The 57,671-nt window shown below is 39.0% G+C and carries 56 protein-coding genes and 1 pseudogene (2 of these 57 only partly in view); 26 read left to right on the top strand and 31 right to left on the bottom strand.

Annotation, left to right across the window (positions count from 1 at the left end):
• The 7 genes and pseudogenes from KIP84_RS02185 to KIP84_RS02155 all read left to right on the top strand — a co-directional run.
• On the top strand, positions 1–174 hold the end of the coding sequence (locus tag KIP84_RS02185) for a PLP-dependent transferase (protein ID WP_213689248.1). The gene continues 1,017 nt to the left of window position 1, outside the view; 174 of the gene's 1,191 nt are visible here — the last part of the coding sequence; its start codon lies beyond the left edge, outside the window; its stop codon occupies positions 172–174.
• Positions 175–216: 42 nt separating this feature from the next.
• Positions 217–1,764 carry a helicase HerA-like domain-containing protein gene (locus KIP84_RS02180; RefSeq protein ID WP_213689247.1) on the top strand — a complete coding sequence of 516 codons (1,548 nt, stop codon included), beginning with the start codon at positions 217–219 and terminating at the stop codon, positions 1,762–1,764.
• Positions 1,754–1,907, top strand: a pseudogene (locus tag KIP84_RS02175) (hypothetical protein). The gene KIP84_RS02180 and the pseudogene KIP84_RS02175 overlap by 11 nt, the downstream one beginning before the upstream one ends.
• 2 nt (positions 1,908–1,909) lie before the next feature.
• Positions 1,910–2,674: a globin domain-containing protein gene (locus KIP84_RS02170; protein WP_014207751.1), complete on the top strand. Its 765-nt coding sequence runs from the start codon at positions 1,910–1,912 to the stop codon at positions 2,672–2,674.
• An 87-nt stretch (positions 2,675–2,761) separates the two neighbouring features.
• Positions 2,762–3,199, top strand: coding sequence for an Rrf2 family transcriptional regulator (locus tag KIP84_RS02165; RefSeq protein ID WP_032063095.1), 438 nt, complete (start codon positions 2,762–2,764; stop codon positions 3,197–3,199).
• Between the two features lie 100 nt (positions 3,200–3,299).
• Positions 3,300–4,076: a ribosome biogenesis GTP-binding protein YihA/YsxC gene (gene yihA / locus KIP84_RS02160; protein ID WP_002116788.1), complete on the top strand. Its 777-nt coding sequence runs from the start codon at positions 3,300–3,302 to the stop codon at positions 4,074–4,076.
• Between the two features lie 124 nt (positions 4,077–4,200).
• Positions 4,201–5,151 carry a metal-dependent hydrolase gene (locus tag KIP84_RS02155; protein WP_213689246.1) on the top strand — a complete coding sequence of 317 codons (951 nt, stop codon included), beginning with the start codon at positions 4,201–4,203 and terminating at the stop codon, positions 5,149–5,151.
• A gap of 45 nt (positions 5,152–5,196) precedes the next feature.
• On the opposite strand, the gene KIP84_RS02150 is transcribed toward KIP84_RS02155, so the two are convergent.
• Entirely contained in the window at positions 5,197–6,462 is a 1,266-nt protein-coding gene (locus KIP84_RS02150; RefSeq protein WP_068614014.1) for a dicarboxylate/amino acid:cation symporter, read from the bottom strand.
• Positions 6,463–6,571: 109 nt separating this feature from the next.
• Positions 6,572–7,444: an acyl-CoA thioesterase II gene (locus KIP84_RS02145; RefSeq protein ID WP_002116924.1), complete on the bottom strand. Its 873-nt coding sequence runs from the start codon at positions 7,442–7,444 to the stop codon at positions 6,572–6,574.
• Between the two features lie 276 nt (positions 7,445–7,720).
• Here KIP84_RS02145 and plsB point away from each other — a divergent pair, with 276 nt between their 5' ends.
• Positions 7,721–10,294: a glycerol-3-phosphate 1-O-acyltransferase PlsB gene (gene plsB, locus KIP84_RS02140; RefSeq protein ID WP_005067259.1), complete on the top strand. Its 2,574-nt coding sequence runs from the start codon at positions 7,721–7,723 to the stop codon at positions 10,292–10,294.
• A 46-nt stretch (positions 10,295–10,340) separates the two neighbouring features.
• Here the strand turns inward: plsB and KIP84_RS02135 are convergent, their stop codons facing one another.
• Both KIP84_RS02135 and KIP84_RS02130 read right to left on the bottom strand, forming a co-directional pair.
• Positions 10,341–11,324 (bottom strand): putative solute-binding protein, encoded by a 984-nt coding sequence (locus KIP84_RS02135; RefSeq protein ID WP_213689245.1) that lies wholly within the window; start codon positions 11,322–11,324, stop codon positions 10,341–10,343.
• A 79-nt stretch (positions 11,325–11,403) separates the two neighbouring features.
• On the bottom strand, positions 11,404–12,219 hold the full coding sequence (locus tag KIP84_RS02130) for an NAD-dependent epimerase/dehydratase family protein (RefSeq protein WP_133482068.1): 816 nt from the start codon (positions 12,217–12,219) through the stop codon (positions 11,404–11,406).
• A gap of 20 nt (positions 12,220–12,239) precedes the next feature.
• On the opposite strand from KIP84_RS02130, the gene recG reads away from it, so the two are divergent.
• Both recG and KIP84_RS02120 read left to right on the top strand, forming a co-directional pair.
• Positions 12,240–14,285, top strand: coding sequence for an ATP-dependent DNA helicase RecG (gene recG / locus KIP84_RS02125; protein ID WP_213689244.1), 2,046 nt, complete (start codon positions 12,240–12,242; stop codon positions 14,283–14,285).
• On the top strand, positions 14,278–14,907 hold the full coding sequence (locus KIP84_RS02120; RefSeq protein ID WP_199113554.1) for a phosphoribosyltransferase family protein: 630 nt from the start codon (positions 14,278–14,280) through the stop codon (positions 14,905–14,907). The genes recG and KIP84_RS02120 overlap by 8 nt, the downstream gene beginning before the upstream one ends.
• Position 14,908: 1 nt before the next feature.
• On the opposite strand, the gene KIP84_RS02115 is transcribed toward KIP84_RS02120, so the two are convergent.
• Both KIP84_RS02115 and KIP84_RS02110 read right to left on the bottom strand, forming a co-directional pair.
• Positions 14,909–15,310 (bottom strand): NUDIX domain-containing protein, encoded by a 402-nt coding sequence (locus tag KIP84_RS02115; RefSeq protein WP_017386994.1) that lies wholly within the window; start codon positions 15,308–15,310, stop codon positions 14,909–14,911.
• 14 nt (positions 15,311–15,324) lie between these two features.
• Complete coding sequence (locus KIP84_RS02110) at positions 15,325–15,906, bottom strand: TIGR00730 family Rossman fold protein (RefSeq protein WP_032004815.1); 582 nt, start codon at positions 15,904–15,906, stop codon at positions 15,325–15,327.
• A gap of 158 nt (positions 15,907–16,064) precedes the next feature.
• Between KIP84_RS02110 and KIP84_RS02105 the strand changes: the two genes are divergently transcribed.
• Positions 16,065–17,078, top strand: coding sequence for a magnesium and cobalt transport protein CorA (locus tag KIP84_RS02105; RefSeq protein ID WP_002116978.1), 1,014 nt, complete (start codon positions 16,065–16,067; stop codon positions 17,076–17,078).
• A gap of 72 nt (positions 17,079–17,150) precedes the next feature.
• Here the strand turns inward: KIP84_RS02105 and KIP84_RS02100 are convergent, their stop codons facing one another.
• From KIP84_RS02100 to dxs, 9 genes are all read right to left on the bottom strand, one after another.
• On the bottom strand, positions 17,151–17,438 hold the full coding sequence (locus KIP84_RS02100; protein WP_019767454.1) for an STAS domain-containing protein: 288 nt from the start codon (positions 17,436–17,438) through the stop codon (positions 17,151–17,153).
• An 11-nt stretch (positions 17,439–17,449) separates the two neighbouring features.
• Positions 17,450–18,091, bottom strand: a complete 642-nt coding sequence (locus tag KIP84_RS02095) for an ABC transporter substrate-binding protein (protein ID WP_002116826.1) — start codon at positions 18,089–18,091, stop codon at positions 17,450–17,452.
• 26 nt (positions 18,092–18,117) lie between these two features.
• A complete protein-coding gene (locus KIP84_RS02090) occupies positions 18,118–18,798 on the bottom strand; it encodes an outer membrane lipid asymmetry maintenance protein MlaD (protein ID WP_005067241.1) in 681 nt (226 codons plus the stop codon).
• A complete protein-coding gene (gene mlaE / locus KIP84_RS02085) occupies positions 18,798–19,574 on the bottom strand; it encodes a lipid asymmetry maintenance ABC transporter permease subunit MlaE (RefSeq protein WP_002117010.1) in 777 nt (258 codons plus the stop codon). Before mlaE ends, KIP84_RS02090 begins: the two co-directional genes overlap by 1 nt.
• Positions 19,571–20,389, bottom strand: a complete 819-nt coding sequence (locus tag KIP84_RS02080) for an ABC transporter ATP-binding protein (protein WP_002116999.1) — start codon at positions 20,387–20,389, stop codon at positions 19,571–19,573. The genes mlaE and KIP84_RS02080 overlap by 4 nt, the downstream gene beginning before the upstream one ends.
• 90 nt (positions 20,390–20,479) lie before the next feature.
• Entirely contained in the window at positions 20,480–20,689 is a 210-nt protein-coding gene (locus KIP84_RS02075; protein ID WP_005067237.1) for a hypothetical protein, read from the bottom strand.
• A 106-nt stretch (positions 20,690–20,795) separates the two neighbouring features.
• Positions 20,796–22,658, bottom strand: a complete 1,863-nt coding sequence (locus KIP84_RS02070; RefSeq protein WP_108010020.1) for a DEAD/DEAH box helicase — start codon at positions 22,656–22,658, stop codon at positions 20,796–20,798.
• Positions 22,659–23,063: 405 nt separating this feature from the next.
• Positions 23,064–23,894 (bottom strand): inositol monophosphatase family protein, encoded by an 831-nt coding sequence (locus tag KIP84_RS02065; protein ID WP_005078362.1) that lies wholly within the window; start codon positions 23,892–23,894, stop codon positions 23,064–23,066.
• Positions 23,895–24,015: 121 nt separating this feature from the next.
• Entirely contained in the window at positions 24,016–25,920 is a 1,905-nt protein-coding gene (gene dxs, locus KIP84_RS02060) for a 1-deoxy-D-xylulose-5-phosphate synthase (RefSeq protein WP_130119856.1), read from the bottom strand.
• A gap of 303 nt (positions 25,921–26,223) precedes the next feature.
• Here dxs and ribA point away from each other — a divergent pair, with 303 nt between their 5' ends.
• The 3 genes from ribA to aroE all read left to right on the top strand — a co-directional run bounded on the left by ribA (position 26,224) and on the right by aroE (position 28,873).
• The gene (gene ribA, locus KIP84_RS02055; RefSeq protein WP_002116908.1) at positions 26,224–26,826 is read left to right on the top strand and encodes a GTP cyclohydrolase II; all 603 of its coding nucleotides are present in this window, start codon (positions 26,224–26,226) and stop codon (positions 26,824–26,826) included.
• 128 nt (positions 26,827–26,954) lie between these two features.
• On the top strand, positions 26,955–27,905 hold the full coding sequence (gene hemF, locus KIP84_RS02050) for an oxygen-dependent coproporphyrinogen oxidase (RefSeq protein WP_213689243.1): 951 nt from the start codon (positions 26,955–26,957) through the stop codon (positions 27,903–27,905).
• A gap of 179 nt (positions 27,906–28,084) precedes the next feature.
• Complete coding sequence (gene aroE / locus KIP84_RS02045) at positions 28,085–28,873, top strand: shikimate dehydrogenase (RefSeq protein ID WP_202724345.1); 789 nt, start codon at positions 28,085–28,087, stop codon at positions 28,871–28,873.
• Between the two features lie 44 nt (positions 28,874–28,917).
• On the opposite strand, the gene KIP84_RS02040 is transcribed toward aroE, so the two are convergent.
• Positions 28,918–31,221, bottom strand: coding sequence for a hypothetical protein (locus KIP84_RS02040; protein WP_213689242.1), 2,304 nt, complete (start codon positions 31,219–31,221; stop codon positions 28,918–28,920).
• A gap of 257 nt (positions 31,222–31,478) precedes the next feature.
• Here KIP84_RS02040 and KIP84_RS02035 point away from each other — a divergent pair, with 257 nt between their 5' ends.
• A complete protein-coding gene (locus tag KIP84_RS02035; RefSeq protein WP_064786488.1) occupies positions 31,479–33,302 on the top strand; it encodes an acyl-CoA dehydrogenase C-terminal domain-containing protein in 1,824 nt (607 codons plus the stop codon).
• A gap of 67 nt (positions 33,303–33,369) precedes the next feature.
• Here the strand turns inward: KIP84_RS02035 and KIP84_RS02030 are convergent, their stop codons facing one another.
• Positions 33,370–34,017, bottom strand: a complete 648-nt coding sequence (locus tag KIP84_RS02030; RefSeq protein ID WP_213689241.1) for a hypothetical protein — start codon at positions 34,015–34,017, stop codon at positions 33,370–33,372.
• A gap of 248 nt (positions 34,018–34,265) precedes the next feature.
• On the opposite strand from KIP84_RS02030, the gene KIP84_RS02025 reads away from it, so the two are divergent.
• Entirely contained in the window at positions 34,266–34,520 is a 255-nt protein-coding gene (locus tag KIP84_RS02025) for a PspC domain-containing protein (RefSeq protein ID WP_002116779.1), read from the top strand.
• Between the two features lie 63 nt (positions 34,521–34,583).
• Here the strand turns inward: KIP84_RS02025 and KIP84_RS02020 are convergent, their stop codons facing one another.
• The 4 genes from KIP84_RS02020 to KIP84_RS02005 form a co-directional block, all read right to left on the bottom strand.
• Positions 34,584–35,684, bottom strand: coding sequence for an HPP family protein (locus tag KIP84_RS02020; protein ID WP_213689240.1), 1,101 nt, complete (start codon positions 35,682–35,684; stop codon positions 34,584–34,586).
• 132 nt (positions 35,685–35,816) lie between these two features.
• Positions 35,817–36,614: a TIGR03915 family putative DNA repair protein gene (locus KIP84_RS02015; RefSeq protein ID WP_213689239.1), complete on the bottom strand. Its 798-nt coding sequence runs from the start codon at positions 36,612–36,614 to the stop codon at positions 35,817–35,819.
• Between the two features lie 2 nt (positions 36,615–36,616).
• Entirely contained in the window at positions 36,617–37,879 is a 1,263-nt protein-coding gene (locus KIP84_RS02010; RefSeq protein WP_213689238.1) for a putative DNA modification/repair radical SAM protein, read from the bottom strand.
• A 109-nt stretch (positions 37,880–37,988) separates the two neighbouring features.
• The gene (locus tag KIP84_RS02005) at positions 37,989–38,348 is read right to left on the bottom strand and encodes a lysozyme inhibitor LprI family protein (RefSeq protein ID WP_228308302.1); all 360 of its coding nucleotides are present in this window, start codon (positions 38,346–38,348) and stop codon (positions 37,989–37,991) included.
• 86 nt (positions 38,349–38,434) lie between these two features.
• On the opposite strand from KIP84_RS02005, the gene KIP84_RS02000 reads away from it, so the two are divergent.
• From KIP84_RS02000 to KIP84_RS01980, 5 genes are all read left to right on the top strand, one after another.
• Positions 38,435–38,860, top strand: a complete 426-nt coding sequence (locus tag KIP84_RS02000) for a hypothetical protein (protein ID WP_032036682.1) — start codon at positions 38,435–38,437, stop codon at positions 38,858–38,860.
• Positions 38,861–38,949: 89 nt separating this feature from the next.
• Positions 38,950–39,927 carry a glycine--tRNA ligase subunit alpha gene (gene glyQ / locus KIP84_RS01995; protein WP_002044989.1) on the top strand — a complete coding sequence of 326 codons (978 nt, stop codon included), beginning with the start codon at positions 38,950–38,952 and terminating at the stop codon, positions 39,925–39,927.
• Entirely contained in the window at positions 39,927–41,996 is a 2,070-nt protein-coding gene (glyS, locus tag KIP84_RS01990; RefSeq protein WP_213689237.1) for a glycine--tRNA ligase subunit beta, read from the top strand. Before glyQ ends, glyS begins: the two co-directional genes overlap by 1 nt.
• A 72-nt stretch (positions 41,997–42,068) precedes the next feature.
• Positions 42,069–43,106, top strand: a complete 1,038-nt coding sequence (locus KIP84_RS01985; protein ID WP_002044980.1) for a hypothetical protein — start codon at positions 42,069–42,071, stop codon at positions 43,104–43,106.
• Positions 43,103–43,582, top strand: coding sequence for a hypothetical protein (locus tag KIP84_RS01980; RefSeq protein ID WP_002045004.1), 480 nt, complete (start codon positions 43,103–43,105; stop codon positions 43,580–43,582). Before KIP84_RS01985 ends, KIP84_RS01980 begins: the two co-directional genes overlap by 4 nt.
• Positions 43,583–43,734: 152 nt before the next feature.
• On the opposite strand, the gene KIP84_RS01975 is transcribed toward KIP84_RS01980, so the two are convergent.
• Both KIP84_RS01975 and KIP84_RS01970 read right to left on the bottom strand, forming a co-directional pair.
• Complete coding sequence (locus KIP84_RS01975; protein ID WP_213689236.1) at positions 43,735–44,019, bottom strand: YciI family protein; 285 nt, start codon at positions 44,017–44,019, stop codon at positions 43,735–43,737.
• 67 nt (positions 44,020–44,086) lie between these two features.
• Positions 44,087–44,989: a DMT family transporter gene (locus KIP84_RS01970; RefSeq protein ID WP_213689235.1), complete on the bottom strand. Its 903-nt coding sequence runs from the start codon at positions 44,987–44,989 to the stop codon at positions 44,087–44,089.
• A gap of 108 nt (positions 44,990–45,097) precedes the next feature.
• On the opposite strand from KIP84_RS01970, the gene KIP84_RS01965 reads away from it, so the two are divergent.
• Positions 45,098–45,964 carry a LysR family transcriptional regulator gene (locus tag KIP84_RS01965; RefSeq protein WP_213689234.1) on the top strand — a complete coding sequence of 289 codons (867 nt, stop codon included), beginning with the start codon at positions 45,098–45,100 and terminating at the stop codon, positions 45,962–45,964.
• Between the two features lie 235 nt (positions 45,965–46,199).
• Positions 46,200–46,910 (top strand): amino acid racemase, encoded by a 711-nt coding sequence (locus tag KIP84_RS01960; RefSeq protein WP_213689233.1) that lies wholly within the window; start codon positions 46,200–46,202, stop codon positions 46,908–46,910.
• A 36-nt stretch (positions 46,911–46,946) separates the two neighbouring features.
• Here the strand turns inward: KIP84_RS01960 and KIP84_RS01955 are convergent, their stop codons facing one another.
• Positions 46,947–47,843, bottom strand: a complete 897-nt coding sequence (locus KIP84_RS01955) for a LysR substrate-binding domain-containing protein (protein WP_213689232.1) — start codon at positions 47,841–47,843, stop codon at positions 46,947–46,949.
• A gap of 170 nt (positions 47,844–48,013) precedes the next feature.
• On the opposite strand from KIP84_RS01955, the gene KIP84_RS01950 reads away from it, so the two are divergent.
• Both KIP84_RS01950 and KIP84_RS01945 read left to right on the top strand, forming a co-directional pair.
• Entirely contained in the window at positions 48,014–48,433 is a 420-nt protein-coding gene (locus tag KIP84_RS01950) for a hypothetical protein (RefSeq protein WP_017481690.1), read from the top strand.
• 95 nt (positions 48,434–48,528) lie between these two features.
• Positions 48,529–48,963 (top strand): hypothetical protein, encoded by a 435-nt coding sequence (locus KIP84_RS01945; RefSeq protein ID WP_213689231.1) that lies wholly within the window; start codon positions 48,529–48,531, stop codon positions 48,961–48,963.
• Positions 48,964–49,065: 102 nt separating this feature from the next.
• Here the strand turns inward: KIP84_RS01945 and KIP84_RS01940 are convergent, their stop codons facing one another.
• Together KIP84_RS01940 and KIP84_RS01935 are read right to left on the bottom strand one after the other, a co-directional pair.
• Entirely contained in the window at positions 49,066–50,421 is a 1,356-nt protein-coding gene (locus KIP84_RS01940) for a S8 family serine peptidase (protein WP_213689230.1), read from the bottom strand.
• A gap of 35 nt (positions 50,422–50,456) precedes the next feature.
• On the bottom strand, positions 50,457–50,765 hold the full coding sequence (locus KIP84_RS01935; protein ID WP_046811856.1) for a hypothetical protein: 309 nt from the start codon (positions 50,763–50,765) through the stop codon (positions 50,457–50,459).
• A gap of 585 nt (positions 50,766–51,350) precedes the next feature.
• Between KIP84_RS01935 and KIP84_RS01930 the strand changes: the two genes are divergently transcribed.
• Positions 51,351–52,151 carry a hypothetical protein gene (locus KIP84_RS01930; RefSeq protein WP_199992174.1) on the top strand — a complete coding sequence of 267 codons (801 nt, stop codon included), beginning with the start codon at positions 51,351–51,353 and terminating at the stop codon, positions 52,149–52,151.
• A gap of 60 nt (positions 52,152–52,211) precedes the next feature.
• Here the strand turns inward: KIP84_RS01930 and astE are convergent, their stop codons facing one another.
• The 5 genes in view from astE to KIP84_RS01905 are tightly spaced (at most 19 nt apart) and all read right to left on the bottom strand, a layout consistent with a single transcriptional unit that may run on beyond the window.
• Positions 52,212–53,186 (bottom strand): succinylglutamate desuccinylase, encoded by a 975-nt coding sequence (gene astE, locus KIP84_RS01925; protein ID WP_213689229.1) that lies wholly within the window; start codon positions 53,184–53,186, stop codon positions 52,212–52,214.
• Positions 53,187–53,198: 12 nt separating this feature from the next.
• Positions 53,199–54,542, bottom strand: a complete 1,344-nt coding sequence (gene astB / locus KIP84_RS01920) for an N-succinylarginine dihydrolase (protein ID WP_068563901.1) — start codon at positions 54,540–54,542, stop codon at positions 53,199–53,201.
• A 19-nt stretch (positions 54,543–54,561) separates the two neighbouring features.
• Positions 54,562–56,031: a succinylglutamate-semialdehyde dehydrogenase gene (astD, locus tag KIP84_RS01915; RefSeq protein WP_151282610.1), complete on the bottom strand. Its 1,470-nt coding sequence runs from the start codon at positions 56,029–56,031 to the stop codon at positions 54,562–54,564.
• Positions 56,031–57,062, bottom strand: coding sequence for an arginine N-succinyltransferase (astA, locus tag KIP84_RS01910; RefSeq protein ID WP_213689228.1), 1,032 nt, complete (start codon positions 57,060–57,062; stop codon positions 56,031–56,033). Before astA ends, astD begins: the two co-directional genes overlap by 1 nt.
• 18 nt (positions 57,063–57,080) lie before the next feature.
• Positions 57,081–57,671, bottom strand: partial view of an aspartate aminotransferase family protein gene (locus KIP84_RS01905; RefSeq protein ID WP_213689227.1) — the 3' end only. Its footprint extends 624 nt past the window's final position; the window shows 591 of its 1,215 coding nt (coding positions 625–1,215); the start codon falls outside the window, past its right edge; its stop codon occupies positions 57,081–57,083.

Here is a 57,671-nt window from a genome sequence, read left to right as displayed (position 1 = left end):
CTCGGCTTTAGCTGGGGTGGACCCGTTAGCCTGATTATGCTTTATGATTTAAAAATGATGAGAAAACTTGAGAATACACATTTACAACAAGGATTATTGGTTCGATTCTGTATAGGACTAGAAGATCCGCAAGATTTGATACAAGATATCGAAAATGCACTGAAACAACTGTAAAACGACAAGATTATAGTGACTCAAACCATAGGATAAAAATATATGGGTACACCGATTGTTATTGCTAAAAATATTAAGGACACATCAAAAGAAATTGTTTTACTTCCCCAGTTTGCTAACCGTCATGGACTTATTGCAGGCGCGACAGGTACAGGTAAAACAGTTACGTTAAAAGTTCTAGCAGAGAGTTTCTCTCGAATCGGTGTGCCGGTATTTCTTGCCGATGCTAAAGGCGATGTTTCGAGTCTTGCAAAAGCTGGTGAAGCTTCGGATAAATTTAATGAACGCTTAAAACTTTTACAAATTGATAGTGTTCCATTCTCAGCGAATCCAGTTGTTTTTTGGGATTTATTTGGTCAGCAAGGTCATCCTATCCGAACCACCATTTCTGAAATTGGGCCAATTTTATTAGCACGCATACTAAACTTAAATGATACCCAAGAAGGTGTTTTATCTGCTGTATTCCGTATTGCAGATGACCAAGGTTTACTTTTAGTCGACTTTAAAGATTTAAAAGCCATGATCACTTTTGTGAGTGAACATGCAGCTGAGTTTAAAGCCGAGTATGGTAATTTATCTCCAGCCAGCCTAGGTGCCATTCAGCGCAACTTACTCGCTCTTGCCGACCAAGGTGGAGAACAGTTCTTTGGGGAACCAGCTTTAAATATTCTGGATTTTATCCAAACTGATGCAAACGGACACGGCTATATCAATATTCTTGCTGCCGACAAGCTCATGAATACGCCTAAGTTATATGCCACTTTCCTCTTATGGATGCTTTCAGAGTTATTTGAACAGCTACCAGAAGTGGGTGATATGGATAAGCCTAAACTCGTGTTTTTCTTTGATGAAGCTCACTTGTTATTTGATAATGCCAGCCAAGCTCTACAAGACAAAATTGAACAAGTGGTACGTTTAATCCGCTCCAAAGGGGTGGGTACCTACTTTATTACTCAAAACCCACTCGATTTACCCGAAAGCGTTCTTGGTCAACTTGGTAATCGCGTTCAACATGCATTACGTGCATTCACCCCTAAAGATCAAAAAGCTGTAAAAACCGCAGCAGACACTTTCCGTGCTAATCCCGAGTTTAAAGTTGATGAAGCTATTACCCAACTTGGTGTTGGTGAGGCACTCATTAGCTGTCTAGATGAGCAAGGTACACCACAGATTGTAGAACGTGGTTGGGTTATGCCTCCGTACTCTGCATTTACACCGATCACTCCAGAAGAGCGTCAGACTTTAATCTCGCAAAGTATTATTGCTGGGGTTTATGAACAAGCTGTAGATCGTGATAGTGCCTATGAAATGCTGCAGAATAAAGTTGCTGAACGCGAACAACAGCAGCAAGACGCCGAACTTGCAAAACAACAAGCTAAAGAACAAGAAACTTTAGCAAAACAGCAAGCTAAAGAGCAGGAACGTTTGGCACGTGAGCAATTAAAAGAGGAAGAAAGAGCAGCCCGTGAACGAGCTAAACTCACACAAGACATTGTGGGAACTTTTGCCAAAAGTGCTGCACGCAGTTTAGGAGGAAGTACCGGCCAAAAACTCGTAAGGGGCTTGCTCGGCTCTTTATTTGGTAAATAAAAATATTAAAAAAAATTGCGTTAATTTTAGGGGATTTTATATCCCCTAATTTTTTTATGGTTTTTTATAAAAAAGTTATTGCCATTAATTTTTTAAAGATGTATTTTAAATACATCTTATATAGCCAGATAAATAAGGTCTAGCCATGACTCCACAACAAATTGAACTTGTTAAATCTACTGTACCGGTTTTACGTGAACACGGCGTTACGCTGACTACATACTTTTATAAGCGCATGCTTAATAACAATCCCGAGTTAAAAAATGTTTTTAATTTAGATGACCAAACCAGCTTACGTCAGCCACGTGCTCTTGCAGCTGCTGTGCTTGCTTATGCAGAAAATATTGAGAACCCTACTGTTCTAGCTAAAGCGGTAGAACGCATCACCACTAAACACGTGAGCTTAGATATTCAACCAGACCAATATGCAATTGTTGGGGACAACTTGCTTCATTCAATTAGTGAAGTACTCAACGTGCCATTCGAATCAGAGCTTATTGAAGCGTGGAAACAAGCATACTTACAGTTGGCTGATATCTTGATTGGTGTTGAAAAACAAAAATACGAACAACTTGAAAGCTTAAAAGGTGGATGGGCTGGCTGGCGTTCATTTGAAATTACTCAAATTGATCCTCTGGAATCTGGCAAACGCTTCACTTTAAAAGCAACTGACCATGAAGACGTACTGACTAGCCCAGCAAATGCCTTTATTTCAGTTAAAGTACAAGTTCCCGAGCAACAACTTGAACAACCGAAAGCTTTTAAATTTACTGAAGCTCAAGAAGATAACTCGTATCACTTTGAAGTGCAGCCTGAAGAAAATCATACTGAGTTTTCAGTTGCTAATATTCTACTTGAGCATTATAGAGTTGGTGATCAAGTACAGGTTTCAGCCCCTTTAACGCTGTAATGTAAAAACCTCTTGCCTGAAAGTTTTCTTATTTAGACTTTCAGGCTAAGATGATCATCCTTTTAATCTCTTCCATTTTTGGTGATCATGCAACTTAATAAATTTACCGATTATGCATTACGACTCTTAATGTATGTTGCACGCCCAAGTGATGCACCCTACACGATTGCAGAAATCGCGAAAGATTTGCATGTTTCACAAAACCATCTAGTTAAAGTTGTTCACTTCATGGGCAAGCAGGAATGGATTATTACCATTCGTGGAAAAGGCGGCGGAATTCGCTTAAATCCAGAGGCACTTAACTCAAATTTAGGTTCAATTGTTCGAATATTACAGGGCGACAATCAAATTGTTGAATGTAATACACCACCTTGTGTATTACGCAGTCACTGTGGTTTAAAAGGTATTTTAGATCAGGCTTTAGAGAGCTTTTATCAAAGTCTAGATCAATACACACTCGGAGAAGTTTTGCAGCAATCAAAATCTGCTCCTGCCAACTCCCCTATTGCATTTTTACAAATCTAAGCTCTACTGATTTTGATAAGTCGACTTATTGAAAATTAGCAAGAATACCCAAGCTCCTTTATACTAGGCGCGAGCCCTCTCATTTAAAAAGTTATTTTTTATGCGTCGTAGTGAAAAATCGAAAGACACCAAAGCCAGACTCGCACCCAAGCAAAAGATCAGCTATGAAAAGAAACCAGATCCAGCGATCACGGCATATGCTGTGCAATCACTCAACTGGTTACGCCAAGCTGAGTTTCTAATGAGTGCACCTAAATTGGCACTTTGTGTTGAAGATAGTGGCTACGAGATCGCTTTTGCAGGACGCTCAAATGCCGGTAAGTCTAGTGCTATCAATGCATTAACCAATAAAAAACAGTTAGCGCGCGCCTCTAAAAAACCCGGCCGTACTCAGATGATTAACTTCTTTAGTTTAGGCAATCCTGATCAACGGTTAGTCGATCTTCCTGGCTATGGCTATGCAGCCGTACCTGAAGATATGAAACGAGTATGGCAAAAAGAATTAGAGAACTATTTAATCCATCGTAAAAGCTTACAAGGCTTAGTATTACTTATGGATATTCGCCATCCTCTACAGCATTTCGACATGATGATGCTAGAGTGGGCTTATTCACGTCATCTCTTTGTTCATATTCTCTTAACGAAAGCAGACAAACTTAATCGTGGCCCTGCAAACAAAGTGCTATTAGAAGTTAAGCAACAACTGAAAAAAATGAAGCTTGATTTCTCGATTCAACTTTTCTCCTCACTTAATAAGTTAGGTTTAGAAGAGCTAGCAAGTGTTATGGCTGGACGCCTGCATTTTACGCTTGATCAAGAGCCGGAATTTGACGTTGACGCGATCCCTGAAGCATCAGATGAGGATACTGAAGAGTAAATCGTCAAAACAGATACAATTTCTTTATTAAATTTATTTTCAAATTGGCCCCTATTGCTAAACACAAATGTAGGGGCTTTTTTTATACTCGTTATAACTTCATCGAGTTAAAAATCAGGACTAAATGATGAAATTGTTATCTTTTTTGAAGAACAAGGCTTTAGGTTCTTCTATTGACTATAAAATTCTTCCACGTAAAGTAAAATTTGACTGGAAAGATACCCCTGTTGACTGGATTCCAAATCAGCCTTTCGCAAGTTATTTTATTAATGAAATTAATAACATCTTGCCTGCCGGAGAATTCTGGTTTTGCCGTTTATACAATAAAGTTTTACCACAAATTAAAGATGAAAAACTTAAACAGGATGTGCAAGCATTTATCCGCCAAGAAGCTATGCATGCCAATGCGCATATTTCTGCCAATAAAGAATATTTAAGCGCACGTAATATTGATATCCAGCGAAATCTGGACATTATGAATTATCTATTTACCACTGCCTTAGCAGATAAACCATTCGACAAAGAAGTCCCTCAATTTCTACAAGGGCAATGGGACCTTTTCCGTTTAGGCGTTATTGCAACTGTTGAGCATATGACCTGTGTATTAGGGAAATATGCACTCTATAACGAGCGTTGGGAAGAATTAGGCGCTGACTCTGAAATGGTTGATCTGGTTAAATGGCATGGTTCAGAAGAAATTGAACACCGTACCGTTGCTTTTGATTTATATCGCCATTTGGGTGGTGGATATATTCCACGCTACTATTTAAGCCTTGCAGTGATTGTACTGGTGCTTGGATTATGGGTAGATGGCGCTGCACATATTATGAAACAAGATCCACGTTTTGCTGATGCTGCTAAATCTAGATTTTTCCCAGTATGGGTTGCTGTAGAGTGGTATAAAATTAGCAGAAAAGATAATCAGGTTTTACCAAACCCAATCTGGCTGATTGCCCAACAAATTGATTACCTCATGCCTTGGTATGATCCAGTTAAAGAAGGCAGCACTGAAGATGCGGTTAGCTATTTATCGCAATCTCCAGCAGCAAAAAGAGCCGAGTTACAAGCGGCTTAAAAATAAAAAAGCAGGATTTAAAATCCTGCTTTTTTATTTAGGAGATTAGACACTGATATCTTTATCTTTTGTATAACGGTCAACAACCACGCTAATCATCATATCACCCTGCACATTTACCACTGTTCTTACCGTATCCAATAGGCGATCAATCGGAAGTAAAATTGCAATTGCTTCAGCCGGTAAACCTACAGACTGTAAAACCATAATCATGGTAACCATACCTGCACTTGGAATGCCAGGGGCCCCTAGTGATGCAATCATTGCTGTTAAACACACAATAATTTGTTGTGTCAGGTTTAAGTCTAGCCCCACCAAATTTGCGACAAACAATGCAGCGGCTGCTTCATATAGTGCTGTGCCATCCATATTAAGCTGTGTACCTAAAGGAATTACAAAACCAGCTGTTTGCGGACGAACCCCTAAGTTTTCCTGTGCGCATTTCATACTAAGGGGCATTGTGGCAGAACTAGAGCTGGTTGCAAATGCTGTAATTAGCGCTGTACGTGTTCCTTTGAAAAAAGCCCAAGGACTCATGCGGCCAAAAATCCAAAGTAGTAACGGTAAAACAACAGCACCATGAAAAATGGTAGTCCCTGTCACTACAACAGCAAACTCAGCCAAACGACTGAGTACCGAAATATCTTCGGTTGCCATTAACTTTGCTAATAAGGCAAAAATACCCAGAGGTGCTAGCTTCATTACCCAGCTGACTAGCATCATCATCATTTCAAAAAATTGATGACTTAATACGCGAATACTTTTAAAACGCTCACCGCCATGGACTAAAGCAACACCAACAAATAGCGCAAACACCACAACCGCTAAAACGTTACCGTCGCTAAACGCCTTAAATGGGTTGATTAATGTATTTTGAATAAAATTAGTGAAAAAACTTGCAGGATTTAAACTATCTGGTGCCTGATAGTTTTGCATAGACGTTTGGAAAATAGAGATATCTATACCGCGCCCTACTTCAAATAGATGAGCACAACTTATACCTAAAATTAAAGCTAGTGTGGTTGTAGTCAAACAACATAAAAAGGTAATTTTCCAGACTGGACCTAACTGCCCTCCCGCCTGCAAATTAGATACACCCACAACAATCGAGCTAAAAATCAAAGGCACCAACAACATTTTAAGCAGCCCAATAAAGACACTACTTAATATGCCTAACCCATATAAACTATGTTTTACAAACGCAGTATCGGGATACAACGTTAATATAAAACCAAAGGCTAAGCCTAAAATGGCCGCAATAAGAATTTGTGTATTTAAGTTCATATCAGCATTATTTTTTTCAGTTGGCAATCCTTTTGCAAATATGACATGAGCTTGCTTTTCATACGAGCAATTTTTTGTCACATCGTTTCAATTAAAAATAAAAAAGCCATCTCATGAGATGGCTTTATAAATAAGCTTATTGTGTTTCAATTTCCCGCAAACGGATTAAACCCTCTTGCACGGTACTGCATACAAGTTGGCCATTTTGCCACATACGGCCAAAGTTCAAGCCGCGAGAAGCTGCGCTAACGGTTGCTTCCATATCGTAAAGCATCCATTCATCGGCACGCAGCGGGCGATGGAAATAAATGGCATGATCAATACTTGCACACTGCAAACTTGGAGAAATATAGCTGAGCCCATGCGGTCTCAAAGCAGTTGTCATTAAGGTAAAGTCTGAATAAAACGCAACAATCGCTTGATGGAGGGCAATATCATCTAATTGTTTTGGAATACGGTCATGTGTGCGGATATAGTGCGCATTATAAGGAGCTTCAGGTTGCGGTTGAAACGGATTTACCGGATCAATTGGGCGAATTTCTACATGGCGCTCACGCATAAAGCTAGCGCGAACATTTTCCGGTACGAAATTTAAAATACCTTCTTTGAGCTCATTTTCAGATTTAAGAGTCTCTGGTGCGGGATACTCTGGCTCTTGATGTTGATAGTTCAAGCCTTCTTCGGGGTTAGCAAAAGAAACCATCGCCGAAAAGATAACTCGTCCGTGTTGAATGGCACGAACCTGACGGCTTACGAAACTCTTCCCATCACGTAAACGGTCTACTTCATAGATAATTGGGGCATTAATATCGCCACCATATAAAAAATATGCATGCAAAGAATGCGCTGGGCGATCGGTTGTATAAGATGCCGCACGTAAAGCCTGACCCAAAACCTGCCCACCAAAGACACGTTTACCGACAAGATTACGGCTTATGCCACGGTAAATATTTTCTTCTAGCTTTTCTAAAGTAAGAAGATCGACAAGTTCTTGGGTTAACGCATTCATGAGAGATACCTTCATATTTCAGGTAAAAAATCGTATTAAAGTACAGATGTGTAGAATCTATTGTGCCATAAAAAACTATTTGAACATGGAACAATCAGTCAACTTCTGACGAACATTGCTCATATAACAGCTAAAAATACGATTTTTAACGATAAAATATGCCAAAAGCATTATAATTTATAAGAAAGTAGCATATTGTTTTTTTTAATAAATGCCGCAAAATAATTACCCTCTGCATTTGGTGCTGGGATTTGTCTTTAAGAAGTAGGAGTTCTTATGTCCAAGAGTGGGTTTGGTCAAATGTATCGTCGGCTTTCGAGTAAACTACTTGACCTCGTGGTAACACCACATGTTCTTGGGGAAGTTCCTACTGAACCAGTATCAGAAACAACAGAAACAGAAGCAAAAACTGACCGCCAAAAAGTGGTTTGTTACGTCTTACAAAACCACTCTCGAAGCAATGCTTTAGTGGTTGATGGAGAAACGCGTCGTTTAAATTTAAAACCTGCGTTAGACCCACTCATTGTGGGTACTCATCAGGAAAAAGCATCAGTTTTATTTTTACAGCACAATGATGAAAATAATTTACTGAATCCGCCTCCTCATGCTTTTCCACCGCGTTTAATAAAACTGATTGAAGTTTTACAAGAAAACCCTGAACTTGATATAGAGCTTGTTCCGGTTACAGTTTTATGGGGCCGTTCGCCAGATAAAGAAGATTCTTGGTTTAAATTATTATTTTCCGACACATGGGCAACACCAAGCACAGTTAAGCAGCTGGTTAATATTGGTTTGCATGGCCGTCAGTCTTATTTAGAATTTCATGAACCACAATCGCTACGTGAATTGGTTGAATATGCACAGCAGCATTATCCAAATCTTTCACCAGCAACTTATATTGTAAGTACGTTAAATGATTATTTAGACCGTCAGCGTGAAGTCGTGTTAGGCCCCGATTTGTCGGATCGCCGCAATGTCATGCAATCGGTTGTTAAATCTCGTGATGTGCAAGAAGCAATCCGCCGTGAAAGTATTCGCGGAAAAGTGAGCATGCTTGAAGCTGAACGCCGTGCGATTGGCTATGTGAATGAAATCGTATCGGATTATTCACACTCAGCAGTGCGCTTTGCCGATCTTGCCTTAACACGCTTATGGACCCAGCTTTATGACGGCGTAGAAGTACATAACTTTAGTACCGTTCGTGAACTAGCGAAAGACTATGAAGTTGTCTATACACCGTGCCATCGCAGTCACATTGACTATTTACTATTGTCATATGTGATCTATAAACGTGGTTTGATGGTTCCGTATATTGCTGCGGGCGATAACTTAAACTTACCTTTTGTTGGACAGCTTCTACGTGGTGGCGGTGCATTCTTCATTCGCCGCTCTTTCCGTGGAAATGGACTCTACACTACTGTATTTAAAGAATATCTATATAGTATTTTGTCACGTAACACGCCACTTGAATACTTTATTGAAGGTGGACGTTCACGTACTGGACGTTTATTACCGCCTAAAACCGGTATGCTTGCCATGACAGTTCACAGCCATTTACGTGGCCGTGCTAAACCGATCGTTTTCTTACCAACTTATATTGGTTATGAACGACTTATGGAAGGCTCAACTTACGTAGGCGAAATGCAAGGTAAGCCAAAAGAAGCCGAATCTATTTTTGGTATTGTGAAAACCTTACGAAAAATTGAACGTATCTTTGGTAAAGTCCACGTGAACTTTGGTGAACCCGTTTTCCTTGATGATCTGCTTAAGCAACATAATGCAGAAAACGTTTATATCGAGAAAAATGACGACCCAATTCCTCAAGCTGTTTCAGATGCAGTAAATAGCTCTGCACATGCAATTTTAGAAAATATTAACCGAGCTGTGGTGATAAACCCTGTTTCTTTACTTTCTATTATTTTGCTTGCAACTCCAAAGCATACGCTTGATGAAGAAATTTGTATTAAGCAGCTAGAAGCTTATCGTAACTTGGCATCGAACTTCCCATATGACCAACGTATGGAAGTAACGCCACTTTCTGGTAAAGAAATTATTGCGTATGGTTTAAAGCTTAAACTCATTAAACGCGTTCAGCATGCGCTTGGCGATATTATTGCGATTGAAGATAACCAAGCTGTTCTTCTGACTTACTTCCGTAATAACATTTTGCACGCCTTTGTTTTACCTTCTCTAGTAGCATCGCTTGTTGAGCATAATGGAAAAATCAGTCGTTCAGATTTAACTAATGTCATCTATACGCTCTATCCATTCTTGAAAGCTGAGTTATTCCTTAAATGGAAGAGCAGCGAGCTTAAAGCACAAGTTGAGCAATATGCAGATGCTCTAGTTCAATCTAACCTTATTCAACAAGACGATGAAGGTAACTTGATTAGCTCTGCGCCAAATACAGAAGAGCATAATCAGCTTGTTGTTTTAGCAACGCCAGTTAAGCAAAGTCTTGAGCGCTACTACATGACACTTGCGCTCATTACTCAACGTGGTTCAGGTAATATCTCTGCTAAACAAGTTGAAGAATTAAGTCATTTATTAGGACAACGTTTATCAGTTCTATATGAATTTAATTCGCCAGAGTTCTTCGATAAAGCTTTATTCCAAAGCTTCTTAAAAGTACTTACTCAGCAAAATTACATTCGTACCAATGACCAAGGCCAAATTGAGTTTGATGACAACTTCCGTCAAATGGCTGCTGGCGCACAGTTGGTGCTTGATGAAGTAACCTTGCAAATGTTGCAGCATATCACCACCTTTACTGACGAAGAATTGAAAGATGCTCTTGAAGCAATGGCATCTCAACAAGCTAAACGCCGTTTAAAACGCAAAAAAGCTTAAAGTCTTCAGTCAAAATAAAAGGCAACTTCGGTTGCCTTTTATTTTATTAGCGAATTGGACATTCAAAATAACGTGGATCGTCCATACAACGTAAGCGCTTCATAAGCTGAACGAAATAAGCATCGTAATAACCTGAAAGAACGTACTGATTACGTATTTTGGCAACCATTACGTCATAACTTTGCTTCTCATAAAAAGAGACATCTACCCAATAATAAGCAGGTAAATGATTTTCCCATTGTGTCGCACGATTCGTCAGCAATTGGCTATTTTGAACGAACCATCCTCGAATTTTCCGGCCAAAATTAGCAGGATAAGCTTGCGGCTTAATAATTAAGTTGACACCGAAATATGCCAAAGGAAAATTAATGACTTGAGTATCTGGTCCAAATTCTTTTTGTAAGTTATATGGCAATAAACCATACACGGGGGCAGCAATAATATCGATTTTATTTTGCTTAAACTGCGCAATCGCGTTAGATAAATCGACATAGACTGGCTGAGCACCTACACTCCGTACCAGTGCTTGCTGTGGTGGATTGTTAGGTAGCACCCCAATACGCTGATTTCTTAATTGAGCGACTCTAGAGAGGTTCTTATTTTTTAGAACCATGTAAGCAGTTCCAATTGGAATCATTCCCACAGCTTCATAATTCTTAGAAACCAGCCTTTTCTCAATTGTAGGGTGATTTAAAAGCTGCAAAAAGCTTTTGGCCGTACGATTATTAGGAATAAGCCCTATACCCGCGGTACTTCCCATAAACTGGTTATAACGATAAGTATTGAAATTGGATGCAGCCAAACCTGAACATTTCCCATCATCAAAAGCTTGTATGGCCTGCTGTTCTTTTTGATAGGTAACCACTTTAAATTTGACTTGATATTGCTGGGCATATAGCCGAATGTCATTTAAACGGCGAGTAATATCCCCTTGGGACCCGATAGGATCATATGCACACCACACCTGATCCTCGGCCCAACTCGCAGCAGCTGTTCCGCTCAAAATAAGAGCTAAACAAATTTTTTTCATTTTCAAACTTTTTATCTTTATCGGCAATTTGACTGCCTCATCAGGTATTTATGTTCTTATTTAAAGTTTAATCAAAATTTTATTTAGCGCTATGAACATTTAAACATAATAAATAGTCATTAAAGCAAATTGGGTGTTCTAACTGAAAACCTATTGTACATAAATGTTTTGCATAAATTCTTTTACCTGAAATTTGGTTTGATTCTAAAGTTAATTCTGGCAATCCCAATTGTTTTTGAAACCATGCGATAACTTCATGCAAAGGTAATGGTTGATTATTAGTCACAATATAGCTTGCTTGATGACTTTCATAATCAGCCATAAAAGCCAAAAATCTTGCTAAATCATCAATATGTATTCGATTGCTATAATGTATATTTGGATAACTTTGACTATTTTCAGCCATTTTCTTTAAACGGGCAATGGAAGTTCCATAAATACCTGTAGGGCGAACAATTACAGATTGAGTTGGATAGTACTTTTGCCAGAGTAGCTCCATATTACGCAATATATGGCCTTGTGCATCATTTGGATGAATTTCACTAAAATCATCAATAATCTCCCCTGCATTTTCACCATATACCCGCGTAGAAGAGACAACGATTATTTTTTTTACTGGATGTATTTTTAATGCTTCTCGAATCGGTTCAACACTATCAACATAAGTTTGCTGATAGCCCTCAACCGTACTCTCGTTTGGAGAAAGTAAAATATATACGACATCTACAGGTTCAATTTTACTTAAATCGAGCGTAAAAATATCCTGAACAAGATGTGTTGCGTAACTATCCGTTTTTACACTACGGCTGATTGTGGTAATTTGATGTTCTTTCTCAAATAGTTGTTTAGCAACACGCTGAGATGTTTTACCATAACCGATAAATAATATATGCATAGAAAACTCGTTGAGGGGACATGACTTCAGTCCATCAGTTACAAGGCGTTGGATCGGCTTCAGCAGCCCTGCTCGAAAAACTAAATATTTTTACCACAGATGATTTACTGTTTCATCTGCCACGTGATTATGAAGACCGCAGTACGATTATTCCAATGAATCAACTTGTGGTTGGGCGGAGCTATTTACTCGAAGGAGAAGTCAAATCAATTGATTTCCCCCCAGGAAAAAGAAAATCTATGGCAGCCTTGGTGCAAGATGAATTCGCTAAAGTCACCTTACGCTTTTATCATATTTATAAAAACCTGACTGATAAAATAAAACCCGGTCATCGCTTACGCATTTTTGGTGAAGTCCGTGTAGGTGCTCGCGGCCTTGAGATGTATCATCCTGAAATTCAGCTCATTCATGAACATACACCTCTACCAAAAACTCAGCTTACAGCAATTTATCCAAGTACGGATGGGTTAACTCAACCTAAATTACGCGAATACGTTAAACAAGCTTTAAAGCATCATAGTGACGCCTTACCAGAGCTACTCCCAAAACAATATACCAATGGCTATGCGCTTAAAGAGGCTTTGTATTACATTCATGAGCCTCCTGTGGATGCCAACATGCTGCAATTGGCTCAAGGCTCGCACCCTGCACAGCAACGACTTATTTTTGAAGAGTTGGTTGCACACCAAATTAGTTTACTTAATCGCCGTGCTTATATTCGCCAAATTGCTTCACCTGCATTTTCAAGCAGTAAAGTATTAGCTAAAAAACTATTAGAAGCTTTACCATTTCAAATGACCAATGCACAAAAACGTGTATCTAAAGAAATTTTAAATGACTTAAAACAACACCAACCTATGCTACGTCTAGTACAAGGCGACGTAGGTGCTGGAAAGACCTTAGTTGCCGCTGTAGCAGCTTGCCATGCTTTAGAAGCAGATTGGCAGGTTGCATTAATGGCTCCTACTGAAATTCTTGCAGAACAGCATTATTTAAACTTTAAACGTTGGTTTGAACCATTAGGTGTAACCGTGGCATGGTTATCTGGCAAACAAAAAGGTAAAGCCCGTGCCCAAGCAGAACAACAGATTAAAGAAGGCCACGCGGAACTTATTGTCGGTACCCATGCCTTATTTCAAGACAATGTTGGCTTCGCTAAATTAGGGCTAGTGATTATTGATGAACAACATCGTTTTGGGGTAGATCAACGCTTAGCTTTACGCAATAAAGGTGCTGAGCAGTTCACCCCCCATCAACTCGTGATGACGGCAACCCCCATTCCAAGAACTCTAGCAATGAGTGCTTATGGTGATTTGGACACATCTATAATTGATGAGTTACCTCCAGGCCGTACCCCAATTCAAACAGTTACGATTCCTCTTGATCGTCGAGAAGAAGTACTTCAACGTATTGCTTCAAATTGCAGAGATGGGAAACAGGCGTATTGGGTATGCACATTGGTTGAGCAGTCTGAGACTTTAGATGCTCAAGCAGCAGAAGCAACTTACCAAGAGATGAAAGAACGTTTCCCTGAACTCAATATTGGTTTGGTGCATGGCAAAATGAAAGCCGATGAAAAGCAAGCCGTCATGCAAGCATTTAAAAATAATGAATTACAACTTCTTATCGCAACGACAGTGATTGAAGTTGGAGTAGACGTTCCTAACTCTTCCATTATGGTCATTGAAAATGCCGAGCGTTTAGGGCTTTCTCAGCTACACCAATTACGAGGTCGCGTAGGTCGAGGTGCTCAAGCTAGTTTTTGCGTACTTTTATATAAAACGCCTCTCTCTCAAAATGGACAAGAGAGACTTTCTATTTTAAGAGAAAGTAATGATGGCTTTGTGATTGCAGAAAAAGATCTGGAATTACGCGGACCAGGTGAATTACTAGGGACTAAACAAACTGGGGATATGGGATTTAGAGTGGCTCGTTTAGAGCGAGATGATCACCTACTGATTCAAGCCCACTATGTGGCACAGCAAGTTTTAAAAGATTATCCAGAACAGGCAGATGCTCTATTAAAACGCTGGCTTCCTGAGGCGCCTCGCTACGCGTATGTTTAATTTTTTAAACTTCCAACATCTTATTCAGTTATTTTCACCTTGCTCATTGTGCGAGTTAGGCATGCGAGAAAAATACTCACTCTGTAAAGACTGTTGGGAACAGCTACCTTGGCTTAAACAAACGATTCAACGTAATAATCAATCTGTTCTTGTGGCCTGTAATTATGCTTATCCTGTTAACCGGATTATTCAGCAGTTTAAATATGAACAAAAGTTACATTATCAAATCTTATTAGGTGAAATTTTAAAACAATTAAAATTTCCCAAGGTACAAGCTATTGTACCCATGCCTATTTCCAATCAGCGTTTAATCGAGCGTGGTTTCAATCAATCATTACTACTTGCCAATATCTTAAGCAGACACTTAAAAATACCTGTTTGGCAACCAATCCAACGTTTAAACGAGCACTCTCAAAAAGGACTTACTCGGCTAGAACGCTTTGAAAATATAGAACAACAATTTTTACCTCATCATCAAGAGAAACGACGTTATCGCCGCGTTCTCATTATTGATGACGTGATAACCACAGGAAGCTCTGTTCATGCGCTCAGTCAAGCCCTTAAACAATTAGGCTGCACATCCATTCATACGGCGTGCCTAGCAGCAACACCGAAGAGTTAAGCTATTGCACTGTAGATAAATACTCTTCACACCAAGGAATGACAATTTCTTTGGTCAATGGTGCAAGTTGAGTTTCCGAATCATTTAAATCTATCCACTTCATTTCTGCAATTTCGGCTGCAATTTTAGGGGCCTGATCGAGCTGAACAAGATATAAATGGCTCACCAAAATATGATCCGGCTCATTGGCAGCTGCTGTTTCGAAATGACCAATAAATTGCTCAATCACACAAGAGCTTCCGACTTCTTCTAAAATTTCGCGTTGCATGGTGATCTCTGGTGCCTCATTAGGTTCCAGCTTGCCACCTACTTGCATAAAAGCGTGTGTATTACGCTTTCTTACAAGCAACAACTGATTTTGCTCATTTAAGATCACTGCGGCAGCGACCGTAATTGTTTTCACCTATTTAACCTCGTTTATGGTTGGACGTCTGCGTTTGTCCATTTTGGAGCAGGAGCCTGATATTGCTCAAATTGCTGAAGGATATCTTCAATTTCGTCTGATGCGATCAATTTATCAACGAACCGTGCTTGGCTGAATCCATTATCCACCGTTCCTTGAATCATTTTAAGTAAATCTTCATAAAAGCCCGCTACATTTAAGAAAGCACATGGCTTTTGATGAATCCCTAATTGCGCCCACGTCCATTGTTCAAAGATTTCTTCCAATGTACCAGCGCCACCCGGCAAAGCAATAAAGCCATCTGAAAGATCCGCCATCTTGGTTTTACGCTCATGCATATTTTCAACCACATATAATCTGGTTAGGCCCGGATGAGCTAACTCACGATCAACTAAAGCACGAGGGATCACGCCAATGACTTGTCCACCTGCTTGTAAGGCGCTATCGGCCACCACACCCATTAGGCCTGAGCGACCACCACCATAAACCAAGGTCTTCCCTTGTCTTGCAATAGCCTCGCCTGTAGCTTGAGCAATTTGTTGGAAAATTGGATTTGAACCAAGAGATGAACCACAGAAAATACAAATTGATTTCATAGTGTAAAAAACCGTTTTATTGAACTGTCATGCTGACAAACTAAACTATCGATAGAGTTTTTTTTTGCAAAATAGCGTATTGGCAAGTGTTTTTCGGCAAATCCTTGTCTAAAATACACCCATCCATTTCCATCAGACTGCGTGAGGAAAAAAGACACATGCTTGAAGCCTTTTATGCCACAGAACGCGGAAGTCTGGAAGATGCCACCATCAATGGTGGATTTGATCTACATCCCGAATTAGTCTGGCTTGATCTTATTGCACCCTCGCAAGAAGAGCAACAATGGGTATTAGATGCCTATGACCAAAATTTACCAACACTAAAGTCGCTTGAAGACATTTCATCTTCTGCACGATTTTACCGTGATGATGACGGTATTTTGCACATCAGTACTTATTTTTTAACGAAAAATAAAAATTATCAGGTGGATGGCGACGCTGAAGAGTCATCACATATGCTTGCCATGGTGCAAACCGTAGCTTTCATTTTACATAAAGACCGCCTCTTTACGATGCGTGGAGAAAAACTAGTTGCGTTTCGTGCCTTTCGTGCCCGTGCTCGCCGAAATGACTATGACATGGACTATAAAGATCCAACGTGGATTTTATTAGGCCTTCTTGAAGCAAAACTCGATGAGCTTGCGGATATCTTAGAAGATATCCACAAAGATTTAGAAAAATACTCCACCGAGGTTCTTAATAACCACCAACGTGAAAAAATTCTAGATCTCGATGACATGATTACACGCCTAGCTCAACAAGAAGACATGCTAGGGAAAGCGCAGCTTTGTCTGATTGATTTAAGACGTGTACTTACTTTCTTATCGCGTCCACGTGCATTAGGCAGTCATATTTATGATGCAGACATTCGAGAGCTCAGTGAAGATGTGCGCTCACTGGTAGAACATGATGCGTTCTTATTCCAAAAAGTACGATTCTTACTTGATACGACGTCTGGATTCATTAACACAGAACAGAATGATACGATTCGTCGATTCTCGATCTTACCAAGTATGTTAGCTCCTCCGATGCTTATTGCCAGTATTTATGGCATGAACACAGACGTATTACCTTTTGCACATGGTACGACCAGTTTCTTCGTTGTTTTGCTGATTATTATGGGTTTCTTTATTGGGCCGATCATTTATTTCCGCTGGAAAAAATGGATCTAAGTTTTGTAATAAAATGCTAATTTCGAGCATAAAAAAGCACCTAAATATAGGTGCTTTTTTACATAAAAAACATCAGATCAGTTGCAGGTCTTCCTGCAAATGACAGGCTTGAATGATCTTCAGCATTTTTTCAGGGACATTTTTAAAATGCAAACCAGTATTTTTTGGAGTCTCTCGTAACCATTGAACTAAAACAGCCAAGGCCAAGGTACTACCATGCTCAAGCTCAGTTAAATCCACCACAAGTGGGAAGCTTTGCTGCTTCTTTATGATAGCCAAACCTGCTTGATACTGTTGTTCCGCATTTTCAAAATCAATTTTTCCCGAAACAACCAATTGTTGGTTGAGATACTGAACCACACGTCACCTACTTATTTCTTTTTGTTTTGATTAACCGCTGCGTCTGCATCAGGTTGGAATGTAGCAATTGCTTTATTTAAATCACCGCCATTGCGTTTCACTGTTGCAGCAAACTGATTACGGAACTGTAATCCTAGATCAATACCAGAGACATTGATATTACGGATTTTCCATTGAGTACCTTTGTCAGCCAACTGGAAAGAAACAGGAATTTTTTCACCATTATGATTAAAGTCCAATGTCACTACAGGGTTTTTACCCGCAGTTGCCTTGTAAGGACGCATGGTATAGCTTTGATTTGTATATTTAGCAAATGCGCTACCGTAATTTTCAATTAATGTATTACGGAAGTTTGTTTCAAACTGAGCACGCTGTGCAGCTGTACTATACTGATTCGTCGCATAAGTACCCATCACAATACGAGTGAACGCTTGTGAATCAACATATGGGTCTAAGTTCTGACGTACAATTGATTTTACTAAAGCAGGATTGTTCTGCAACTTAGCATGATCTGCTTTTAAACGAGCGATCAAGCCATCAGCAACACGCTTGATAAAATCAGGTGGTGCTTCTGAAGGTGCAGCAAAAGCTGTACCTGCAATCATAGTAGACAAAAGACTTGCTGTCAGGGTTTGTTTAAACAACGTATTCACCTGGAACCACTCCTTCAAATAAACTCTTACTCAACAAATGACGGCTGTGCACTGCTGTCGGTACTTGCAGGAGCTTTTTCTTCTGCTGAGGATGAACCAGCGGCAACTTTACCTGCGCCACCACCAGTAATAAATTTACTAATTAAATCTTCTAAATCCATAGTTCCTTGGGTATTTGAAATTGTATCGCCACGTTTAAGATAGTTTAAACCACCACCTGGAACGACTTTCAAATATTTCTCACCCAACAAACCATTGGTTGCAACCATTATATAAGCATCTTCATCAATACTGGTGATGGAGGACATGTTACTGATCAGTTGCTGTTCCATTGCTTTTTGTTGCTCTGGAGAAGCCTGCGTATAGTCAGAACTATAACGTAGTTCATCTAAAGCATTTTTTTGAACTTCTTTTAGTTGCTCAGCATTAAAACTTGTCAATTTTCCATCTAAACCAAAGGTTACGGTAGCCAAACGCGTAACTGGATCAAGGGTGATTGAGTCAACACGACCAATTGTGACACCGCTCATCGTTACTTTAGCACGAGGCTTTAAACCATTGACGTTATCAAACTGAGCCTTCATGGTATAACTATCATTTAAGTTAGTACCAACAAGGCCACTAACTTTCATGGCTAAAAAGAACAAGGCAATACCGAAGATAATAACAAAGATACCTACGGCCAGCTCACTACTACGTGATTTCATTAAATCCCTCCGAACATGACCGCAGTCAACACGAAATCAAAACCTAAAACACATAATGAAGAATATACAACTGTTCTCGTCATTGCAGTTGCGATTCCTTCTGGAGTCGGATCACACGCATATCCTTGATATACCGCAATCCATGTACATAACAAAGCAAACACAATACTTTTGATAATGCCATTTACGACATCATGCCCAAATTGCACGTTGTTTTGCATACCGCTCCAGAATGAGCCTTCATCGACGCCAAGAAAATCGACACCTACCATTTTACCGCCCACAATACCAATCGCAGCAAAAATGACAGTTAGCATCGGTAAACTGACCACTCCCGCCCAAAGACGTGGTGATACGATTTGTTTTAATGGGTCAACCCCGATCATTTCCATGCTAGCAAGTTGTTCACTTTGCTTCATTGAACCAATTTCTGCTGTTAATGCAGAACCTGCTCGGCCAGCAAATAATAAAGCAGCAACCACTGGTGCCAATTCACGCAGCAATGTTAAAGACACCATGGTGCCTAGCATTGATTCACTGCCGACGTTCACTAAAATTGAATATCCTTGTAAACCCAGTACCAAACCAATAAATAGGCCCGACACAGTGATAATTAACAAAGACATCACCCCTACCCGATGCATTTGGTAAATAAATCGTCCAAACCCACCAGATGAAGGAAAAGAAAAAACAATTTGTAAGAGCATTAGTGCCGCAACACCAATCCCTCGAATCCGCTCAATAACGAGTCTACCTAACCAGGCAATCGTATTCATGGACGAACCTCGTTATCTAAATAGGCTTGATGACTAAATTGGTATTCAACTGGTCCTTCTGCCGAACCTGTTAAGAATTGGCGCACAAATGGAGAAGCATATGCCTGTAATTCTTCTGGTGTTCCTTCTCCCTGAATTTTTCCTTCTGCTACAACATAAATGTAGTCAGCAATAGAAAGGGTTTCGGGAACGTCATGCGAAACAATAATTGTGGTTAAATCTAAAGCTTCTCGCAATGAACGAATTAAACGTGTCAACACGCCTTTTACAATTGGGTCTTGCCCTGCAAACGGTTCATCGTACATGATTAAATCAGGGTCAAGTGCGATCGCACGTGCTAAAGCGACACGACGGTTCATACCACCTGAGAGTTCTGTAGGCATTAATTGTTCAGAACCACGCAAACCTACTGATTCCAGTTTTAATGCAACCAGTTCAGCAATTAGATTTTCAGGAAGCTTGGTATGTGCTCGAATCGGAAACGCCACATTTTCATAGACCGACATATCCGTAAATAAAGCACCGCTCTGAAATAACATTCCCATACGTGCACGGGCTGAAAAAAGTTCCTGACGGGACATTTTTGCAATATCTTTACCGTCGAGCAAAACTTCGCCCTGATCAGGAACTAACTGTCCACCGATCAGACGTAATAATGTTGTTTTACCTGTACCAGAAGGTCCCATAATAGCCGTAATCTGGCCACGACGTATATTTAAACTAATATTGTCATAAATGACGCGTTCCCCTCGATTAAAACTCAAATTTTTCACTTCAATAAGTGGTTGAGTCGAGAGAGGAGTTTTATTATTCATAATGGCAATCGTTCCTGCACTTTTATGCACGCATACTATAACACTGAAAATTGGCAAACTTGTTGTTATTTTGACAAAAGCAAAGCTAACTTAGTTGGTAGAAATAGAAGAGGTATGTTCGTAAAAAGAGGTTAATTCAGAAATTTGAAACTGCTCAATAGAACTTCCAGTTATAAAAGCATAGGCAAAATAAACCCCATTACACAAAACAAGTGCAATAAAAAGATAAGGCAAGCCATGCTGAACTAATAAGTTCTTCAACTGTGCCATTATTGTTTCTTTTCGTTTACTTTTACTCATTATTTAATAAAAAATTGAACCAATTCACACTTTGTTATTTTATAACAAAACTGAAAAATAAGAAAGGCCAGTATTTCTACTGGCCTTTCTTTAAACAAACTATTGATTAACGGTCGAATTTACGACGCGGTTTATCATCAAAACTACGACGTGGACGATCTTCACCACCGAAGCTACGTTTTGGGCGATCTTCGCCACCAAACGCTGGACGCTCACCACGTGGTTTATCATCAAAGCTACGACGCGGTTTATCGTTAAAGCCACCTTCGCGGCGTGGACGATCTGAGTTGAACTCACGACGTGGACGATCTTCGCCACCAAATGATGGACGTTCACCACGTGGTTTGTCATCAAAGCTACGACGCGGACGATCTTCACCACCGAAATTACGTTTTGGACGGTCACCAAAACCATTTTCACGACGTGGTTTGTAATCTACACGGTTACCACGGTTGTCATCATTTGAGTCAAAACGCGGTTTATCGTTGAAACCACCTTCGCGACGCGGACGATCTGAGTTGAACTCACGACGTGGACGATCTTCAAAACCACCTTCACGGCGTGGGCGATCTGAATTGAACTCGCGACGTGGACGATCTTCACCACCGAATGGGCGTTCACCACGTGGTTTGTCATCAAAGCTACGACGTGGACGGTCATCACGACCACCTTCACGGCGTTTGAAGTTGCTTTCGCCTTCAAAACGACGACCACCGCCAAAACCGCCACCACGACGACCATCACGACCACCGTTGCCGCCACGACCACGACCACCGCCATCACGACCTGAACGAGCAGGAGGTGGAGATGGCTCTAAGCCTTCAATTTCAGAAACACTTAAACGTGCATCTAAATAGTCTTCAAGCGCACGGATTTTACCGCGTTCACGATAAGTCGCTAAAGTAATTGCTTGACCTGTACGACCAGCACGACCTGTACGACCAATACGGTGTACATAGTCTTCATGTTTCATTGGTAAACCGAAGTTAATTACGTGAGAAATTGTCGGTACGTCAAGACCACGTGCAGCAACATCTGTCGCTACCAAGATTTTTGCACGGCCTTCACGAATACTACGTAAACGACGGTTACGAACTGTTTGTGGCATTGCACCGTGAAGTGCAACTACAGAATGACCTGCTTCTGCAAGTTCTTCAGCCAACATATCTGTATCTTCTTGAGTGCTCGCGAATACAACCGCTTGATCAAGAGTTTCATCAGCCAACCAGTGAGTCAGAAGTTTCTTCTTGTGTTCGAAACCATCTGTCCAGTGTAAAGTTTGGGTGATGTCAGTGTTTGTACTGTGACCTGTTTCAATAGCAATACGCTCAGGTTCATTCATCATGCGCTCAGCAAGACGAATAATACGGTCAGCGAAAGTTGCAGAGAACATTAATGTTTGACGACGGTTACCAGCTAAATCGCTGATTGCTTCTAAATCTTCAGAGAAGCCGAGGTCTAACATACGGTCAGCTTCGTCAACGATTAAAGCTTCAACTTTATCTAACTTTAATTGACGACGGTTTACTAAATCTAATAAACGACCTGGAGTCGCAACAATAACTTGCGCGCCTTTAAGTTGTTGGATTTGCTTACCAAAAGGCATACCACCCATGATTGCAGCAATACGAACACCTTTCATGTGACGTACGAAAGCAATCGCATCTTGGCTAACTTGTTGAGCCAATTCACGTGTTGGGCATAAAACTAAAATATTAGGTTGGGTCACAGCTTTCATACGTTCTTTGAACGGAACAAAAGTTTCTTGACCAGCTAAATTATGTAATGTCGGTAATAAAAATGCCGCAGTTTTACCAGAACCAGTCTGGCTAGATACTAGAAGGTCTTTTCCTTCTAAAGCTGCAGGAATAGATTGTTCTTGCACAGGAGTCGGGGTAGTAAAACCTAAACCTTCAAGCGCTTGTTGTAAGGTTTCATGCAAAGAAAATTCGGCAAAAGTTTTGCTCATAGAGAGTTTCACCCTAGTGGGTGCTCCATTTTTAATAAATACAAAATAGACATCGGCACAAAGCGGCAAAGCAAAGTTAGCTGAAACGTTTTTTCAGCAGCAATCCGAGTAACGACGATGTGGACTAAACGCACGCTTGATTACGGCCGAACCTGAAGAATCGCTGAGCGATCGGGGCGCAAGAAATGGTCCTCTCTATGGACAGCGTGCGCTTACAATGAATAGAACAGAATGTTCAGGTAATGAACGGAAATTTAAGTGCGTGGGCGGATTATAGCAGAAAGAAATTAAAAGTCATGTGTTTTAATCAACTTTCTTCATATTTATTGAACTAACTAAAATTTACCAATCACTTAAAAAATAAAACCCTCTGATAAAAGAGGGTTTTATTTATAAATAATTAAATTATTTTGCAGCTTGAGCCCAAGCTGGAACTACAGTTTGCATTAAAGGTTTTAGCATTTTAAGTGAACTTGCAAGCACTTGACCATTTTCAAGAGATTCATTACCACCGCGTGCATCAACCACTACACCGCCTGCTTCTTTAATAATAAGCTCACCAGCAGCGATATCCCATGGTTTTAAACCAAGCTCAAAGAAACCATCAAAACGGCCAGCAGCAACATATGCTAAATCTAGGGCAGCTGAACCACCACGACGAATTTGTGCGCCTGCTTGAGTAACCGCTAATAATGAAGCAAAGTGTTGTTCTGCGTAAGATACGATCTCACCAGCACGTTTAGCGCGGTAAGGATGGCCTACTGCCAAGAATGTATTTTCTAAAGTATCTTTTACATTTACACGAATACGGCGTTGGTTCATGACCGCACCGCGACCGCGACTTGCAGAGAATAATTCGTCACGTACTGGGTCGTAGATTACGCCGTGTTGAGTAACGCCTTTATGCTGAACTGCAATAGAGATACAGAAATGAGGGAAACCATTAATAAAGTTTTGCGTGCCATCAAGTGGGTCAATTACCCAGCACCAGTCTGCATCGTGGCCTTTGCCTTCTTGCAAACCAAACTCTTCACCTAAGAAGCTATGGTTTTTATAACTTTTACGTAATGTATCAATCGTCAATTGTTCCAAATAACGATCTACACGTGTTACCGGGCCATCAATGCCTTTTTCTTCAACTTGCAAATCGAGTTTATGACGATTTTGATGCGCTTTTAAAAGCTCTTGACCAACTGTTTGAGCCGCACGCGCAGCCATAACCACCATAGGTTCCATTGAACACCCACTACAATACAAATTTGAAGATTTTGACAAAGAATAATGCATAAAAGCGCATACATTTTAGCAAATGAATGCGCTTTAGGGGAAAAAATGTTTCAAAAATTTTATTAAAGACTTAAACCACCTGATTTAGCTTAAGCCAAGCTCGTTCAATTGAGTTCAAAATACCTTTAGCATCTAAGCCACAATCTTGTAGCATTTGGCCATGTGACGCTTGCTGCAAGAACAAATCTGGCAGACCTAAATTAATGATAGGTTTAACAATTTGTTCTTGTGCCATGAACTCATTTACTGCACTGCCTGCACCACCCATAATCGCGTGTTCTTCAACAGTGACAAATAATTGTGTATGTTCAGCCAAATCACGAATAATTTTTTCATCAAGTGGTTTCACAAAACGCATATTTACAACACGCACACCAACATCATGTTTTTGTGAAAATTGCTCAGCAGCTTCTATGGCAACCATAACGCGACTACCAAACGCTAAAATCGTAATCTGCTCATCACAAGCAGGTTTAATTTCAGCAATGACTTCTGCCTTGCCTAATTCAATAGCAGTTAGCTCTTGCTGAATTTCAACACCTACCCCAGCACCACGAGGGTAACGTACTGCTGCTGGCCCATTATAAGCATAGGCAGTATGCAACATCTGGCGGCATTCATTTTCATCTTTTGGTGCCATGATGACCATGTTCGGAACTGTACGCATATATGCATAGTCATATGCACCAGCATGAGTTGGACCATCTTCACCAACCAAACCAGCACGGTCAATACCGAAAGTTACATCAAGATTTTGTAATGCAACATCATGAATAAGTTGGTCGTAACCACGTTGCAAGAATGTTGAATAGATTGCAACAACAGGTTTTAACCCTTCACACGCCATTCCTGCTGCAAGTGTTACTGCATGCTGTTCAGCAATTGCAACATCGAAGAAACGTTTTGGAAATTCTTTAGCAAACTTAACCATGCCCGAGCCTTCACACATGGCTGGAGTAATCGCTAATAAACGTTCATCCTGTGCAGCTTCATCACACAACCATTGACCAAATACATCAGAATATTTTGGTGGCGTTTTACCTGCTGAAGTCGCATTAATTTTGCCAATTGCATGATAGGTAATTGGGTCAGCTTCTGCCGGAGTAAAGCCTTTACCTTTTTTAGTATAGACGTGGACTAAGCGTGGACCTTTACGCTTTTTCAATGCATTAAATACTTGAACGAGTTGATTTACATCATGTCCATCAAAAGGACCGAAGTAGTCAAAACCAATTGCTTTAAATAAATTATCGGCCGCATCTGTTGCCGATTGATGTAAACGAGAGTTGTACGTCCATTTCGGATGCGGCTGTACATAAGCCTCACCATGTTCATCGACATTAACTAAATGACCTTTTTCCCAAATTGCAGCTAAATGCTTAGCAAAACCACCTGTACTGCAAGAAATCGACATGTCATTGTCATTAAGTACAACAATTAAATCGGCATCGTGTGCAACAGCATCGTTCATGGCTTCAAATGCCATACCTGCTGTCATTGCGCCATCACCCACAATACAAACCACTTCACATGGGTCATTTTGATAGCGACGTGCTAAAGACATTCCCAAACCTGCCGAAATTGCAGTTGATGAATGCCCTACTCCAAAAGTATCAAAAACTGATTCTTCTCTAGCTGGAAATGCTGCTAAACCGTTTTTAGCACGGATTGTTGTCATTTGCTCACGGCGACCAGTCAAGACTTTATGGGGGTACGCCTGATGTCCTACATCCCAAACTAATCGGTCATTTGGAGTATTAAAGCAATAATGCAGCGCAACCGTCAGCTCAACCACGCCGAGGTTAGCACCGAAATGGCCACCACTCTGGCCTGCTGCATATAAAATATATTGACGCAACTCATCAGCCACTTGAACCAATTGGCTATGCTCGAGCTGACGTAATTGTTGAGGATGATCAATTGCATCTAACAATGGCGTAACAGGGCGTTGAGTTGGAATTTCGGTATACAACATATGTGGCAAAGCCTTTATAAGCCTGGCAAATCCTAAGCTGGGTCAAAATGGGTCGATCATACAATCGAATGAAGTCACCTTCAATCAGCCACATTTGCGAACGAGGTCATGCAAAGCAGTCTCTCATACAGTATGGGTATGGTTGGCAGATTATCCTGAATAATCTGACTATTTATCAACTATTATCGTCTTCTTTATACAAAAAAGAAAACCTTAGTGCTCAAAATGATTATGACAATTCGACCAATCTCCCAGCATTACGCTATACTTTAAACCGTTTTCGGTTAAAAGATGAGTTAATCTGTGCCTATAGAGTTCATTGCAACATCAAAACTCCCGACTGCTTTTGGTGAATTCAATATTTCTGTGTTTCAAGATCCAGTATCAGGTGAAGAACATGTGGCACTGTCTAAAGGGTTAGAAAATCCACCCACAGGCCCTGTTTTAGTACGTGTTCATTCAGAATGCTTAACAGGTGATGCTTTTGCGTCATTAAAATGTGACTGCGGCCCTCAATTACAGGCAACTCAAAAGCTCATTAACGAAGCAGGTCAAGGCGTTATTTTATATTTACGCCAAGAAGGCCGTGGTATTGGGCTTACGAATAAAATTCGTGCGTATGCCTTACAAGATCAAGGTCATGACACGGTAGATGCAAATTTACTTTTAAATTTGCCAGCTGATGCGCGCCGTTATGACATGTGTAGCATTATGCTCGATCACTTAAAAGTAAAAGAAGTTAAGTTAATTACTAACAATCCTTTGAAAATTCAGGCACTCAAGGATCAAGGTATTAATGTGGTTGGTCGTGTTCCGTTAACGGTTGGACGTAATCCTTTTAATGAACAATATTTAAAAACTAAACGTGAACGCATGGATCACCTTTATCAAAAAGATGATTTCTAAAACAAAATTATAAACTTAAAAATAATTGGAAGGGATTTTTAAGACATTTCTTAAAAATCCCTTACTTTTTTTATGGTTTTGTGTTTTGATGTATCTATCTCCTATCTCAATCATCTTTGAGGGTCACTATGCAACATCCGACTTCAACAGATATTCAACGTGTCCGCGAATTTCTCCTCGATTTACAAGCCCGTATTTGTGCTGGTTTAGAACAACAAGAAAAAGCTGGCGGTGGTACGGGTGAATTCATTATTGATGATTGGGAACGTCCAGAAGGTGGTGGTGGTCGTTCACGAGTTTTACAAAATGGCACCGTGATTGAAAAAGGTGGTGTGATGTTTTCTCACATCAACATTAGTAAACTGCCCGCTTCTGCTACAGAAAGACATCCTCAAATTGCTGGTGCCAAAGCACAAGCGCTTGGTGTGTCATTAGTCATTCACCCTAAAAACCCGAATATTCCAACCTCCCATGCCAATGTACGTTTATTCGTTGCAGAGCCTGAAGGACAAGATCCAATTTGGTGGTTTGGCGGTGGTTTTGACTTAACACCGTTCTATCCAGATGAACAGGATGTTATCGACTGGCATCAAGCCGCATATGACCTATGCCAGCCTTTTGGTGACAATGTCTACGCTGAACATAAAAAATGGTGTGATGACTATTTCTATCTAAAACATAGAGATGAACAGCGTGGTGTCGGTGGTTTATTCTTTGATGATTTAAATTGCTGGGATTTCGAAACCTGCTTTAAATATATCCAAGCTGTAGGCAATGGTTATTTAAATGCCATTCTGCCAATTTTTGAAAAACATCGTGAACAGCCTTATACCGAAGCTCAACGAGAGTTCCAGCTTTACCGTCGTGGTCGTTATGTCGAATATAATTTAGTCTATGACCGCGGAACATTGTTTGGCTTACAAACAGGTGGACGTATTGAGTCTATTTTAGTAAGCCTGCCTAATCTTGCAGCTTGGTCATATCGTCCACAATGGGATGAAGACTCACCAGAGAAACGTTTAACTGACTATTACTTAAAACCACGTGATTGGTTAAACCTAAAAGAAAAAGTTGCTTAATTTTTTGCTTTTCGGAGATTCTTTGGCTTCCACCCTAAAGAATCTCCTTTTTTATTTCCAATTTTCCAAAACTCATTCAAATATTTTTTCTTATTAAAATTTGGCTTATAGTGAGGCCTGCTGAAAATTCAGTACAGACTTTATCTGCCTCATGCCATTTTAAAATTTTGGATATAAGAATGACCAAACAGTTTGCAGTAATTGGCAACCCCATCGAACAATCACGCTCTCCTGAATTGCATCATGCTTTCGCTCAAAAAACAGGTGTTGACCTAGACTACCAAAAACGTCTCGCGCCTCTTGATGGTTTTGAGCCGAGTATGCGTAGTTTCTTTGAAAATGGCGGAAGTGGCATGAATGTTACCGTGCCGTTTAAAGAACAGGCGTTTGCTTTGTGTGATGTGCTGACTGAACGTGCTCAAATTGCCAAAGCTGTAAATACACTTTGGATGGAAAATGGCAAATTGTATGGTGATAATACAGATGGCCAAGGCTTAGTTGCAGCAATTCAAGCTTTAGATTGGAACCTAGAAAATACAACTATTTTAATTTTAGGTGCTGGTGGTGCAACTCGTGGTGTTATTTACCCGCTTGTGCAGGCTGGCGCTAAAAAGATTGTGATTGCAAACCGAACTTTCGCTCGTGCAGAGCAACTTGTAGATGACTTAAAAGCAGCAGTCCCGCAAGCTCAATTACAAGCAATTTCTCTAAATGAGCTAGAAGGGAAATTTGATATTGTAATTAATGCAACTTCTGCAAGCCTATCTGGTGATGCATTACAACTACCAGAAAATTTAGAGTTCAAATATGCCTATGAGATGGCCTACGGCAAGCCATCTAGCTTTCTTGATCAAGCCAAACAGCGCAATGTACCTTATGCGGAAGGTTTTGGCATGCTCGTTGGTCAGGCCATTGAAGCTTTCTATATTTGGAATGGCGTAAAGCCAGAATTAAAAGATTTTCTATAAGTCAAAAAAGAACCTACTTAAGTAGGTTCTTTTTATCTCAGCTATTATTTTTTTGCTGCAACCATCTGCTTATAAACATCTCGGAAAATCTCATAATCAATAAATTCATTATGTTCAGGTTTTAAATTCTGAATTGTTTTTTCCGTAAGTTGCTGTTTGCGAGCAGCGACATAAACTTTACCTAAAATATCAGCTGTTTCTGACAACAAGTGTTTTTCTTCGTCAGAACTACCATTTTGTTTTTCAAACTCTAATTGATACTGTTTTGAGAAAAGCTCTGCAGGTTGCTTATATTGTTTCTGTAGTTTTTGCCATGCTTCACGTCCAGCTTCACCTTGTATTGTTGTGATCACAATATGGTCCACAGCTCGGCCTAAGTCATTATCAAATTGGTCTTCTTGCTCAAGATGATGCTTTTTCTGCAACGCCTCAATACGTTCTAAAGCTTTACCTTGTGGGTTATAGGTTTCCTCTTCAGAGAACCAGTAAGCATAAACCTCGGCAATTTCTTGCAACTGTTGAACTGAATAATAATGAATATATGACGGTTTTTCGGCAGTTAATTTTGCAATAAACACAGCCTTATAAGTTTTGTCATAAGTATGCGTTGCATCATAAGTTTTATCTGCAAGCACAGCCAGATTTGCATCTAAATCTTGCACATCGCTATGGATGCCCACAGGATGCTCTAAAACATCACTTTGCCCAAGCTTTTCGCCAAAACCTTTAATAAAGTTTTCAAGCATAGAACCTTTACTTGCTTCAGCTACAGACTTAGCTTGTTTAAGCTGCTGCTGATCAATTGAAGTCGCTTTACCATAATTGAGAATTTGCATATCTGCTTTAATATTAAAGCGGTGCTTAAACTCAGCTGGCGTATAATCGACATCGTAGTCCATATTAACTGCACGGCCTTTGTCATCTAAAGCTACATCAATTGTGATAGGGTTTCTTTGCTTCGGTAAAGCTTGTTCAATTTCATCCTTATGTTTTAACCAAAGAGTTTTAAATGCTTCATCATTAATAAACTGGTTTTGGTTATAAGCTTCAAAAGTTTGCTTTAAAGCGTCCTGACGAGACTTGATTTGCGCTTTTTGGATACTTGTATCGCTCTGATCTAGCACATCAATACCGTAGATCTGACAATAATTAATATCACCTAAAGCGACTGGTTTTTTAAATGATTTTAATTCAATACATTGATCTTCAGTCAGTGCAACTACTTCTTCATTTTTTGAAGTTTGTTCAGCCTCTGCTACAGCCACATCACCTGCCTCGTCACTAGAAGCAGATTCTACTTCCTCATCTTCAGAAGTAGAGGTATTACCTAAATGAGCATTAACAAGTGAGTACAACTGTTGACTAACAGCAGCGGCATCATCAGAAGAAACTTTTTGTTCTTCTTTACCAGCAGTGCCTTTTTTCGCATCAGAAGAAGCAATCTCTGCGGCAAGCGTTTCAGCAAGTTTTTCCTCATCAACACCTAAAACACTTTTTTGAAGATATTTTTCATTGACTTGCCCGTACAAATCTACTTCTAAAAGCAATTGCTCAACCGTCGTTTTTAAACGAATTTTTTCAACCGCACCCGCTTTACGATCAGCCTCAGTCAACGATACACGTTGTAAGTTTTGCGGTTCAGCTAATCGGTATGAAACAGCACTTGAAGCTTTAAGATATTCAATAAACTTTTTCATATCGACATTTTTAAAGAAGGCTTTATATTTTGAGAAATCAATATAGGCCAAATTATTTTGATTATCTTTATTGACCAGATATGGCATCAAACCAAAATAATTTATGTAAAACTTATAATTCTCAAGGTCAAGCACCATTGGCAATTTTGCCTGAACTAAAAGTGTCGGTTTTTCATATTTGGCAGTTAAATTAAATGAACCCATTTTTTGACGATAATGTATTGAGCCGTCATAACTAAACTGCAAATCATTTAACAAATTAAATAATACGGCATTAATTTTTTCAGAACGTGCCGATGAAGTCAGTCCCAAATCACCTTGTTCATTTGCAATCGCTGCATATAAGGTTTGTTTCTGTGCCCGACTTAAGGCAACTTTTTGCTCACGTAAATATTGATCAACTTTCTTTTGTAATTCAGCATCTAACTTAGAAGTATTCTCAGCTTTTACATTTTGTTTTATTTGTGAGGGATCAACGGTAATTTTAAAGTTTCCGCGATAATCATAACTCGGGTATTCATACATCGCATTAACACTTTGAATAGCTTTTTGCTCTAAACTCGCAGATGCCACCTGTGGACGCACATTGTGTTGTGTACATGCAGTCAAGCCCAAACTAAATAAACATAAACTGAGATATTTTAAATGCATAACCTTTTTTAAAACCTTATCGCTTTATCTTTTTAACAAAACTTGCTAAAAATAAGAAAATTAGTTGTTTTTTCACATAAAAGTATAAGTCCCGACTTTAGCAGAAATTATAATTTCAGGTGTATTTATTTTCGACAAAATTCGCTTTTCTGACATTTCTTTCGGGTGCGATTAACATTGTATTTTTATCATGCGAGTGAATAATCAAACCATCGATTCAGATAATCCCACAATGATTCAAAATTAGGATTAAAGCCATGCCAGCATATAAAGCTCCGCTACACGATATCCGCTTCTTAATGAATGAAGTACTAGACTATCCTGCCCACTACAAAACTTTATCGAACGGTGAAAATGCAGATCCTGATACAGTAGATATGATTCTTGAAGGTGCGGCAGATTATTGTGAAAACGTATTGTCGCCACTTAACCAATCTGGTGATGAAGAAGGTTGCCATTTTGACAACGGCGAAGTAACTACTCCTAAAGGCTTTAAAGAAGCTTATGACCAATTCGTAATGGGCGGTTGGCAAGGTCTTTCTTACCCAGAAGAATTTGGTGGTCAAGGCCTTCCAATGTCTTTAAATCTGATTAAATCAGAGATGATGGGTACTGCAAACTGGTCATTTACCATGTACCCAGGTTTAAGCTCTGGTTGTATGAATACTATTTTGCAATTCGGTACTGATGAGCAAAAACAAACATATATGCCTAAGCTTGTTGAAGGTACTTGGAGCGGCACAATGTGCTTAACCGAACCTCAATGTGGTACAGACTTAGGACAGGTAAAAACTAAAGCTGAACCTCAAGCAGATGGTACTTATAAAATCACTGGTACAAAAATCTTCATTTCTGCTGGTGAACACGATCTAACTGAAAACATCATTCACATCGTACTCGCACGCCTTCCAGATGCACCTGCTGGTACTCGTGGCATCTCATTATTCATCGTACCAAAATTCATGCCTACAGCTGATGGCGGTGTTGGTGAGCGTAATACAGTGGCTTGTGGTTCAATCGAACACAAAATGGGGATCCGTGCTTCTGCAACTGCGGTACTCAACTTTGATAATGCAACTGGTTATTTAATCGGTGAAGTGAACAAAGGCCTACATGCAATGTTTACCTTCATGAATACAGCACGTATTGGTACTGCTGTTCAAGGTATTGCACACGCTGAGCTATCTTTCCAAGGCGCATTACCATATGCCAAAGATCGTATGTCAATGCGTGCGCTTTCTGGTAAAAAAGATCCAGATAAAGTTGCTGATGCAATTATTCACCATGCAGACGTACGTCGTATGCTGTTAACTCAAAAAGCAATCGCTGAAGGCGGTCGCTCAATGATTTACTACGCTGCTCAAATCGCTGATAAAATGACAGACGCTTTAGCACGTGGTGATCAAGCTGCTTTTGAAGACTACGATGATAAACTTGGTTTCTATACACCAATTTTAAAAGGTTTCTTAACTGAACTTGGTTTAGAAGCTGCTAACCACGGTATGCAAGTTTACGGTGGCCATGGCTACATTAAAGAATGGGGTATGGAGCAAATTGCACGTGATGCACGTATTGCGACCTTGTATGAAGGAACAACTGGCGTTCAAGCACTCGACTTGATTGGCCGTAAAGTGTTGTTAAGTTCAAAAGGTAAAGTAGTACGTGAATACACTGCTGAAATCTTAAAATTCTGTGCTGCACATGCACGTAATAAATATTTACGTCGTTTTGCTTGGGACTTAACTAAACTTTGTGCTCAGTGGAACACTTTAACAGTTCGTATCATGCTTGCTGCACGTAAAGACCGTGACATCGTATCTTCTGCTTCTGTAGATTTCTTAATGTTCTCAGGTTACGTGATGATGGCTTATTTCTGGGCTCAACAAGCTGTAGTTGCTTCTGAAAAATTAGAAGCAGGTAACGGCCAAGAAACTGCTGAATTCTATAAAGCAAAAATCAAAGTTGCTGATTTCTACTTCGACCGTTTATTACCGCGTGCTCAAGGTCATGCAGAATCAATGGTGACTACATCTCGCACATTAACATCATTACCAGTGGAACACTTTAGCTTCGATTACTAATCATTGTTAAATAGTGAAACGAAAAAGAGCGCAATATAAATTGCGCTCTTTTCATATAAAGAGGTATCTATTCTTTAGTTAAAACATAAGCCTGATTTGGAACAAAATAGTTTTGCTCTAAAAACTCACGATTTTTTCCATAGTCGCTATAAAGTAATTTTTCTAAATTCGTGACCAATTTTTTATTTGAATCAAGATTAAAATAAAAATTAACTTTAGATAATGGACATTGAATTGTTAGCTCGCGCTCTTTTTCATCTACTTTCCAATTTAGAGTAGGACATAACTGATTTACAGCGGCACTTTTAGCACCGTCCTTACTTCCCACACGACCAAAATGGACAACATTCCAATAAGCTGACCCATTTGGTAATAAATTTAAAATGTATTCTGCTTCGCCTGATTCACAATCAGCAAAAGCATCCTCGCATGAAATACGAGTGTGATATCGCCCTACATATTGCAATGAGGCTGCGTTTAATTTTTGGGTTTGATCTGAGGTATCTTCAGGTAAAAAAGTTCGTCCAGCGACATAATCCAATGTTTTTATAGACGTACTACTTTTTATTAAGTTTTCTTCATGATTAGAACTAGAACTTGTAGTTGAGTGATCTTTTGAATTGGTATGGTTTATATCGCAAGCACTGAGTGTCATGCACATCGCAGCCACTACAACCACATGCTTAACTGAAAAACGAGACCACTTCAAAGACATATACATTATTCACAGATAACAGCTACAGCTACATTTACGATTCAAATCAAGTATTAGCTGATTGCCGCTTTAAACTCTTAAGCCCTGAAAGGGTGCATTTTAGTAGATGTTAGTTTCGTTCATTTCAATCCTTTACATATTTTAACTATTTTACTTTTTAAAGGACTTTAAACCCGTTATTTCGTCTCCATATTTTTATTAAGCAAGAGTAATAGCTTCTTGTAACTTTTATCTTTAAGGAGAATTAGATGGCCAGTTCTGGTTTATATCGCTCGAACCGACACAGCATGATCGCCGGTGTAATGGGTGGTATTGCTGAACGTTTTGGTTGGAACGTAACTTTACTACGTGTCATTTTTGTTTTGATCTCAATTATGAGTGCTGCCTTTCCAGGAATTTTAGTTTATCTGGTTTTATGGTTAGTGATTCCTAAAAAACAGCCAGAACATATTGAAGGCTATCGACAATCCGTCCGAACAGTAAATGAAGAACAAGTACGTTAATTAATAACTTTGGTCGCTACGGTTGCATCCCCTAATCAACCGTAGCTTTTTTTATTCTAGAAATTATAGCTTTCGATTTAACTGTTGCTGCAATGCAGCAATCATATCTGCACGGCTAATCATTCCTATAAGCTTACGATCTTCAACAACAGGAATGTAATTAAAAGACTTTTCAACAAAGTATGGCACCAAATCTTGAATAGGTTGAGTTGGCAGTACGGTAACCACCCTACGGCTCATAATTTGTTTTACATAATGCTGCCAAGAATTCCTTGGGTCGGCTGCACCTTTAAACCACTCTACGACTTCATATAACGCTAAAGTTCCGACCAAATGGTTTTCTGCATTTACTACAGGTAGGCTCATTAAGTTCACTTGTTTAAACTTATCGAGTGCCTGATGAATATCATCATCTTCATGTAGTTTAATCACATCTCGGCTCATAATATCCTGACAGATATATTTATTTACCATACGCTCATTGGCATGTTCCTGAGCTTCTAAAATGATTTTTTCTAAATCATATTGGCTAATATCTAAAAGTTCAGTGTGATGCCCTAATGCATACTCAATATCTTTCGGCTGAATTGATACTTTTTGAGTTGGCGTTGGGTCTTTACTACGTTCATTTAAATGTGCGGTAACCGGATAATGTCGCCCAATCAATCGATTAAAGAAAACAGCAAACCCAAGTAGAAGTAACGAATTGAGTAAAACTGGATAAAAAATAAAATAAAAGCCCAACTTATGAATTGCTGCACCACCCAACACGGCTGTAATCGCAACCGCCCCACTCGGCGGGTGCAAAGAGTCTGTGGTCATCATTAAAAATATGGCAAAACCTACCGCGACACTAAAAGCTGTGGTTAAATCTGGAATCCACTGTGCACAGGCAACACCAATTATGCCGGCTAAGGTATTACCAACAATTACATTCCATGGTTGGGCCAAGGGACTGGTCGGCACAGCAAAAAGAAGAACAGATGAGGCACCCATTGGGGCGATGTACCATGCATTAATTCCCCCGAGAACATACCAGCTAATTAAGGAGGAAATTGCTAAACCACACAACGCTCCAATACCGCAAAGTAACCGTTCTTTTAAGGGTAAAACCTTAAAATTTGGCTTTAAAATCTGTAACCATTCTCGCTGTATAACACTCACAGTACACCTTAGGGGATATGCCGTCATTTATAACGGGCAAAAGTATACGCCCAAAGCCACATAAAGTGCATTTAAATTATACCTTTCAACAGTAAGAAAACTGGCTGAACTATTTTTTATGATTTTAAAACTTTAATATTCCATCAATTTTTCATTTAAATAACGCCAGTAACGCTTTGGCAAATATTGCACATGAAGTTTTATATTTTGCCTTTCAGTAATATTTACACTGTTAAAATAATCCTTCCAAAGCTGATCATATAAAACTTCCTGCTCATCAAGCTCAAGCTGAAAGCTTTGGCTCATTCCATTTTTTAAATTGCGGTCAACTTCAGAGGCTTCGAGTGAAACTTCATGTATTTCACGTAAATCATAATAAAGCCCGAACTTGCGTTGCTCGTCATAAATAAGCCAACGCTGATCTTGATAGCGCCGTTTAAAATGCGGCTGAATAAGCGGTAAAACATTAAAATCAGGACGTACTAAACTTAAAAAAAGCTCATCTTTAGTTTTCTTAAACCGAATAAAAGCTTCCATCCGATGCTTCTCTCGCCCGACCTTTTTCGTCCATTGTGCAATCGCTAAAACACTTGGATGTGAATAATCTTTTTCTATGGAAACATGGCTAGTAAACACATAAATACAGTAATTAAATAAATGCTGATAGGCATCTAAAGATTCAGACAAATAAGCAAAATAGAATTGTTTTAACGAAGAAGATGAAAGCTTTTTTTGTAGCGCTGACCAAACACGTTCTGCATGTTGCTCATTATTTGAAACCTCAATTTTATCAGCAAATAAGCCATGTTGAGCCGCATCATTCAAGCAAAGCCTGACCTGTAATTCTTTAAATTGAAATGCACGAAAAACACAGCTCAGCAGCCCAACCATTGAACCATCAAAATAGTAAGTTACTTCATCATTAAACATGGCTAAAACCCAAGGCTTAATTGTGGCGAGAGTTGCTGCACATATTTCGAAGAACCCTGCGTTAAAATCTGCTGCCGAATAAAACTTGAAGAAAGTTCTTTTTGGAACTTTGGACTGTCTTCGCAGCGAATAAAGAATTTTGCACGCTGATAGGCTACACCGAGTTTTTTAAGTAAATCGATATGGATTTTTCCAAAACGGCGAGCCTGCACAATTTTCTTGGCCGATTTCACTCCAATGCCCGGAACGCGCAAAATCATTTGGTAATCAGCACGGTTTAAATCTACTGGAAAATGTTCAGGGTGCCGTAAAGCCCAGCTTAGTTTCGGGTCTACATCAAGGTCTAAGTTTGGATGTTTTTCATTGACGATTTCATTGACCTGAAAACCATAAAAACGCATTAGCCAATCGCTTTGATAGAGTCGGTTTTCACGAAGCAACGGTGGTGCAGAACCAACGGCGGGCAAGTAATTATTTTCGGTATTAATTGGGATATAACCAGAAAAATAGACGCGTTTGAGTTTAAATTCTTTGTAATGCTTGTTTGCCATAAACAAGACATCTTGGTCTGACTCTTGATGGGCCCCCACTACCATTTGTGTGGTCTGCCCTGCTGGCACATACTTTGGGACATGCTTAATGATTTGTCGCTCATCTTTAAGCTGAATGAGCCTGTCACGCACCAAACCTAAATCTTTTTGCACTTCCTGATGTGATTTTTCTGGCGCAAAAGTTTTTAGCCCAATTTCGGTCGGCATCTCTAAATTAATACTCATCCGGTCAGCATATAAACCTGCCTCATGAATCAGTTCAGGTGATGCCCCCGGAATAGTTTTTAGATGAATATAGCCATTAAAATTTTCTTCAAGACGTAACTTTTTTACGACTTGAAGCATACGTTCCATCGTGTGATCGGCCGATTTAAAAATGCCAGAGCTTAAAAATAATCCTTCAATATAATTACGGCGGTAAAAATTGATGGTTAAATCTACGACCTCTTGTACCGTAAATGCTGCACGTTGGACGTCATTGGAACGACGTGAAACGCAATAGGCGCAGTCAAAAATACAAACATTGCTAAATAGAATTTTTAAGAGAGATACACAGCGGCCATCTTCGGTATAGCTATGGCAAATACCCGAATGGCTGGCATCCCCTAGACCTTTATCTTTATTTTTACGGTCACTGCCACTTGATGAACAAGACACATCATATTTAGCAGCATCGGCAAGAATCTGTAGTTTTTCTCGAATGCGATCAGACATATCAAACGACTCATTTATGGCATCGTTTAAAAAATATCATTTTGCATTCTTAAATTTAATCCAATGAAGTAGGCTCAGCGTCATGAGGTGACGTTTAAAATAATCCGTCTTAATTAACGTATTCTTCTAGCTGCTTTACACGCGCTGCATACTCTTGCATTGGGCAATATGAATACATCGGTGAGCCAATGTATGAGCCTGCATTACTACATTCCTGATCTACATAAGCTTTCCAAAGCCGCTGAGATTTTAAAATATCTTGGTAACGCTCTGGCTGTTTGTATTCTTCACTTTGTGTGCGAATTTGATCAATCAGAGCAACTATTTTTTCCTCATAAATCTTTTTAGCTTGTTCAGAACAACTATGCACAACCATATTGTTAATACTCTCAAGCTTCATTTCTTTAATGGTCTGCTCTACACATTGCTTATATTCATCTTGCTCGTCAGCACCGGTCTGCGCATACAACTATGGACTACAAAAAAGGCTGGATAAAACAATGAATTTGCAGCAAAATTTCAGCATAATTTATTCTCGATTCTATAATTTTTAATATGCTTCAATATAACAAAAAAATGATTATTCGCGCACTTGCGCTAGCTCCCATCCCTTTGTTGAGTATATCTGCCTTAGGAATAATCATCTTCAATGCGGAATTTAGTCTTTATTCGGTTGCAGTTATTTTTCTAGCCCATTTCTTATTTTATTTACTTTTTTATGGCCTTCTAGTTATTCCTTTCGCATATATCACTTCATATTTTCTCGTGCGTAAAAATCGTTTAAATCTGATGAGTATTTTTATCTGCGCAACTGTCATCTGGATTTTGATTAGCCCTATTACACGCTTAATTTTTGTCGGTTCATTCCCTTCTCCTTGGTGGCATATTTATAAGATCTATAGTTTTTATCTTATGATTTTATTTACCAGCTTTTGCTACTGGCTAGGCTTGGAATGGCTGAGGCGAAAACAAATAGGCTAAACACATATTCCTGTGATTAAGCCTTTGCCACTCCCCCACAAAATCCTTATACTTAGTGGCAATTTTTCTCATAAATTCGTGGATGCTACATGAGTCGCGCCATCTCGCACATTGATACATTTCAGGGCTTAATTCTTGCCCTACAAAACTATTGGGCCGAACAAGGCTGCGTCGTATTACAACCTTACGACATGGAAATGGGCGCTGGAACATTCCACACCGCAACATTCTTACGTGCTTTAGGGCCTGAGACTTGGAATGCTGCATACGTTCAACCTTCACGTCGTCCAAAAGATGGTCGCTATGGTGAAAACCCGAACCGTTTGCAACACTACTACCAATTCCAAGTGGTGCTTAAGCCAAATCCAGACAACATCCAACAGCTTTATCTTGATTCTTTAAAAGCAATCGGGATTGATACGCTTACTCACGATATTCGCTTCGTAGAAGACAACTGGGAATCTCCAACGCTAGGTGCTTGGGGCTTAGGTTGGGAAGTTTGGCTTAACGGTATGGAAGTAACTCAGTTCACTTACTTCCAACAAGTTGGTGGTGTTGAATGTTACCCAGTAACAGGTGAAATCACTTACGGTTTAGAACGTCTTGCAATGTACCTTCAAGGTGTTGACTCGGTTTATGACCTTGTTTGGACCAAAGGCCAATTTGGTACTGTGACTTACGGCGACGTATTCCATCAAAATGAAGTTGAGCAATCGACTTATAACTTTGAATACGCTCCAGTTGAGAAACTATTTGAACTGTTTGATTTTTACGAATCAGAAGCAAACCGTTTAATTGAAGCAAAACTTTCTCTTCCTGCTTATGAGCAAGTTGTTAAAGCATCTCATACCTTTAACTTGCTAGATGCACGTGGCGCAATTTCTGTGACTGAGCGTCAACGTTACATTTTACGTGTCCGTACTTTAGCGCGTGCTATTGCACAAAGTTATGTACAAGCACGTGCAGAGCTTGGCTTCCCAATGGCAGAACCACACTTGCGTGATGAAGTATTGGCACAGCTAAAAGCACAAGCTGAAAGTGAAGCAGCAAAGGCGGAGAAAAACTAATGAGCAAACATACTGTTTTATTCGAACTTGGCTGTGAAGAACTTCCACCAAAAAGCTTAAAAACGTTACGTGATGCATTACAGGCAGAAACGGTAAAAGGCTTAAAAGATGCAGGTTTAAATTTTGCATCTATTGAAGCTTATGCTGCTCCACGTCGTTTAGCGCTTAAAATTGTCGATATCGATGCTGCTCAAGCTGATACACACAAACGTTTTGATGGCCCTGCTGTTCAAGCGGCTTACGATGCAGAAGGCAAACCAACTAAAGCACTTGAAGGCTTTATGCGTGGCCAAGGTATTACTGTTGAGCAGCTTTCTACTTTCCAAGCAGGTAAAGTTGAAAAAGTTTGCTATTTAAAAGATGTAAAAGGTCAAAGCCTTGACGCTTTACTTCCACAAATTTTACAAACTGCATTAGACAATTTACCAATTGCTAAGCGTATGCGTTCTGCTGCAAGCCGTACCGAGTTTGTACGCCCAGTTAAATGGGTTCTTTTACTCAAAGACGACCAAATTGTTGACGCAACGATTCAAGATCACAAAGCTGGTAATGTGACTTATGGCCACCGTTTCCATGCACCAGAAGCTGTGACTTTAGCACATGCAAATGACTACTTAGCTGTTTTAGAAAAAGCTTATGTTGTTGCGAACTTTGAAAAGCGTCAAGCAACTATTCAAGAACAAGTGAAAAAGCTAGCTGATGAAGTTAACGCGACTGCGATTGTTCCAGCTGACTTACTTGATGAAGTAACAAGTCTAGTTGAATGGCCTGTGGCTTTACGTGCAACTTTTGAAGAACGCTACTTAGCTGTTCCGCAAGAAGCTCTTATTACTACCATGCAAGACAACCAGAAGTATTTCTGCTTGATCAATAGCGAAGGTAAATTACAGCCTTACTTCATTACTGTTTCAAACATTGAGTCTAAAGACCCGACTCAAATTATTGAAGGTAACGAAAAAGTTGTTCGTCCTCGTTTGTCTGATGCTGAATTCTTCTTCTTACAAGATCAAAAGCAACCGCTTGCATCTCGTAAAGAAAAATTAGCAAACATGGTATTCCAAGCACAGCTTGGTACGCTTTGGGACAAATCAACACGTATTGCAAAACTTGCAGTTGCATTATCTTCAATCACTGGTGCAAACCCAGCGGATGCTGAAAAAGCTGCATTACTTGCTAAATGTGACTTAACATCTGAGCTTGTAGGTGAGTTCCCGGAACTTCAAGGTATTGCGGGTACTTACTACGCACGTATTGAAGGTGAAAACACTGAAGTTTCAGAAGCTTTAGGTGAGCAATACTTACCAAAATTTGCAGGTGATGTTTTACCTAAAACCAAAACAGGTACAACGATTGCCCTTGCTGACCGTTTAGATACGCTTGTTGGTATTTTTGGTATTGGACAAGCGCCTACAGGTTCTAAAGACCCATTTGCTCTTCGTCGTTCAGCAATTGGTATCTTACGTTTAATCATTGAAAATGAATTAGACGTAACAATTGAAGAGTTAGTAAATCTTGCGCTTCAAGGTTATGGTGATATCGTTAAAGACCACGACAAAACTCGCGCTGATGCGGTTGCATTCTTGGAAGGTCGTTACCGTGCTAAGTATGAAGACCAAGGCGTTGCTGTTGACGTCCTTCAAGCAGTTCAAGCTCTTGCACCAAAATCTCCACTTGATTTTGACAAGCGCGTAAATGCTGTTAACCACTTCCGTACATTACCTGAAGCTGCTGCACTTGCTGCTGCAAACAAACGTGTTGCTAACATTCTTGCGAAAGAAGCAGCACCAGAAGGTTCTGTCGTTGAAGCGAACTTGGTTGAAGATGCTGAAAAAGCATTATTTGCCGAGCTTCAAACAGTGACTCCTGTGGTTGAACCATTACTTGCAGCAAAAGACTACACAGCTGCCCTTTCTAAGCTTGCAGCACTTCGCGCACCGATTGATGCATTCTTTGATGGTGTCATGGTTATGGCAGATGATGCTGACCTAAAAGCAAACCGTTTACGTTTATTAGCTCAGTTACGTAACTTGTTTACTGCTGTGGCTGATGTGAGTGTATTGCAGGGTTAACTATTTATAATACTTGATCTTTTAAATAAACCCCGCTATAAAATTAGTGGGGTTTATTTTTTAGAATTAATTATGAAAGAAACAGCAAAAGTAACATTATATGAAATCAATAAATGTGGGTTATATAAGCTAAAAAAAGATAATACTCCTGTATTTGGTGATTTAGGTGATCTTTTAAATCAATTTCACACTTGGGCAAAACAAGATGGAATGCTCTTAGCAAATACTTGTACTTATGCTCCGATAGGAACTGACGACTCATATAAAACTTATTGCTATGATATTATCGTTGATAAAGATTTAGTACTTTTAACTACATGGAATGAAACACCAAAAACTAGCGGCAACAAATTGTTAAGCGTAAGTGGTACAGCTACAGTCGGTAACGCTACAATTAACACAGCCTCTATAAAGAAAGGGGACATTCCGGGGTATGCAGCTTATTTTATTTTTTTCACTAATGAAAATAAAATGGCGACTATTAATTTTGACCATTCTTTGAATGGAAGATTAAATTTAGAAAAACTATTTACTGAGTTCATATCCAAAATCTGCTCATATGCTAATTCTAGAATAGAGCAAGATATTGATGGAGATGACATAGAAATAATTGAATATAAGGCAAATCCAGAAGATGAGCCTCAGTTCTTAACTGCTTATTTTGAAACGAAATTAGTTAGAAATAAAACCAATATTGAATATCTTATTACTAATTATGACTTAATCAGAAAAATTCATAAGCATAATGAAATTCCATTCTTTAAATTTGAAAGTCGTGCATATTGGCAAAAGATCCCAGGCATATACAACAAAAAAGATGATGAACTCACAGCAAAATACAGCCTAGAATTTAGATATACTCCCAACTCAGAGGAAGAAATCAGAACTATAATCAATGACTGGCAAGAAAATCATAAAGAAACTAAATGGGAAGACTTAGGATTTACTCTTATTGGAAAGAGCTCTCCAATTTGGCTTAGTGGTACAATAGCTAGAAATGATTTTGAATTAGATATACGGAGAAACAAAAATGAAATTGTCGAACCTATAGATTTATTAACTCAATTAAAGAAAATATCTACTCAAATTTTAAACCTGAAATCTACATGAAATATTTTCTAATTTTCATATTTGTTCTTTTAGTAGTGCCTGTCTTTATCTTTGGACAGGAAATAAACTTAACAGAGCAATTCAAAATTATAGAAAATTTAAAGGCAATCTTTGCAATATTGTTTGCTTTATTTGGTATATGGATTGCTATATGTAATCCTCTTACAAGTGATAGTGAAAAACTTGAAAAAATAAGCTTCGATAAAATTTTAGAAGCTCTTTTTTTATGTATTTTATCTTTAATAATTATCGGCTTTATATTCTTTTTAACTCCAATTTTAAAAAATATAAATTATATTCAATCACATAAAGAGATGTTTAGGGCCATCCTATTTGTTACTGTTTATTTATTAACATTAATTCAAGTTTACACTTTAATTATATCTTTAAAACCCAATGATTTAATAAAAGACTATCTTGACAAAAATAATGAAAGGAAGAAGCTATTAAACCAAAGAACAATCTTAAAAAAATAAAAACTATTTATATATTATAGTAAGGGGAAGTTAATTTCAGTCCCTTAATTAAAATATAATGTGCACAAATATAGCATACGATAAAAATTACTAATCAATATCAAACAATTAACCTAGAGAATTACTTAAATTCAAGTAATTCTCTAATGCAATCAAACAAATTCTTTAATCTCTTCTAAACTTTTCGATGGCTCAAACCACATAAAATCATAATCGGCCACATCATGAATATAAAACGGATCGTTTTTTATAATTTCTTCAGCTTCTTGAATAGAAGAACTTAAAACTAAAATCACCCCACCTACTCTATTTTCCCGGCGCCCCGACGCTAAAAACTTCTTTTGCTCATAGTAATGATCTAAAAATGCGATATGTTCTTTTAGCACTGCATCAACTTCGGCTAACGGTTTTTTATAAGTTAAAGTAACAACAATCATTTCATTCTCTTAAAGCAAGTAGCGCATGACATAGTATTGATCTACAGATTGTTTAATTATCTGTAGCTTATTCGATAGTACGCCTATTCCCCCAATTCATCCATACCAAACTCCCCACAATAATCACTCCACCTAGCAGCACCATCATTGATGGTTTTTCATTTAAGAAAACAACCGCCAAACTCATCGCGACAATCGGCGAACAATACAAAAAATTCGATGCAATCGTTAACGGCATATTTTTAAGTACATATCCCCAAAGCACATACGCCATTGCACTTGGGAAAATACCTAATAGGACAACTGACATATTGGCTTGCCAAGTGGCATGTAAAATTTCACTAGGCAAATAGGCACTATAAAACAGTAAAGGAATGGTCCCGAACCAGATGATGTAGCACATCATGCTCAAGGCATCATAATTTAAAGCAAATTTTTTATATAAATTAAAATAAAGGCCCCACGCAATTGCTGCTAACACTATCAACAAACTGTAAGGGCTCGGCATACCAAAACCATGATCTCCACTAACCACTAACACGGCGCCACAAAGCCCCAATAAAATACATAACCATTGTTTAAAACGGATTTGCTCTTTAAAAAGTAAAGCTGAAATAATAAAAGTGAATAGCGGAATAGATTGACTTAAAATGCTGGAGGCAACCGCAGTCACATATTGCTGCCCTGTATTTATCAGCAAATGATGCAGCGTCACAGAGAAAAATCCTAATACAGCAAGTGCAGGAGCATCTTTCCAATTTAACGGCTGAATGCCTTTTTTCATGACCAAAAGCAGTAAAAAAACCGATGCGATCAAAAAACGAAGCAACGCAATATGCTGCGGTGTATATGAATGCAAGGCACTATGCACACCAATAGGGGAATAACCCCAACAAAAGACGGTCACAGCAATACACAAATAGAGCTTAAATGCGGGAGGCTGGGTTTCGGCAGCAAGAGAAATTGCCATGTTAAATCTGCACTAATGAAATGGAGCTCTTTCATCATATGCGCATAGATAGTTGAATAAAATTAACTTATATTGAGTTAAATATTCATTAAAAGTGAATGATAAAACATGGATATCGCTCAGTTAAAAATGTTCCAAACCGTAGTTGAGTGCGGAACAATGGCAAAGGCATCAATGCAACTACATTGTGTACCCTCCAATATCACAACGCGTATTAAACAACTCGAAGAAGAACTAGGCACACCGCTGTTTTATCGTGAAGGTAAAGCTTTAAAACTCACCCCATCAGGAGAAATCTTTCTCGATTATTGCCATAAAATTTTAGCGCTATGCGATGAGGCAAAACGAAGTATTCATCCAGATGCCCCACCTTCTGGCCCATTAAAAATTGGAGCAATTGAATCTTCTGCTACCACTCGCCTCCCCAATTTACTTGCGAAATATCATCAACGTTTTCCAGAGGTTTCCATTCAAATTATTACAGGCACATGGAAACAGCTATTAGTCGATATTTCTCAGCACAAACTTGATGGGGCAATTGTCGCGGGTAATATCGAGTTTCCGATGCTAAATAAACTGAGTATTTATCAAGAAGAAATTATTTTAATTGCCCCTGCATCTTTCGGTGAAATCCACTGCCAAGAAGATTTGATTGGTAAAGAAATTTTTATGTGGACCGAAGGCTGCCCTTACCGTGCTGCACTTGAAGAATGGCTTAAGCTCAAAAATATTTCGCTTCCCATTACCAGCATTACCAGTTACGCCACAATTATTGGTTGCGTGAGTGCAGGCTCTGGTGTGTCTTTAGTGCCAAAGAGTCTTTTTGAGCAATATAAAAATTTAACCAATATTCGAGGCTATAAATTTGAACATCTTGCCTTTATGCAAAATCAATTTTTTTGGCACAAAAATGTGAGCAACCATAAAGCCAGAGACATGTTTATAGAATTGATTAAATCTGAATTTATCGTTTAGATTTTTTCCTACAACCAACTATCCATGCAAAAATCTATGCTTTATATAAAAGCATGATGCATAAAAAGCATCGCTAAATTTCACATTTTAAAATTTTATAAATATAAAACAACAATTTAATCAAATACCAATTATAACTTTAGAAATAAGTTCTGCATAAGTCATCCGCTTTTTGCAATGATCATAATAAAAATACGCTCATTCTAAACCTATAGAATTTTTTGAGTCGTTCAACATGAATAAAGCAATTGGAATTTTAGGTGGTATGGGACCACAAGCTACGATTGATGCTATGAATAAAATTATTAAAAATACACCAGCACATTGTGATCAAGAACATATTCCTGTCGTTACAGTTTCTATCCCAGATATTCCTGACAGAACTCAATCCATTATAAATCATGATGATAAACCACTCGAGAAAATGGCTGAATATCTTAAAATCTTAGAAGCAGCACAAGTCGGTTGTATCATTATTCCTTGTAATACTGCTCATTTCTGGTTTAACCAACTGCAAAAGCGTACCCAAACTAAAATGATCAGTATTATTGAGTCTGCGGTTCATTTTATTCAAGACAGTCAAATTGATGAGGTGTGTATTCTTGCTACATCTGCCACAATAAACACCGAGCTTTATCAAAGCCAGTTTATTGAAAATAGTATTGGTTTCTCTACTCCTTCGGCTGAAATGCAAAATAAAATAATGCAAAGTATTTACCAATACAAAGCAGGTGATATTAAAAAATCTAAACAAATGATGAAAGAAATTATTAATTTTTATGGTGAAAACAAAAACATAAAATTCCTATTGGCTTGTACAGAAATTCCACTCATTCTAGAAGAGAGTATTGAGGCTTATCCTGAACTATTTATAGACACAACTGATGTACTCATTAAAAATGCAATTGCGTGGTATCAGAATGCTCCTACAGCAAAAGTTGCATAATTAAATAAAAGATAATGCGATTTATGCATAAAAAGTTTAGGCAATTGTCCAATCAATTGCCTTCACAAAACTCCATAAACTTTCAGAAGCTGTATTGAGCCTCGCACTGCTACGATATAAGTAAATATCTACAGATAAAACTGAATCTTTCATAGGCACAATCATAAGTTGATTTTTTTCAAGCTCATCCTGAATGCTGTAATCAGGTAACCACCCTAATCCATATCCCCCTTTAATCATATCTTTAAGCAATAAACTCATTGAAGACACAAAATTTGTCTCAAATTTGTCTGAATGATGCTCTTGAAGAAACTTATTTACTTTTTTACCCATGTAACTGTCATCGGTGTAATTCATGAGCGGAACTGAAGCATCTTCAAGTGAATATTTGGGACGACCTAAATGGTTAGGTGCAGTGACTAAATAAAGCTTTGCTGAAAATAATTTATGGCACAAGAAATGTGGATTCATAAGCTCGTCATCATAAAAAGATGCAATAAAATCACATTGTCCATTTTTAAGAGAATCTACAGTTTCATTTACGTTAATGGCTTCAACATGAAAAATCTTTTCTTGATAGTTTTTTAAATTTCCTAAAATTTTAGGGAAAATATAACCCGCCAATGAGTGAGCAGACGCAATAGTGACTTTACTTCTAACATGATTATCACCTTTAATTCGATCTATATTGAACTCAAAATCATCTAGCAAATTTCTGGCATGTAGAACAAAAAGCTTACCCTTTTCTGTCAACTGTAACGGCGAAGTTTCTCGGTCAAAAACCTCGAATCCCAAACTATTTTCTAGAGCCTGAATACGGCGACTTAGCGAAGACTGTGAAATATTCCTAATATCAGAAGCTACTGTAAAATTTCGGTATTTTTCTAGAATGATCAGATCATATAACCATTTTAATTCTATATTTTGTATCACCTGAAGCTCCAGATCATTCTAGGAATTTAGATATGCTATTTAATTATATTTGAAATGATGATTTATCGTAATCAAATCGTATGGGTTTTATCTCATTGCAGTACAAGCTTTATTTTTAACAGTAAGATCACCTCTTCATCTTTTGATTCTGGTTGGGGAGATTGATCCATATGAAAACCTTACAAGTGTTATGCGTTGCAAGTTCTATATTGGCTTCATCAACCTTATTTGCAGAAACAACACAGCCACAGCAAGTTGTTGAAACGACACCTAAAACACAACCTTATGGTGACAATCCTAGCTTAGGGCGCGTACTGTTGTATAAAACAGGCAAAGGTATACAAAATTTAGGAAACTCTATTCAAGGTGCTTCTGAAAAAACATCGAATAAAATTAGTGAGAAATGGCAAAATACCAAAGAATTCACTGCTGAAAAAGCAGAAGTGGTTCAACAAAAAGCAGATACCGCCAAAGTATTTACCGAACAGAAAATAGAGCAAGCCAAACAAAATATTACCAGTAGCCGAAATGGTGAAAATATTCCGATCGAGCAAGGTGAATTAAGTAAATCGAGCACAACAGCTAACTAATTTTTTGGATAGCGCGATAACTTCGCGCTCTTATAAACACAGATATTCATCTAGAAATAATGTCATTAACTATAAGAAAGTTGGGAATCTGCCTAATGAATAGTCAAAAACTCCTCTTTACAACACTATGCTGCTTAGCATTAAGTGCATGTGCGACCTCTACACCTCCTTCTTCATCTTATTCTCAGGCACAAGTTTTAGAACAAGATACAAATATCGAGGCTTATCCCTCTACCACAGGTAATGTAGCCAAACTCATTAAACAAGATAAACAGGCTTGTATGATTGAATTTACTGGCTATTTAGGGGGCGGACATGTAACTGAGCACTGGACTTTTAATAATAATGGTCTGATTTCAGCGACCTCATCGACTATGCAGTATCCTGATGAATCAGGCATATTAAATCAGGCAACCAACTCTACAACCAAAAGCTCAACGACATTTAATATTCAAGATCCAGAAATTCAGAATAATTTCAAGAAGCTCCAAAACAACTTTAATCCAGCAAATCTAGCAAAGTGTAATTAATACTTTTACATAAAAAGCCCGTTGCAGAAGTTGCCCTTTGCAACGGGTTATAGCCATTTATAAATTTCTTGGACCTAATTTAAAAAATTATAAATAAGCTATTTAATTAATAGTCAAACCATTTGTTGCAGCCAGTAAATCAATACGAGGGAAAACCAATCCCGTTCTTGGGTCAGTAATTGATTTACCTGTCGTTTTTAAACGACTAATCGTTTGATCAATACTTTCTGTCGGACTCACACTATTCGCTCGTAATAAAGCAATCGCGCCAGCTACATGCGGTGTCGCTTGAGATGTACCACCCATGGTGTAACCACCCGCCGTGATCATTGCTCCCGGTGCCAATAAGGTCACAAGACTACCACCATTACTAAAGCACGCTACCTTATCTGCCGCTGTGGTTGGGTCCGAACATTTCACAGGGTTCCCCCATGACACACCACCAATATTACTATCATAAACAGCACCTACTCTTACTGCACCAGCTACACAAGCAGGAGATGAGATGCCATCTGAAAATGCATCATTACCTGAAGCGACTACAGGCACCACACCAGCAGCTCGTGCATTGGCAAATGCCGTTCCATAACTGCTATCACTACACTCAGAGGTATATTTAACACCCGGTACGCCAAGGCTCAAGTTAACTGCTTTAATATTATAGGTTTGTGCATTATTTACAGCCCAGTTAATCCCTGCGAGGATATCACTATCATAAGCTGTGCTTACCCATTTACCTTGAGATCTCACTTTTCTAAAGACATCAATGCCTATAATTTTGGTCTTGGTAGCAACCTTAGATACGATCCCTGAAACATTACTACCATGCCCATCATCATCTAAAGCGCCATCATCTGGTGCACTATCAAATGAATAAACCACTCGACATGTGTTTGATGGTGTATTCACTGCCGTACAGCCAAAATCAGAGTGAAGATAATTCACCCCTGTATCAATCACCGCCACACTAGAGCCTTCGCCCGTAAAACCATTGGTATTGGCTTGTGGTTGATTAATTAAAGGTAAACTTTCATTGGTCGTAGTCTGGTTAATACGGTTCGGATAAACCGCTTTAACATTTGGATCATTTAATAAAGTCACCAAAGCTTCGCGATTACTAATTCGATAGAAAGCTAAAGGCAAATTATTGTAGTCCCGAAGTACTTGTACACCACCAGCACGGTTAAACCTTGCCTGTATATTCTTTTTATTTGTTGCAATATAACTCCGCCGTTCTAAACCGGAAGGCACACTCACCGAAGGAATATTGTATTCGACGATTAAATCATTCGAATCATTATTAACCAAGGCATCCAAATCGATTTTGCCCTGAAATACTTTTTGTTTTGCTGCTTGATTTAACCGCTGTTTAGCACCTTTAGAGTCCAAAGGAAGAGCGGATGCAGTTGTACTTAATATTGTACATAGACCTAATAGAAATAACGTTTTACTTTGCATTATTTTTCTCCGTAGTTTTTCAACTAACAATTTGCTTATTTCGCTTTTATTTCATTTGCTGGATCTTTTTCTGGATCAATCGGTTGAATAGAAAGATCACTTTTTGTGTCATAAAAAGGGACGGTATCAGCTGATACCGATTGAGGATGAGTTGAATGTTGAGATAGATTTTTAGGTTGAGTAGGCTCCTTAAGTTTAGAAAGAAAGGACGCGGTGTCTGGTTGTGGCGAATTCGACTCATGTAAAGCAGAATTGAACACATCAGATGCACCACTTGTTGGCTTAAGATAGAGAACAACGGCGACCAAGCCGACTAATACAAGAAGGGAAGCAATAATTTTCATCTGTCATATCTCTGTTTTTTTGTTTATAAATATCTATTTTTATTTTTGATTATTCGAAATAAAGTGCCATTTCTTTCAATATATTTCATGTGAAATTTCTATTTCATGAAATATACAAACCTGAGAAAAGCCAAGGTACCTTTTCTCGAATAAGCAAAAATACAGTTCTGCCCTTACATTTATATTTCTGGCAGAAGATGGTTCAAAAAAGTGCTAAAAAAGCACTCCATTCTCATAATAAGCAATAATTATGCCGTTTCCTCTAATAAATAATTAGATTCACATCACATTTAAAGATATAAAGAACAAGTCAGGAAAAAACGAAAGAGAAAAAATTAAAGGATATTTTTTAAAAAAGGAAAGACAAGCGAGCTTAATTAGAATATCTAACAAATAAATGTTCTTTTTCACTTTATTATTAATTTTTATTAATCTTCACAATTTATCCCTAGTCTGTTTACTCAACGTAACACTGTTGTAACATTTTGATGAAGTTAGTTCCCAAGCCCATATTTCCTTGGCTATGATTCGTTTGCGTTTATGAAATACCTCACTAAAAGGGTATATTCTTTGAAGGATATCGCAATGAAAATGATGAAAACAGCTATCGTTACTGCAAGTGTTCTTGCTTCTGCCTCTATTTTTGCACAAAGTGCGGGCGTTAATGCAGGTGCTTCTGCTCAAGTAAATGTACAACCGGGTGGTCTTGTTAGTGGCGTAGCCAATACAGTCAAAAATACTGCACATACTGTGGGTAGCACAGCAAAGCATGCTGGTCATGTAGCGGCTGACACTACAGTTAAAGCAACAAAAAAAACAACAGGAAAAGTGACTGAACTTTCTTCTAAAGCTGCAAATGGTACAAAACATTTTGCTGCCGAAGCGGCGACAGGTACTAAAAATGTAGCAACTAAAGCTGCAAACGGTACTAAACATTTTGCTACCGAAGCAGTAACAGGTACTAAAAATGTAGCGACTAAAGCTGCAAACGGTACTAAAAATCTAGCAGTTGAAGCGAAAGCTGATACAAAAGCAAGTGTTGATGCTGTAAAAGCTAAAGTTGCAGACAAACAAGCAGACCAGAAAGAATTTACTGCTGAAAAACAAGCTAATGCTCAAGCACATGTAGATGCTGTAAAAACTCGTGTAGCTCAAAACCAAGCCGAGCAAAAAGAGTTTGTAGCTGACACAAAAGCAGATGCTCAAGCGAAGTTAAATGCAGCTCAACCAGCACATGCAATTAATGCTCAAACTGGTGTAAATGTTGGTGTTAACGTTGGTCCTGTTGGAGTTAACACAAACGCAAATATAAACGCTGGTGCTCAAGCATCTACACAAAAAGCTGAAAAGAAATCTTGGGTTAAAGGTCTTTTCGGCACTAACTAATCAGTTATAAATAAAAAAGGGCAATTAATTGCCCTTTTTTATTTCTCAAAAAACAAGTATTCAATTCGCTTCAGTTAAAACTAAGCCCGCACGCAAACCAAGCTTCACATTTGGATTTGGAAATAAAATCCAGACCTGATCTTGCTCAACCACATAATTACCAGAAGGTTGAGTTGCAATGATTTCACCTTTGGTAAAAGTCGAAAAATTCGGAGCTTCAGCAGATAAATTCATCTGGAAGTCTTCATCTTTTTTAATTAAAGAATCAGACACCTTAAAGACTCGAATTTTTGTTTTATTGCGTAGCGGTAAGGCTTGCTCAGAAACTACATTACGAATAACTTCATCAATTGCAGCAAATTGGCTCAAGTCATTTTGCCCAAATGGTAAGGCTTTGCCTAACTCTAAAGTTGCGCTCGCCGCTTTAAAATTCTCACTCGTAAAATGTGTAAACGTTTTACCTACTGCATTGTGATAAACCAAAGCATCTAAATCGGCTGCTTCAAGACTTGCTGTTAAATCTGCATCATAGCCATGCGTTTGATAGGGAAATAAAGCAAACGTTGGTAACAATGAAGCACGAATTGCTGTATGTAAATCATAGTGATAGCGTTTAGCGTCACTTGCACTTTCTTGAAAGAAGTTTGTGACAACTTGCTCTAAAACTTCAGCACGCTTTGATTCTTCAGTCACGGGTAGAGTTTTATACCCGCCACAAAACATTCGATTTACATCGTCATGCACATAGCGTTTGCCTTGACGCATTGCATAAGTGTTCCCCAATACAAGCAGCAACCTCACAGCAAGGTTTAAACGCCCTGCAAATAAATCCGTGCAAAGATGAGATAATAATTCAATTGGCGCAGTTTCATTACCATGCACTCCAGCTGACAGTACGACAGCTTTGTCGTACTGTGCGTTTGGGGTGCATTCAAGAAGTCCTTCACCCAACCAACGCCAAGAAAAATTATTTTGTTTTCCTTCGCGAGTTGTAGGCTGCTCACCTTGTAAGGTTAATGCTAGAAAATCTTGCATGTCACCTCCTCATTATTTTTGGAAAGGATAAACCGAACCCAAACCTAAAATTTTGGTCAGTTCGTCAAGTGCCATACGGCTTTCCATTAACAAATGCGGATCAGCCAAATCTTCTTGTGCTAAACGATCACGATAATGTTTATCTACCCATTGATTGAGTGTGCCAAACAACTGATCGTTCATGAGTACTTTTGGATTTACGGCATTTAACTCAGTTTCGTTCAAAGCTACGCGTAAACGTAGACAAGCTGGACCACCACCGTTACGCATACTTTCACGTAAGTCATATACCTGAATAGCATCAATTGGTGTGCCCATTTGAATCATGTCATTTAAGTAGCCCCACACTGCTGCATTTTGACGAGACTCTTCTGGTACAACAATGGTCATTCCACCATCTGGACGAGTCAAAATTTGACTATTAAATAAATAGGTTGCTACGGCATCGTCTACAGTAACGCGGTTTTCAGGCACTTCAATCGAAATAAAATCTTCACCGATGCTTGCCATTTTTTGACGAATTTCTGCAAAAGCTTGATCTTGATTTAAAAAGGCATGTTGATGATGGAATAAAACCTGTTGGTTACTTACCGCGATCACATCGTTATGGAAAACGCCCTGATCAATTACATCCGGATTTTGCTGAACAAAAACGGTATGTGCATCATCTAAACGGTGCAAACGTGCAATTGCTTCACTTGCCTCGCGCGTTTGTCGAGCCGGATAGCGTTTTGGTCCCGGCAAGCCATTATTTAAATGTTGTTGACCATAAACAAACACCTGAACACCACGCTTAGCATAATCACCCCCTAAACGATTGTGATTGGCTGCACCTTCGTCACCAAACAAAGCCACTTGTGGCAAGGCTTCGTGGTGTACAAAGTGGCGTTCATTTTTAAAGATTGCTTGTAAAACTTGGCTTGTAGTTTCAGCTTCAATTGAACGATGAAACTTATTGTTCAGATTTGCTGCTGTAAAATGCACGCGCTCATCTTGGCTATCTGCCGAAGGTGAAACGGTAGCCGCATTGGCAGTCCACATTGGAGAAGCTGAACTTAAAGATGATAATAGTTCAGGTGAATGACGCATTGCTTGGGCAATAACGCTAATGTCATCACCTGTAAAGCCTAAACGGCGTAACATTGGAACATGTGGACGCTCATGCGGAGCAAGTACACCTTGTTTCATTCCCATGTCAGCCAAGGCTTTCATCTTTAGCAAACCTTGTTTCGCTGCTAATTTTGGATTCGAGGTATTATTACGGTTTTTTGTCGATGCTTCATTACCAAACGACAAACCCGCGTAGTGATGTGTTGGTCCCACTAAACCATCGAAGTTTACTTCATATCCTTTCATTTTTTTCTTTCCCTAGTGTTTAAGGCAACACAATCCCTGGAGATAATTTTTCTGGTAAGGTTAGGCTGTCACTTTCAAGTGATGCCATTGGCCAAGCACAATAGTCGGCAGCGTAAAAAGCACTCGCGCGGTGATTACCTGACGCCCCTACACCACCAAACGGTGCAGCACTTGAAGCCCCAGTTAATGGCTTGTTCCAATTCACAATACCGGCACGCGCTTCAATAAGTAAGTCATCAAACAGTTCACGTTTTGGTGAAACCAAACCAACTGACAAGCCAAAACGAGTTGCGTTAGCAATTTTTAATGCTTCATCAAAGTTGTCATAACGTTGAATGGTCGTAAGCGGACCAAAATATTCTTCATCTGGAATATCTTTCACGCCTGTTACATCAACAATGCCTGGCGTAAGTAACGAACTATCTTCTTGTGGACGCGTCATGGCTAATAAACTTTTTGCACCCAGCTCAAGTAATTTTTGCTGAGCATGCATCATGTTTGTTGCAGCAACTGACGAGATTACCCCACCCATAAATGGTTGTTGTTCATCATTCCAATGACCAACTTTTAGGTTTTTAGCAACTTCAACAAAACGTTGAATAAATGCATCACCTTCAGCACCATTTTTTACCAAAATACGGCGCGCACATGTACAACGCTGACCTGCCGAAACAAAAGCAGATTGAATAGCAAGATTAACTACTGCATCGACATCAACAATTTCATCAATAATCAATGCATTATTGCCACCCATTTCAAGCGCAAGAATTTTTTCAGGTGCACCTGCCATTTGCTTATGCAAGTGATAACCAGTGTTTGCACTTCCGGTAAACAATAAACCATCAATTTCATGTGAAGCAGCTAATGCTTCACCCGTGGTGCGTCCACCTTGCACCAAGTTCATCACACCATTTGGCAGGCCAGCTTGCTGCCAAAGTTTTACAGTTTCTTCAGCAGTCCATGGTGTTAATTCACTTGGTTTAAATACAACTGTGTTGCCAGCAAGCAATGCAGGAACAATATGTCCATTTGGTAGATGGCCCGGGAAGTTATATGGACCGAAAACTGCAAGCACACCATGCGGACGATGACGTAAAGATGCTACACCATCGGCCATTTCAGTTGAGCTTTCGCCTGTACGCTGGTGGTAAGCACGAATCGAAATCGCAACCTTGCCAATCATTGATTGAACTTCAGTTAACGTTTCCCAAAATGGCTTACTGGTTTCTTGGCTAATGACTTCTGCTAAATGCTTTTTATTTTCTTCAAGCAAAGCGGCAAACTTTTCAACAATCGCTACACGTTCTGCAAGTGGTAAACGCGCCCAAGCTGGAAACACAGTACGCGCTGCCTGACAAGCTTGCTCTACATCAGTAGCAGTAGCCTCGGCACCTGACCATACAGTTTGGTTATCAACTGGATTTGTTTTTTCAAATGTTGCACCGCTGCCTTGTAACCAGACACCGTTTATAAATAAAGAGTTTGACATCAGGATACTTCCATTGGATTTAGTGATAACACACGAACAACGTGACCTTCTTGTACACCGAGTTTTTCAGCTTGTTCATGTGTTAAATTTATTGTGTTATCAACAAGATCAAGCTTTAACAACATTGCCTTATAGTCATGATAATTATCATTGGCAATGAGATATTGGGTCTTACCGACCGCAGCCTCACTTGTAATTTTGACGTTTAGTAACTGACTTTCTTTTACTGCTCGCAATTCATCAATATTGGCTTCAATGGTTGGACCAGCATCAAAAATATCGACATATCCTTGATAGCGTAAGCCTTCCGACTCAAGCACATGATAAGCAGGTAAAGTTTGTGGATGCATTTTTCCAATTACTTCTTGCGCATCTTTTGGCAAGAGATCTACATAGACTGGGAAACGTGGCATAAGCTCTGCAATAAATACTTTTTGCCCAATTCCACTCAAATAGTCTGCTGTTGAAAAATCCATATTAAAGAAATGGTGACCAATCGCATCCCAAAATGGAGAACATCCATTTTCGTCTGAGAAACCACGCATTTCAGCAATTAACTTTTTCTCGAAATATTGCTTAAAGGCAGCGATAAACATAAAACGGATCTTCGATAAGAATTTACCGTTTTGGTTTTCACGACGCTCTGGATCTAAAAATAATGTACAGAGTTCGCTACTACCTGTTCTGTCATTACTTAAAAATAAAGTAGGTAATGACTTATAGACATTTAATGCTTTTGAAGCGTGTACTTGAGTACCAACATGAAAGTTGTACCAAGGTTCAATGAGCCCTACAGCAACTTCAATTGCACTTAACCCAATAACACGTTGAGCTTCTGTATCTTCAAGAACAAACAGATAACCTTGTTCACTTTTGTGGACATTGCCATTTAAAGTATTGCGAGTACGTGAAATTCGAGCCGAAAGTGTATCCATATTTTGTGGCAAGGAAGTAAGGCCTACACCTGACTTACCTGCTAATTTATAAATATCTTCAAGGTCTCGAAACTCGGCATGACGGATGATCATCATGGCTAGCTTTCCTTTTTTTTATTTAGCCAACTTTGCCAATGCGCGTTTTAAACGAGCAATTCCTTCATCAATATCTTGTTCAGGAATAATTAGAGACGGTGTAAAACGAACCACGTTTGGTCCCGCGATTAAAGCAAGCAAACCTTCTTCGCCCGCCCAAGTCGTAATATCTTTCGCTTTCCCTGCATACTCAGCTTTTAATACACAACCAATGAGTAAGCCTTGACCACGAATTTCTTCAAAAATCGGGTATTCAGTATTTAATTTATTTAATGCGTCGATGAAATATTGATGACGATGTTTTACACCTTCAAGTACTTCAGGCGTATTAATAAACTCAAATACTGCACCTGCAACCGCACTTGCTAACGGGTTCCCACCATAAGTCGTACCATGTGTACCGACAGAAAAATGCGGAGCAAACTTATCGGTTGTTAACATTGCACCGACTGGAAAACCACCACCTAGTGCTTTTGCAGTGGTTAATACATCTGGAATAACGCCAGAGTTCATGTAGGCATACAGTGCACCAGTACGACCAACACCGGTTTGTACTTCATCAAAAATAAGTAAGGCACCGAACTCATCACACAGTGCTCTTAAGCCTTT

It is taken from the genome of Acinetobacter sp. BHS4 (genome assembly GCF_018454425.1).
Classification (GTDB): domain Bacteria; phylum Pseudomonadota; class Gammaproteobacteria; order Pseudomonadales; family Moraxellaceae; genus Acinetobacter; species Acinetobacter pittii.
The sequence above is the reverse complement of the archived record's forward strand: the minus strand, read 5'-3'. Positions and strand labels throughout refer to the sequence as shown.

Bases quoted from the DNA above. Each gene is read 5' to 3' on its own strand.
- plsB (WP_005067259.1), top strand. From the start codon at position 7,721: ATGTCCAAGAGTGGGTTTGGTCAAATGTATCGTCGGCTTTCGAGTAAA.
- hemF (WP_213689243.1), top strand. From the start codon at position 26,955: ATGCAACATCCGACTTCAACAGATATTCAACGTGTCCGCGAATTTCTC.
- glyS (WP_213689237.1), top strand. From the start codon at position 39,927: ATGAGCAAACATACTGTTTTATTCGAACTTGGCTGTGAAGAACTTCCA.
- KIP84_RS02070 (WP_108010020.1), bottom strand. From the start codon at position 22,658: ATGAGCAAAACTTTTGCCGAATTTTCTTTGCATGAAACCTTACAACAA.
- astA (WP_213689228.1), bottom strand. From the start codon at position 57,062: ATGATGATCATCCGTCATGCCGAGTTTCGAGACCTTGAAGATATTTAT.
- KIP84_RS02145 (WP_002116924.1), bottom strand. From the start codon at position 7,444: ATGAATGCGTTAACCCAAGAACTTGTCGATCTTCTTACTTTAGAAAAG.
- yihA (WP_002116788.1), top strand. From the start codon at position 3,300: ATGCGTCGTAGTGAAAAATCGAAAGACACCAAAGCCAGACTCGCACCC.
- KIP84_RS01975 (WP_213689236.1), bottom strand. From the start codon at position 44,019: ATGATTGTTGTTACTTTAACTTATAAAAAACCGTTAGCCGAAGTTGAT.
- KIP84_RS01930 (WP_199992174.1), top strand. From the start codon at position 51,351: ATGAAAATGATGAAAACAGCTATCGTTACTGCAAGTGTTCTTGCTTCT.
- glyQ (WP_002044989.1), top strand. From the start codon at position 38,950: ATGAGTCGCGCCATCTCGCACATTGATACATTTCAGGGCTTAATTCTT.
- aroE (WP_202724345.1), top strand. From the start codon at position 28,085: ATGACCAAACAGTTTGCAGTAATTGGCAACCCCATCGAACAATCACGC.
- KIP84_RS01985 (WP_002044980.1), top strand. From the start codon at position 42,069: ATGAAAGAAACAGCAAAAGTAACATTATATGAAATCAATAAATGTGGG.
- astD (WP_151282610.1), bottom strand. From the start codon at position 56,031: ATGTCAAACTCTTTATTTATAAACGGTGTCTGGTTACAAGGCAGCGGT.
- KIP84_RS01970 (WP_213689235.1), bottom strand. From the start codon at position 44,989: ATGGCAATTTCTCTTGCTGCCGAAACCCAGCCTCCCGCATTTAAGCTC.
- KIP84_RS02080 (WP_002116999.1), bottom strand. From the start codon at position 20,389: ATGAATAATAAAACTCCTCTCTCGACTCAACCACTTATTGAAGTGAAA.
- KIP84_RS02025 (WP_002116779.1), top strand. From the start codon at position 34,266: ATGGCCAGTTCTGGTTTATATCGCTCGAACCGACACAGCATGATCGCC.
- KIP84_RS02065 (WP_005078362.1), bottom strand. From the start codon at position 23,894: ATGGAACCTATGGTGGTTATGGCTGCGCGTGCGGCTCAAACAGTTGGT.
- KIP84_RS02075 (WP_005067237.1), bottom strand. From the start codon at position 20,689: ATGAGTAAAAGTAAACGAAAAGAAACAATAATGGCACAGTTGAAGAAC.
- KIP84_RS01965 (WP_213689234.1), top strand. From the start codon at position 45,098: ATGGATATCGCTCAGTTAAAAATGTTCCAAACCGTAGTTGAGTGCGGA.
- KIP84_RS02040 (WP_213689242.1), bottom strand. From the start codon at position 31,221: ATGCATTTAAAATATCTCAGTTTATGTTTATTTAGTTTGGGCTTGACT.
- KIP84_RS02165 (WP_032063095.1), top strand. From the start codon at position 2,762: ATGCAACTTAATAAATTTACCGATTATGCATTACGACTCTTAATGTAT.
- KIP84_RS01940 (WP_213689230.1), bottom strand. From the start codon at position 50,421: ATGCAAAGTAAAACGTTATTTCTATTAGGTCTATGTACAATATTAAGT.
- KIP84_RS02000 (WP_032036682.1), top strand. From the start codon at position 38,435: ATGCTTCAATATAACAAAAAAATGATTATTCGCGCACTTGCGCTAGCT.
- KIP84_RS02180 (WP_213689247.1), top strand. From the start codon at position 217: ATGGGTACACCGATTGTTATTGCTAAAAATATTAAGGACACATCAAAA.
- KIP84_RS01935 (WP_046811856.1), bottom strand. From the start codon at position 50,765: ATGAAAATTATTGCTTCCCTTCTTGTATTAGTCGGCTTGGTCGCCGTT.
- astB (WP_068563901.1), bottom strand. From the start codon at position 54,542: ATGAAAGGATATGAAGTAAACTTCGATGGTTTAGTGGGACCAACACAT.
- KIP84_RS02130 (WP_133482068.1), bottom strand. From the start codon at position 12,219: ATGCATATATTATTTATCGGTTATGGTAAAACATCTCAGCGTGTTGCT.
- KIP84_RS01960 (WP_213689233.1), top strand. From the start codon at position 46,200: ATGAATAAAGCAATTGGAATTTTAGGTGGTATGGGACCACAAGCTACG.
- KIP84_RS02135 (WP_213689245.1), bottom strand. From the start codon at position 11,324: ATGAAAAAAATTTGTTTAGCTCTTATTTTGAGCGGAACAGCTGCTGCG.
- KIP84_RS02030 (WP_213689241.1), bottom strand. From the start codon at position 34,017: ATGTCTTTGAAGTGGTCTCGTTTTTCAGTTAAGCATGTGGTTGTAGTG.
- KIP84_RS02110 (WP_032004815.1), bottom strand. From the start codon at position 15,906: ATGAAATCAATTTGTATTTTCTGTGGTTCATCTCTTGGTTCAAATCCA.
- astE (WP_213689229.1), bottom strand. From the start codon at position 53,186: ATGCAAGATTTTCTAGCATTAACCTTACAAGGTGAGCAGCCTACAACT.
- KIP84_RS02015 (WP_213689239.1), bottom strand. From the start codon at position 36,614: ATGTTTAATGATGAAGTAACTTACTATTTTGATGGTTCAATGGTTGGG.
- dxs (WP_130119856.1), bottom strand. From the start codon at position 25,920: ATGTTGTATACCGAAATTCCAACTCAACGCCCTGTTACGCCATTGTTA.
- KIP84_RS01950 (WP_017481690.1), top strand. From the start codon at position 48,014: ATGAAAACCTTACAAGTGTTATGCGTTGCAAGTTCTATATTGGCTTCA.
- KIP84_RS02090 (WP_005067241.1), bottom strand. From the start codon at position 18,798: ATGAAATCACGTAGTAGTGAGCTGGCCGTAGGTATCTTTGTTATTATC.
- KIP84_RS02120 (WP_199113554.1), top strand. From the start codon at position 14,278: ATGTTTAATTTTTTAAACTTCCAACATCTTATTCAGTTATTTTCACCT.
- KIP84_RS02105 (WP_002116978.1), top strand. From the start codon at position 16,065: ATGCTTGAAGCCTTTTATGCCACAGAACGCGGAAGTCTGGAAGATGCC.
- mlaE (WP_002117010.1), bottom strand. From the start codon at position 19,574: ATGAATACGATTGCCTGGTTAGGTAGACTCGTTATTGAGCGGATTCGA.
- recG (WP_213689244.1), top strand. From the start codon at position 12,240: ATGACTTCAGTCCATCAGTTACAAGGCGTTGGATCGGCTTCAGCAGCC.
- KIP84_RS02010 (WP_213689238.1), bottom strand. From the start codon at position 37,879: ATGTCTGATCGCATTCGAGAAAAACTACAGATTCTTGCCGATGCTGCT.
- KIP84_RS02155 (WP_213689246.1), top strand. From the start codon at position 4,201: ATGATGAAATTGTTATCTTTTTTGAAGAACAAGGCTTTAGGTTCTTCT.
- KIP84_RS02035 (WP_064786488.1), top strand. From the start codon at position 31,479: ATGCCAGCATATAAAGCTCCGCTACACGATATCCGCTTCTTAATGAAT.
- KIP84_RS01945 (WP_213689231.1), top strand. From the start codon at position 48,529: ATGAATAGTCAAAAACTCCTCTTTACAACACTATGCTGCTTAGCATTA.
- KIP84_RS01980 (WP_002045004.1), top strand. From the start codon at position 43,103: ATGAAATATTTTCTAATTTTCATATTTGTTCTTTTAGTAGTGCCTGTC.
- KIP84_RS02170 (WP_014207751.1), top strand. From the start codon at position 1,910: ATGACTCCACAACAAATTGAACTTGTTAAATCTACTGTACCGGTTTTA.